Here is a 49,993-nt window from a genome sequence, read left to right on the forward strand (position 1 = left end):
CTTCCTCGACATCCGCGCGCCGGAGCCAGCCCTGCAGCGTCATCGGGTGGATCCCGAAGCCCTTCGCGACCTGCTCGATCGTGACACCGGACTCACGATTACGGGCGACGCGCACGACGTCATCACGGAACTCGGACGGGTAAGGCTTGGGCACGGAAACATCCTTCCAGGCTCACCCTGAAGGCAAGCCAACTCAGATGTCACCTACCCGTGCAGCAGACCCCGGCGCTCCACATCGTCGGCCCGACGGCCGTTCGCGAGGCGATGTCCGAGGCGCTCGAGAACAGGGGCGACATGGAGTTGTTCGAGGAGGCCAGGCGCCGTGTGGTCGTCGCCATGAAGAAGGCCCTCGATATTCCGCGGAGCTGAGGCTCAGCTACGCGTGTGTGAACCTCTATCGAGGTCAGCCGGTCGTCGACCGCCTTGTCGCTTCCGCAAATAGCCTCTACGAGCTCCGTCGGTTTCGCCTCGATGCGGTCGACAGCGTCGCGAAAGGTCGCGCCCGAGTTGCTCTGGAACTGGTGCTCAACGGCCTCTGGCGGCGCTTGATCGCGCCCTTCTGGATGATGCCGACGACCGAAAGGGCCAGGTGAGCACAGTGAGTACGATCACGCAGCCGACGAGGACCTGCGGCCAAGTCAGACGCCGGCCTCGATCCCGAGGCGCTGCCCGTCGAGTTCGACTGCAACGGCGACTGCCGGGCCTCCGGCACGCGCGTCCGCGTCAGCGTCGAGACGGTGGTGCCGCTCGCCGGCGTGCCCGCGGTGCTCGGCCTCGATCAGGCGCTCGCGGTGCCGGTACGGGGCACGGCGACGCAGACGATGTCGCGGTTCGGAGCCGGCCGATGAGCCCACGGATGCTCCGCGCCGCGGCTGCCCTCCGCCGCGGTCGTGACGAGGAGACGGGCTCGACACTGCCGCTGATGCTCGGCTACGGGGTGCTCGCCCTCGTGCTGGTGCTCATCGTCGTCGCGGTGACGTCGCTGCAGCTCGAGCGCAAGCGCCTGCTGACCCTCGCCGACGGCGCCGCGCTCGCCGCGGCCGAGTCGTTCGAGGCGTCCGACCTCGTCGTCGGCGTCGACGGTGCAGGCTCGCCCGCCCTCGACGACACCGCCGTGCGCGCGGCCGCGGCCGACTACCTCGCCGACGCCGACCACGGTCTCCACGCGGTGCGGATCGTGGTGGCGGACTCGCCCGACGGCGCGTCGGCGCGCATCCGCCTCTCGGCGGTCTGGCACGCGCCGTTCACGAACGGGTGGATCCCCGTGTCCGCGCACCTCGAGGTCGAGACGGAGGCGCGGAGCATCCTGCACTGACGCCGGCTCGGCGTCGCCGAGGCCGAGTCAGCCGAAGAGGATCGCGAGGGTCGTGCCGAGGGTTGCGACGCCGAGGGCGATGATCGCCACGATCGAGACGGCGCGGAGCATCTGGCTGCGGTACGGGTGCAGCGGGCCGTCGTCGTCCTCGTCGTCCTCCGGAGGCATCGCGTAGTCGCGCGGGCCGGAGCCGGTCGGCGCGGCCGGGCGGGTGCGGCGCTCGCTCTCGGCGAGCTGCGAGTTCAGCACGTCGAAGTCGCGGCCGCCGCCGTCGGCGGCTTCGAGCGCGCGGATGCGTTCGGCGATCTCGCGATCGCTGAGTTCGGGTTCGCTCACGGTCGGGGGCCTCCTGTCGCGGGGGAGTCGGGCGATGCGGTCGGGGGGACGGCCGGGATGGGCAGCGGAATGGCGCCGGTGAGGGCGTCGGCCGGGCCGGGCTCGGGTTCGATGCCGGAGAGGTCGCCGAGGAAGCGCGTCACGACGTCGCGCTCGGCGGAGGTGAGGCGGGCGGCCGCGGCGAAGCGTCGGGCGTGCGTGCGGCCGACGGTGTCGCGCACCTGCTCGTGGGTCGACTGCGTGATCGTGATGGCGAGCGCGCGGCGGTCGCTCGGGTGCGGCGCGCGCGCGATGTGGCCGGCGTACTCGAGCCGGTCGAGCAGCTTCGTGGTGGCCGCCGACGAGATGCCGAGGTGCTCGGTGATCATGCCGGGGGTCACGAGGCGGCCCTGCCCCTTCGCGGCGACGAGGAAGCGCAGCGCCTTCATGTCGGACTCGTTGAGCTGCATGTGGTCGCGGGACTCGAGCATGAGCCGCTGCTCGTGCTCGCGCCAGGTCCGGATGGCCGTCAGGAGCAGCACGATCTCCGCGATCTCGTCGTCGGACAGCGCCGCGTAGTCGACGACCTCCTGGCCCGGATCGATCACTCTCGGGTCGAGCATGGCGTCGCCGACGCGGCGCGATTGAGTGCGCTCGTCCACCATGTCCGACAGTGTAGTCGCGTCGAAAAATGCATGCTAACTTGCTATCTCACTCAGTTAGTGAATGTCCACGATCCCGTCCGAACGAGGGACGGGCGACGACGAAGCGAGGAGTCCGCGATGCACGAACTTCACGATGACGGAGCCGACCAGGTCGTGCTGCTCGACGCCGACGGCGAGCCGATCGGGGTGGCCCGCAAGTCCGAGATCCACGGTGCCGAGACGCCGCTGCACCTGGCCTTCTCGTGCCACGTGCTCGACGACGAGGGGCGCGTGCTCGTCACGCGGCGCTCGCTCGAGAAGCAGGCCTGGCCCGGCGTCTGGACGAACTCCTTCTGCGGGCATCCGCGCCCCGCCGAGCCGATCCCCGCGGCCGTGCGCCGTCACGCCGATCACGAACTCGGGCTCGTGCTCACCGGCCTCGAGCTCGCCGTGCCGCTCTTCCGCTACCGCGCCGTCGACGCCGCGGGCATCGTCGAGCACGAGGTCTGCCCCGTCTACCTCGCCCGCGCAGCCGGCCCCGTCGTGCCGAACCCGGCCGAGGTCGTCGAGCACGTCTGGGCCGACCCGGTGCAGCTCGGCGAGGCGATCCGCCGCACGCCGTGGGCGTTCAGCCCGTGGCTCGTGCTCCAGGCTGAGCTCCTCCCGTTCCTCGGCGGCACCGGGCGCCGCGTGGACCCGACCGCAGCGCGGCTCGAGGCGGTGAGCGCGTGACCCTGCTCGCACCCGCGCCCCGCACGCTGACAGGTGCGGCCGAAACGATCGAGGTCGACCTCGTCGCCGTGCTCGACCGGCTCGAGCGCTGGTTCGACGAGCGAACGCCGCATGCCGGCGCGGCCGGTCCCGCCGTCACCTCCCTCTGGGCGGCCGCCCGCCTCGAGACCCGCGGCGGCAAGAAGCTGCGGCCCCGGCTCGTGCTCGCCGCCTTCCACGGACTCGGCGGCGGCGCGTCGCACCGGGCGGCCGCGATCGAGACCGCCGCCGCCTACGAACTGCTGCACACCGCCTTCCTCCTGCACGACGACGTCATCGACGGCGACACCGTGCGGCGCGGGCGGCCGAACCTCGTCGGGCGGCTCGCCGAGGAGGCATCCGAGGGCACCGACGCGGCGGGCGCCGAGCGCTGGGGCCGTGCCGCCGCGATCCTCGCCGGCGACCTCCTGCTGCACGGGGCGCAGCATCTCATCGCCCGACTCGATCTCGATGCGGCCCGACGCATCCGCCTGCTGGACGCGCTCGACGAGTGCGTCCGCACGACGGCTGCGGGGGAGGCGAGCGACGTCGCCTTCGAAACGGGCGCGGAAATGCCCTCCCTCGCAGCCTCCCTCCGGATGGCCGAGCAGAAGACGGCCGTCTACACGTTCGAGGCGCCGCTGGTCGCCGGGGCCGTGCTCGCCGGGGCCGGCCACGACGCCGTCGCGGCGCTCGCCGACTACGGCCGCGACGTCGGCACGGCGTTCCAGCTCCGCGACGACCTGCTCGGCGTCTTCGGCGACGAGCGGGCCACGGGCAAGAGCACGCTCGCCGACCTCGCGAGCGGCAAGTCGACGCCGCTCGTCGCGTGGGCGCGCGAGCACGCCGGCGACGAACTGGATGCCGTGCTCGCGACGCCCGGCTTCGGCCCGGTCGAGGCGGCCCGCGCCCGGAGCATCCTCGAAGGTTCGGGCGCCCGCACGCACGTCGAGGAGCGGATCGACCGCCTCATCGCCGGTGCGCGAGAGCGACTCCGCGACGGCGAGCTGCCGGGCGAGCTCGTCGCCTCCCTCGGGCGCATCGCCCGCGAAGCGGGGGAGCGCGCGGCATGAGCGTCATCCAGTTGCACGAGACGCCCGCCACGACGGGCCTCGACCTCTACACGCGCACCGCCGAGCAGAGCGCGGCCGCCGTCATCGCCGGCTACTCGACGTCGTTCGGGCTCGCGACGAAACTGCTCGCGCCGCCGCTGCGGCCCCACATCCGCAACGTCTACGGACTGGTCCGCGTCGCCGACGAGATCGTCGACGGGGCGGCCGCGGCGGCCGGACTCGAGCCCTGGGAGATCCGGGGCCGGCTCGACGAGTTCGAGGCGGAGACGAACCGAGCCGTCGCGACGGGCTTCAGCACGAACCCGATCGTGCACGCGTTCGCCGTCACCGCCCGCGCCCACGGCATCGACCGACGGCTCACCGCGCCGTTCTTCGCCTCCATGCGCGCCGACCTCGAACTCGAGGCGCCGACCGACGCCGAGTACCGCGAGTACATCCACGGCTCCGCCGAGGTCGTCGGGCTCATGTGCCTCGCCGTCTTCCTCGGCGAGCGCGACGCGGACGGGCGCAAGCCCGCCGCTCCGGATGCCGCGACGCGGGAGATCCTCGAATCCGGGGCGATCCGCCTCGGGGCGGCGTTCCAGAAGGTCAACTTCCTCCGCGACCTCGCCGCCGACCGCGAACTGCTCGGCCGCCGCTACCTGCCGAGCGCCGACGAGTCCTGCCCGGCCGCCGAGGCATCCTTCGGCGAAGCCGACAAGGCCGCGTGCCTCGCCGAGATCGACGCCGACCTCGCCGCGGCCGCCGCGGCGATCCCGTTGCTGCCCAAGGGGAGCCGCACGGCCGTCGCGACGGCGCACGGGCTCTTCGCCGCGCTGGCCGACCGGCTGCGCGGAACGAGCGCCGACGAACTGCTCCAGCGCCGCGTCCGCGTCGGCGCGGCCGGCAAGGTCGCGGTGCTCGCCAAGGCCCGACTCGCACCGGGAGGCTCGCGATGATCGAACCCGCCACCCAGCGCGCCGTCGTCATCGGCGGCGGCATCTCGGGCCTCGCGTCGGCGGCGCTGCTCGCGCGCGAGGGCTACGAGGTCACGGTGCTCGAGCAGAACGACACGGTCGGCGGCCGCGCGGGCAGCTGGGCGGCCGACGGCTTCCGCTTCGACACCGGGCCGTCGTGGTACCTCATGCCCGAGGTGTTCGACCACTTCTTCCGCCTGCTCGGTTCGTCCGCCGACGAGGAGCTCGACCTCCGCACGCTCGAACCCGGCTACCGCGTGTACTCCGAGGGGCAGGCGCCGGTCGACCTGCACGCCGAGCGCGAGCGCAACGAGGCCGTGTTCGAGGAGATCGAGCCGGGGGCGGGCGCCGCGCTGTCGGACTACCTCGATTCCGCCGCCGAGACCGAACGGCTCGCGCGCGCCCACTTCCTCTCGTCGACGCACGAGTCGCTGCGCCCGCTCGTCGACCCCGCGGTGCTGCGCCGCCTCCCGCGGCTGCTGCGCCTCCTCTTCCAGCCGCTCGACTCGTTCATCGGCTCGCGCTTCCGCGACCTGCGCCTGCGCCAGATCCTCGGCTACCCGGCGGTGTTCCTCGGCACCTCGCCGTACCGCGCCCCGTCGATGTACCACCTCATGAGCGCGCTCGACCTCGACCAGGGCGTGCGCTACCCCATGGGCGGCTTCGCCGAGGTCATCGCGGCCGTCGAACGGCACGCGACGCGCGAGGGCGCGAAGATCCGCACCGGCGCGCGCGCCGTCGCGATCGAGATGGCGGATGCCCGGGCGGATGCCCGCCGCGGGGTGCGCGCCCGAGTGAGCGGCGTGCGCTGGGCCGACGTGTTCGGCGTCGAGCACGTCGAACCGGCCGACGTCGTCGTCGCCGCCTGCGACCTCAACCTGGTCGCCGAACGACTGCTGCCGCCGGAGCTGGCCGAGCGCCGCCCGGCGGCCCGAGCGCGCCGGGTTTCGGGCCCCGGTGCCGTCCTGGTGCTCCTCGGCGTGAAGGGGGGTGCGCCCGAGCTGGCGCACCACACGCTGCTGTTCGCACGGGACTGGGAGGCCGGGTTCCGGCGGATCTTCGACGCCCCCACGGCGGTTCCGGATCCGGCCTCCCTCTACATCTGCAAGCCGAGCGCGACCGACCCGTCCGTCGCGCCGGAGGGGCACGAGAACCTGTTCGTGCTCGTCCCCGTGCCGGCCGACCCGTCGATCGGGGCGGGCGGTCGCGACGGCGACGGCGACCCCGCCGTCGAGGCGGTCGCCGACCGGGCGATCGCCCAGATCGCGGAGTGGGCCGGCATCCCGGACCTCGCCGAACGGGTGGTGCTGCGCCGCACGATCGGACCGGCCGACTTCGAGCGCGACTTCGGCTCGACCGACGGCAGCGCCCTCGGCCCCGCGCACACGCTCGCGCAGAGTGCGTTCTTCCGCGGCCGCACCGCCTCCCGGCGCGTCGACGGCCTGCTGTTCGCGGGCGGCGACGCCGTGCCGGGCATCGGGCTGCCGATGTGCCTCATCAGCGCCGAGCTCGTCGTGAAATCGCTGCGCGGCGACACCTCGGCCGAACCCCTGACCGCGCCGCTGCCGGTGCCGGCGTTCTCGCCCGAGGCCGCGGCGGTGCGGGAGCAGGAACCGGCCGGCGTCCGAGGCGATGGGGTGGCGCGGTGAGCTTCCTCTACCTCGCGTGCCTGCTCGTCGTCATCGCGTGCTTCGCCCTCATCGACGTGCGGTTCCGGCTCGTCGTGCCGCCGCATCCGGTCGCGGCCATCGCGACGATCGCGATCGGCACCGTGTTCTTCGTGCTCTGGGACGTCGCGGGCATCCTCGCCGGCGTCTTCGGCATCGGCGACAGCGCGTACCTCTCGGGCATCCGGCTCGCACCCGAGTTCCCCCTCGAGGAGATCGGGTTCCTCGTCGGGCTCTGCTACCTCTGCCTCCTCGCCGTCGCGGGCGCCGAACGTCTGCTCGCCCTCGGCGGGCGGACCCCCCGGCACCGCGCCGCGACCGAGCCCGTCGCGCAGGAGGCCCGACGATGACGGGCATCCTCATCTCGCTGCCGTTCCTCGCGATCGCCGCGATCGTCTTCGCGCTCGAGCGGTGGCGCGACCGGCGCCTGCGACCCGAGGATGCCGCGCGCCGCCGCCGTCGCGCGACCGCGATCCTCCTCGCCGCGCTCGCGCTCGTCGTGCTCACGACCGTCTTCGACTCCCTCATGGTCGCCGCGGCGCTCACCGACTACCGGCCCGAGGCCGTCACCGGGCTGCGCCTCTGGCTCGCGCCGATCGAGGACTTCCTCTACCCGATCGCCGGGGTGCTGCTGCTGCCGGCCGTGTTCGACCTGCTGCGGCGCCGCGCCCCCGCCGTCGCCGTCGACGTCGCCGAGAGCGCATCGGGGGAGCGAGGATGACCGCGCTCGCCGCCCACCGGCCCTCGCTCGCGGCCGCCCTGCTCATCAGCAGCCGGCCGATCAGCTGGATCAACACGGCCTTCCCGTTCGCGGCCGCCTACCTGCTGACGACCGGACGCATCGACGCCGTGCTCGTCGTCGGCACCGTGTTCTTCCTCGTGCCCTACAACCTTGCGATGTACGGCATCAACGACGTCTTCGACTACGCCTCCGACCTCGCCAACCCGCGCAAGGGCGGCGTCGAGGGCGCACTGCTCGACCCGAGCCGGCACCGCGCGGTGCTCTGGATCTCGGCGCTCGTCTGCCTGCCGTTCCTCGTGTTCCTGGTCGCGGTGGGCGGCCCGGCCGCCTGGATCGCGCTCGCCGTCGTGTGCTTCGACGTCGTCGCCTACTCGGCGCCCGGCCTCCGCTTCAAGGAGCGCCCGTTCCTCGACTCCGTCTCCTCGAGCATCCACTTCGTCGGCCCCGCCGTCGTGGGCCTCGCGCTCGCCGGGGCGAGCCCGACGTGGCCGCTCGTCGCCCTGTTGTCGGCCTTCTTCCTCTGGGGCGTCGCCGCCCACGCGTTCGGCGCCGTGCAGGACGTCGAACCCGACCGCGGGGCGGGCATCGGCTCCATCGCGACGGTGCTCGGGGCGCGCGCCACGGTGCGCTTCGCGATCGGATGCTGGATCGCGGCGGGCATCCTCATGCTCGCCACCGAGTGGCCCGGGCCGCTCGCCGCGCTCCTCGTGCTGCCCTACCTCGTCGCGGTCTGGCCGTACCGGAGCGTGAGCGACGCCGACTCCGGCCGCGCGAACCGCGGCTGGCGGGCGTTCATCGCCATCAACTACGCCGTCGGCTTCCTCGTCACGATGCTGCTGATCTGGTGGGCGCTCGTGCGCTGAGGCGCCGGACGCCGCGCACAGCGCGGTCACGGCCCGCCCCGGTAGGCTGGAGGACGCCATGATCAATCTGGACATCTCCGGCGAACTCGCCGAACTGCGATCCACTTTCAACGACATCCGCGCCGTCGTCGACGTCGACAAGCTCGAGCGCGAGATCGCGGAGCTCAGCGAGCAGGCCGGTGCGCCAGACCTGTGGGACGACCCCGCGGCCGCCCAGAAGGTCACGAGCGCCCTCAGCCACCACCAGGCCGACCTCAAGCGCGTCCTGGACGTGGAGTCCCGTCTCGACGACCTCGACGTGCTCGTCGAGCTCGCGCTCGAGATGGACGACGAGGACTCCGCGGAGGAGGCGCGCACCGAGCTCGCCGCCCTCACCGAGACCATCGGCCAGCTCGAGGTGCAGACGCTCCTCGACGGCGAGTACGACCCGCGGGGCGCGGTCGTCACCATCCGCTCCGGCGCCGGCGGCGACGACGCCACCGACTTCGCCGAGATGCTCATGCGCATGTACCTGCGCTGGGCCGAGCGCCACAAGTACCCCGTCAAGGTCATGGACACCTCCTACGCGGAGGGCGCCGGCATCAAGTCGGCCACGTTCGAGGTCGACGTGCCCTACGCCTACGGCACGCTCTCGGTCGAGGCCGGCACGCACCGCCTCGCGCGCATCAGCCCCTTCGGCTCCGCCGACAAGCGCCAGACCTCGTTCGCCGCGGTCGAGGTCATCCCGGTGATGGAGGAGGCCGTCGAGGTCGACATCCCCGAGAACGACATCCGCGTCGACGTGTTCCGCTCCTCCGGCCCCGGCGGCCAGTCGGTCAACACGACCGACTCCGCCGTGCGCCTCACGCACATCCCGTCGGGCATCGTCGTCTCGATGCAGAACGAGAAGTCGCAGATCCAGAACCGCGCGGCCGCCATGCGCGTCCTCCAGACGCGACTCCTGCTCCTGAAGAAGGAAGAGGAAGCGGCGAAGAAGAAGGAGCTCGCCGGCACCATCACCGCGAGCTGGGGCGACCAGATGCGCTCCTACTTCCTCTACGGACAGCAGCTCGTCAAGGACCTGCGCACCGGTTACGAGGTCGGCAACCCGGCCGTCGTCTTCGACGGCGACCTCGACGGCCTCATCGCCGCGGGCATCCGCTGGCGCAAGCAGCAGCAGGCCGAAGCGAGCTAAGCGCCGGTCGGCACTTCCTCGCGGGCCGGTGCGACGTTTCGTGCGGCGTCGGACCCGCGGCCCGCGGCTACCGTGCGGGTGCGGCATCCGGCGGATTCATGGCCGGAACATAGCAGCGCCCGGCGAATCGCCGATGAACTCTCGGGGCTTCCGGCACCGTCGCGCGTCGGTCGTGACGAATGCGCGACACCTGCATATCCTCGAACGCGATGATCCGCTTCGAGTCCGTCTCCAAGTCCTACCCCGGCCAGAAACTTCCGGCCCTCGACGGGGTGGACGTCGAGATCCGCCGCGGAGAGTTCGTCTTCCTCGTCGGCGCCTCGGGCTCGGGCAAGTCCAGCTTCCTCCGGCTCATCCTCAAGGAGGAGCGGCCCACGACGGGCGAGGTCTTCGTGCTGGGCCAGGAGCTCGCGAAGGTGTCGAGCCGCAAGGTGCCGTACTTCCGGCGCGCGATCGGCGTGGTCTTCCAGGACTTCCGGCTGCTGCAGGGCAAGACGGTCTACGACAACGTCGCGTTCTCGCTGCGCGTCATCGGCAAGTCGCGGGGGTTCATCCGGTCCGCGGTACCCGAGACGCTGAAGCTCGTCGGGCTCGAAGGCAAGGAGAAGCGGATGCCGGGCGAGCTCTCCGGCGGCGAGCAGCAGCGCGTGGCCATCGCGCGCGCGATCGTCAACAAGCCCGCGATCCTGCTCGCCGACGAGCCCACGGGCAACCTCGACCCCGTCACGAGCGCGGGCATCATGGCCCTGCTCGCCCGCATCAACGAGGGCGGCACGACGATCGTCATGGCCACCCACGAGGCCGGCATCGTCAACGAGATGCGCCGCCGCGTCATCGAGCTCTCCGCGGGCGAGGTCGTGCGCGACGAGGCGCACGCCGGGTACCACCCGGACGCCGTCGACGCGCTCTCCGCCGCCGCGATCGCGGGCGACGAGTCGGCCGAGGCCGCCGTGCCGGACCCCGACGAGGAGGCCGAGGTCGACGAGGAGTCGACGGCCGCGGTCGAGTCGGTCGCGACCGGCGAGATCCCCGTCGCCGCGATCCCCGTCCCCGTTCCCGCCGCGGCCGCACCGAAGGTCGAGGCGATCGACCTCCGTGAAGCGCCGCCGCTCTACGTCGAGCCGGAGGCCACCGACGACGTCACCGAGGAGGCCGCCCGCATCACGCAGGCGGCGACCGCGGCCGTGCCGATCCAGCATCCGTCGACGGGCGCCACGCCCGCCATCCCCGCAGCCGCCGAGGCCGTGCCCGAACTGCCCGAGCACCTGACGCTCGCCGAACGGCTCGGCCTGCGCGCGCCGGGCGGCTCGAAACCCGGCGACGACGAGCAGGAAGTCGGTCCCACCCGATGAGATTCGCCCTGGTCCTCCAGGAGGCCGCCGGAGGCCTCCGCCGCAACGTCTCGATGGTCGTCGCCGTCGTGCTCGTCACGTTCGTCTCGCTGACCTTCGTCGGCACCGCCGCGCTGCTGCAGCTGCAGATCGACGCCATGAAGACGTACTGGTACGACCGCGCGCAGGTCGCCGTCTACCTCTGTACCGACTACTCGCAGGTCGTCGGCTGCGAGGCCGGCGAGGTGACGGAGGAGCAGCGCGCCGCCGTCGAGGGCATCCTCGAGTCGGACACGCTCGCCCCGTACGTCGACGAGTACTACTTCGAGGACCACGACGCGGCCTACGAGAAGTTCCAGGACCAGTTCGCCGGCACGCCCGCCGCCGAGTACGTCACGCCGGACGTGCTCAACGAGACGTTCTGGGTGCGCCTGACCGACCCGTCGGAGTCCGACGTGCTCGTCGAGGCGTTCGCCGGGCAGGCGGGCGTCGAGTCCGTCGTCGACCAGCAGCGCTACCTCGACCAGATCTTCTCGGTGCTCAACGCCTCGAGCTACACGGCCGTCGCCATCGCGGCCGTCATGCTCGTCGCCGCCGTGCTGCTCATCGCGACGACCATCCGGCTCTCGGCGTACTCGCGGCGCAAGGAGCTCGCGATCATGCGGCTCGTCGGCGCCTCGAACCGGTTCATCCAGACGCCGTTCATCCTCGAGGGCGTGTTCGCGGCGCTGCTCGGCTCGCTGCTCGCGGGAGCCGCGGTCGTCGGCGTCGTGCAGTTCTTCGTGCAGGGCTACCTCGCCGAACGCCTGGCGCTCACGAGCTTCGTCGATCTCTCGGATGCGCTGCTCGTCGTGCCGCTCCTCGTCGCCGTCGGCATCGTGCTCGCCGGCATCTCGGCCGCGATCGCGATCGCCCGCTACCTGCGCGTCTGAGCCGCCCGGACGCCTTCGGGCCGCGGGGCGAGGTGCCCGCGCGCGTCGGGTAGACTGAACGGCTCGCCCGGCCTGGCCGGGCGATCGCCATGATCATCGGATGCAGAAGGAGCGCGCCGTGCCGAAGGAACGCGGATCGAAGGTCGTCGCGACCAACCGCAAGGCGCGTCACGACTACCTCATCGAGGACACCTACGAGGCGGGCATGGTGCTCACCGGCACCGAGGTGAAGTCGCTGCGCGAGGGGCGCGCGTCGCTCGTCGACGGCTACGCCTTCATCGACGAGCGCGGCGAGATGTGGCTCGACGCGGTGCACATCCCCGAGTACACCGAGGGCACGTGGAACAACCACGCGCCGCGCCGCAAGCGCAAGCTGCTCCTGCACCGCCAGGAGATCGTGAAGATCAGCCACCGCACCAAGGACGGCGGCTACACCCTCATCCCGCTGCAGATCTACTTCAGCGAGGGCCGCGCCAAGGTCGAGCTCGCCGTCGCCAAGGGCAAGCGCGAGTACGACAAGCGCCAGGCGCTCCGCGAGAAGCAGGACAAGCGCGAGGCCGACCGCGCGATCTCGAGCCGCCGCCACCTCGGGGAGTGAGCCGGTGAGCCGCGCGCGTCGCATCCCCGTGCCCGGCACGGTGAACTTCCGCGACCCGGGCGGCTACGACGCCGAGGGCGGCCGCATCCGCGCGGGCGTGCTCTTCCGCTCCGACGGGCTGCACTCGCTCGGCGAGGACGGCCGCGCCGAGCTCGCCGGACTCGGCGTCGGTACCGTCGTCGACCTCCGCGACGGCTACGAGGTCGACCTCATGCCCGACGACGTCGCCGGCCTCGGCCTCGACGAGGTGAAGCTGCCGATCTTCGAGGGCTCCGGCGCTTCGCAGCAGGGCGCCGGCATCATCACGCTCGAGGCGCTCTACGCCCGCATGGTCACGAAGCACGCCGGTCTCGTCGTCGAGGGCGTGCGCCGAGTCGCGGACGGCGGCGGGCGGGCGACGCTCGTGCACTGCACCGCCGGCAAGGACCGCACGGGCGTCGTCGTCGCGATGTCGCTGCTCGCGGTCGGCGTGCCGCACACGCTGGTCGTCGAGGACTACGCGATCTCCGAGGAGAACCTCGCGGGCACCTGGCTCGACACCATGGTCGCCCGCATCGGCGAGCGCGGCGTGCCCGACAGCCCCGCGCTGCGCACCCTCATGGGCGGCAGCCCGCCCGAGGCGATCGAGTCCGCGATCGCGCTGGTCGAGGCCGAGCACGGCTCGGTGCGCGACTGGCTGCTCGCGCACGGCCTCGCCGAGGCGGAGTTCGCCCGGCTGCGCGACGTGCTCGTCGAATAGGGGGCAGCGCGGGCGGAATCGGCGGCGCGGGCGGATCGGCCGAACCGGAACGCTCAGCGGGCGCGGAAGCGCAGTTCGACGCGGGCCTCCACGTCGACGTCGGCCGGTTCGAGGGTCGGCACGGTTCCGCCGTCGCCGGAACCGACGGCCATCGCGGACGCCAGCCGCATCGGCACGGCTCCCGCGTGCGGGTCCTCCGAGAGCTCCACCGGCATGACCGAGTCGAGCTCCAGCGCGTCGGCGTAGACCCGCGCCTTCGCGACCGCGTCGGCGACCGCGCCCCGGCGCACCTCCTCGACGAGCTCGGCGTACGCGCGCTCGTCCAGCGCCCAGTCCACGCCGCCGACGTTCACGCCGTCGAGGACGACGGCCCGTGCGAGCCACTCGCCGAGCGCGCCGAAGTCGGAGAACGTCGCCGACAGCGAGGCCGAAGCCCGATACACGAGCGCGAGCCGCTCGCCGTCGCGGTTCCAGGGGCGGTCGGCCGTCACCACGACGTTCTCGGCCGACCAGCGGATGAGCGGCGAGTCGGCGACGACCGCCAGTGACCGGAGTTCCGCCGCGAGCGCGCCGTGGGTGCGCAGCGCCGCCTCGACGGCCGGTTCGCGGTCCGGTCCATCGACCGACACGATCACCGACACCGTGCCCTGCGTCGGCGGCCGACGCCCGTGCGCGCGACCGTCGACGCTGATCAGGACCTCGCGGGGATCTGGCATGCGTGCACCCTACCCCCGGGCGGTGCTCGTCAGCCGCTCGTCACCGCCCGCTCGGGCAGCACCCCGTCGAAGAGCCGGTCGAAGACGTTGAGCCGATCGAACTGGAGCGCCCACTCGCGGGCCGCCACCGCCCGCCGCTCGCGCTCCGCGCGGGGCATCCCGAGCACGGCCTCGTCGATCGCCGCGGCGATCGCGTCGGGGTCGCCGACGGGCACGATCATCGCGTGGTCGCCGACGGCCTCGCCGACGCCGCCGGCGAGGGTCGTGATGACCGGGCCGCCGCCCGCGAGCATCTTCTCAGCGAGGGCGATGCCGAAGGTCTCGACGAACTCGGGCTTCGGCTTCGTCGGGAGTGCGTAGACGGCGCATCCGGCCATGAGCTTCGGCTTCTCGGCGTCGTCGACGTCGTCGAGGAAGCGGATGCGGTCGGCGACGGGGGAGGCGGCCGCCTGCGCCCGGAGGTTGTCGGCCTCGGGGCCGCGACCGGCGATGACCAGCTGGAGTCCCTCGTGGGCCTTCGAGCGCTCGAACCCGACGATGAGGTCGTCGACGCCCTTCGCGTTCTGGAGGCGCGAGAGGAAGAGCACGTAGCCGTCGCGCACGAGCCCGCGGGCGGCGAGCGTCTCCTCGATGTCCTCGTCCGCGAGACCGAGGTACTGGGAGGTGTCGATCGCGGGGTAGGAGACGCGGATGCGCCGCTCCGCCTGCTCCGCGAACGCCGTGCCGTGCCGCACGTCGATCTCGGCCGCGGCCTCGACGATGAGCTGCCGCGTGTACTCGCTCACGGCGACGCAGTGGTCCTGCGAGAGGTAGCTCGAGAGCACGTGGGCGGCGGCGCCGAACCGATCGGCGTCGAGACAGGACTTCACGACGTTCGTGACGTCGGATCCGACGGCCTCGGCGATCGTCGTGACGTTGACCGGCAGGCCCGTGGCCCACGCCGTGCGCACGGCCTCGGCGACTGCCGTCGTGTGGGGGCTGAGGTAGAGCGAGAGGCACACCGTCGGCACGCCGTCGGTGAAGAGCTCGACGAGCCGTCCGACGATGCCCGCGGTGTAGCGGCCGTCCGGCACCTTGTAATCGCCGACCGGTTCCGGCCGCTCGACGAAGATGCCCTCGCTGTAGGGCAGGAGGTGGTCGAGGGGCTTCAACGGCAGGCCGCTGGTCTCGAGGCGTTCGATGGGCCAGGTCACGATGCGCACCTCGTCGAAGCCGCGCTGCAGCGCGGCCTCCGCGAGGTTGCGGCCTTCGACCGAGTGCCCGCAGATGACGGGGTCGGCTCGGTTGACGATGACGAGTCGGTTGCGTGGTGCGCTCATGGCGGTCTCCTTCGCGTGGTGGTTCAGCTCCGCGGGGGAGGCGGGGTGGAATCGGCGGACGTGGAGGCCGACGGCGGTCGACCCTCCCGTCCCCAGTCGCTCGGCTCGGGGCCGAGCTCGACGAGGAGGCGGCCGCCGCGGCGGAGCTCCTCCCCGGGCAACCAGGAACGGTCGATGCGCTCGCCGTTCAGGAAGACGGACTGAATGTACTGCACTCCGCCGCCCGGGACCGGCTCCTCGAAGCCGGTGGTATCGATGCGCAGGGTCGCGCCGCCGAAGCGGAGTTCGGACGTGGCGAACGCCGGCGGGCTGAGCAGGAAGAGCTGCTGCCCGGCCACGGGGAACAGCCCGAGGCAGGCCCAGACGTACCACGACGACAGGCCGCCGGAGTCGTCGTTGCCGGGCAGGCCGCCCGGCCCGAGGCCGAACTGCTGGTGGACGGCGGCGTGCACGACCTCGGCGGTGCGGTCCGGCCGGCCGGCGAAGTGGTACGCCCAGGGCGCCTCCATGTCGGGCTCGTTGTTGAGCCCCTCGAAGCGCCCCAGCGCGTAGCCCTCGGCGAGCTCCGCAGCCGACGGCGCGACGCCGGGCTGGCGGACGGGCTCCGCGCCGTACCCGAAGAAGCGGTCGAGCATCCCGACGAAGGCGTCGTCGCCGCCCGCGAGCTCGATGCGGCCCGCCATGTCGTGCAGCAGCCGGAAGCTGTAGTTGTGCTTCGTGCCCTCGTAGAAGGTCGAGTCGCGCAGCAGCCCGGTCGCCGGGTCGAACGCGTGCACCCAGTTGCCGGCGAGCGCCTCGAACTCGCGCGCGAGGGCGAGGTCGCCGACGTGCCGGGCCACCTTCGCCGTGCACCAGTAGCCGAACGCGAGGTCGAGGGTGTGGCTGATCGGCTCGGCGAAGCCGTGCAGCAGGAAGTCCTCGCCGTACGTGCGGCGGAGGTCGTTGTGCATGTGCACGAGCGCGCCCTCCCAGTCGATGCCCGTCACGCCCGCCTGGCAGAGGTCGGCGAGGAACGTGTGCGCGAGCGCCGAACCCTGCCGCGAGAAGCGGTCGGAGCCCCGCGCCATGCGATAGCCGATCGGGAAGTTGCCCTCCTCCTCGCAGATCGTGAGGAGCGCATTGGCGAGCTCGACGGCCTGCTCCGGCGCGATCGCCGCGAGGAGCGGCAGCTGGGTCTTGTAGATGTCCCACATCGTCGAGAGGTCGAAGACGAAGGGGCCGCGGGTCGGCCAGAACGGGCTCTCGTCGTTGGCGAGGCACGGCTTGATGAGCGAGTGGTACAGAGCCGTCTGGAAGACCGTGCGCCGGTCTTCGTCGTCGGTCTCGACGCGCACGGCCTTCAGCTGCTTCTTCCAGACCTTGGCGGTCGCGGCGGCCCGATCGTCGAAGGCGCCGCCCGCGAGGTCGCGGAGGAGGTTCGCGCGGGCCTGCTCGACACCGCGCAGCGAGAAGCCCATGCGGAGCTCGACCTGCTTGCCCGCGGGGGAGGAGCCCGCCCACATGAGGCCGAAGGGCCGCAGGGTCGTCGGCCGGATGTGGTCGAAGTCGAGCCGCGTGCCGCCCGGCATGAGCCGCCGGTCGTACCAGAGCATCTGGCGCCAGTCATCCGCCCCCGCGCACTCGATGTAGACCGCGAGCGAGGCCCCCTCGACGGTGATCTCGCCCTGCGCGACGCCGGGGCCGACCGACTCGAGGTGGGCGCGCAGCGGGATCGTCGAGCCGAAGGGGATGGAGAGCCCGCCGAGGGAGAAGTCGATGACGATGCGGGCGTTCTTGTGCTCGGGGAAGGTGTAGCGGTGCACGGCCGACTTCGGGCCGACGGTGAGCTCGGCGCGCACGCCCGAATCGAGGGATGCCGCGTAGTAGCCGGGCTCGGCGACCTCGTCGTCGAGCTCCCACGAGCGACCGAGCACGTCGAGGGGTTCGAGCATCGGCGTGACGCGGAAGTAGTTGTAGTACTTGCGGATCGCGCCCGTGCCGGACTGCTGGAAGTGGGTGAAGCCGCTCGCGACGTTCTCGTCGTGGATCGTCGGGGGCACGCCCTCGGTGGAGAGATCGAATCGGCCGTAGCCGGTGGGGTAGGCGCCCGAGTACGCGCAGGCCGAGACCATGCCGAGCGGATAGGTCGCACCGGGGTGGGTGTTGCCGACCTGGGGCTTCGGCCACCACCACGTCGCGGCGAGCCCGGTCTGCGGCGGCAGCGCCGTGACGCCCGTGCCGATGAACGGGTCGACCCGCACCGATCCCGATCCGATTCCCATGTCCTGACGGTACGTACGGCGATCGGCGGTTTGGTTTCCGATGTGTGAACAACGCTCGCACCGGCAGCCGTCGCGCAGGGCTGCCGAAACTGGTCGGGAATGGCGATCGAGCGCGTTCCGTTGTAGTCTGAAAGGCCGCGTCCGAGAGGGTGCGGGTTGGCAACTCAACAGTGTGCGATGACGGCTCGCCGGCAGGCGACGCATGGGGATGATCGGTTTCGACATCGTCTGCGCGACTGCGGGAAGCGGGCCGAGGATCCGGGGTTATCTCGTGAACGCTCCCCGGGAACAAATAACTGCCAATAAGAAGCAGTCCGACTTCGCCCTCGCTGCCTAAGCGAGTCCGATAGTCCGTCGGCCCGAGCGCGATCCCGTCTCGGTTCCCGGCGTCATTTAGGGATCTTGCTTCGTACCGTCGTCTGAGCGGTGCGAGGGACTTTTTCAGACTGGGCCTGTCGACTTAGGTGCCTGTGGCAAAGGTCGGGGCCGAGCAGAACGCTTGCACAGGATGCGCCCGGAGAAGACGCATGACCACAGCGATGGACGGGGGTTCAATTCCCCCCATCTCCACCACTCAGCCGGCATCGCACGCGAGTCGCCCGTCGGGCCGCTCCGCCCACGCGGAGCGGCCCGACGTCGTCCGACCGCCGGGAGCGCAGTCGAACACGGCCGCGACACGCCCGGAATTCCGGGGCTTCGGCCCTCGATTGGTCAAACGGCAGCGCGGCTGCTAATGTTGTCTCTCGGTTCGGAACGGCTGCAAAGCCGAGAAGAAACCATGCACCTCTAGCTCAATCGGCAGAGCAACTGACTCTTAATCAGTGGGTTCAGGGTTCAAGTCCCTGGGGGTGCACCACGGAAGGCCCCGCAGCGGAAGCTGCGGGGCCTTCGTCGTTCCCCGGTCGGCATTCGGCGGCCGCCTCGCCGCGCCCGGCGATCGTCGCCCGGTCTGCTGTCGGCGGAACCGGCAGCGCGCGGCGGTGACGCCTGGCACGGTGAGTGCATGAGGATCCTGGTGCTCGGTGGAACGGCGTGGCTCGGCGGACTGATCGCGGCAGGCGCGCTGGAACGCGGGCACGAGGTGACGTGCGTCGCTCGCGGCGAGGCGGGCGAGGTCCCCGCTGGCACCCGTTTCGTGGGTGCCGATCGCGAGCAGGACGACGCTCTGGCCGCCGTCTCCCGCGAGCGATGGGATGCCGTAGTCGACGTCGCCCGCCAGCCCGGACAGGTGCGCCGCGCGGTGCGCGACCTCGAACCCGTCGCCGGGCGCTTCGTGTTCGTCTCCTCGTGCAGCGCGTACGCCTCGCAGGCCGAACTCGGCGCCGACGAGGACGCGGCGCTGCTGCCGGCGCTCGTCGCCGACCGGATGGCGTCGCCGGAGGACTACGGCAGCGCCAAGGCGGCCTGCGAGGCCGCGGTGCTCGGCGCGTTCGGGCGCGAGCGCTCGTTCATCGTGCGGCCGGGGCTCCTCGGCGGGCCCGGCGATCCGAGCGGGCGCACCGACTACTGGCCCTGGCGATTCGCCCACCCGGCGGAGCAGGGCCGCATCCTCGTGCCCGACGCCCCCGACCTGCCAACGGCGGTGCTCGACGTGCGCGACCTCGTCGCCTGGATGCTGCGGGCGATCGAGGACGGCCTGAGCGGCGTCTGCAACGCGCAGGGACGTCCCGAGGCGTTCCCCGCGCACCTCGCCGCGGCACGGGTCGCCGCGGGCTCCGACGCGCTGCCGATCCCGGCGCCGGAGGCCTGGTTGCAGGAGCACGGCGTCGCGGAATGGGCCGGACCGCGCTCGCTGCCGCTCTGGCTGGTCGACCGGGACTGGTACGGGATGAACGCCCGGTCGATCGACCGGGCGCTCGCCGGAGGACTGGAACTGCGTCCGCTCGTGGACACGCTGCGCGACGCGCTCGCGCACCGGGAGTCCCTCGAACCCTCCGCGCTGCGGGATCGCGCCGGTCTCGCCGACGCCGACGAGTCGGGGCTCCTCGCCGCGCTCGAGGAGCGCGCTCGCGACTGACGGCCGGCGCCGACTGCGGCATGCGTCGCGTCGGCGGACGGCGACCGATCAGGAGACGGCGCGCTTGACGAGTTCGCGGAGCCGCGACTCGACGCCGTCGGTCACCGCGAGGACGGCGAAGGACACGGCCCACATGTCGCCGTCGTCCAGGGCGGCGGGCTCGTCGAAGGTGAACGTGCCGTAGCGCGTCTTGAACTTCGAGGCCGGCTGGTAGAAGACGACGACCTTGCCGTCGCTCGCGTACGCCGGGAAGCCGTAGAACGTCTTCGGTGCGAGGTCGGGGGCTTCCTCGGCGACGATGCGATTGAGCAGCACCGCAGCCTCCTTGTCGACGCCGTCCAGCGAGTCGATCGCCTCGACGCAGGCCTCGAGCTCCTTCGCGAGCTTCGCGGCGCCCTTCAGTCCCTTCGTCGTGCGCAGCTCGTCGGCGCGCTGCTGCATCGCCGCGCGCTCCTCGTCGCTGAATCCGGTCTTGGTGTCGCGGGTGTCGGTCATGGTCCTGCTCCTTCCGGTTCCGGGCGGTCTCCCGGGCTACGTTCGTCAGGCTACGACGGGGCGTCGCCGCGCCGCTTCTCGATTCCTGATCGATGCCGCAGGGGGGGCGTCATCGGTCGATCGGGTGCCGTCCTCGACTCAGCCGCCGACGGGGTCGACGCCGGGCACGGGAATGCCGAGGAGCTGCGCGAGCGCGACGAGGAGCACGACGACCGTGTAGGCCGCGAGTGCGGTCGTCAGGAGCTTCTCGCGGAAGGATCCGGTGTCGCCGAGCACCGGCAGCGCGAGGTAGCCGCTCGGCAGCCACAGGTCGTTCAGGACGGGGGTGTCCTTCCAACGCTCCGGCGGCTTCGGCAGCCAGGGCCAGAGGGCGCCGGGCAGGCCGCCGGTCGTCAGGAAGTCGCCCGCGAGATGCACGCCGTAGCCGATGCCCACGGCGAGGGGGAACCAGCCGAACTGCTCGGGCGCGGCGAACATGACCGCCGCGCCCGCGGCGCCGCCGACGAACCACGCCGCCGGCCAGTTGCGCACGAAATCGCGCGCCTTCAGGCCGAACGCGATGAGGGCGGCGGCGCCCATCGCGGCGCCGACGGCGAGGTCGCCGTAGTCCTCGGTCGGCAGGACGATGAGTCCGAGGAGCAGGGCGAGCAGCACGGCGACGAGCACCGCGGTCGGCGTGTGCGCTCCCTTCCGGTGGCCGCCCGTGAGCGCGCCGATCGTGCGGGTGGCGAGCTTGCCGAGCACCGGCACCGAGTAGGCGATCGTGCCGGAATGATGGTCGGCGTCGGGCAGCAGGGCGGCGCCCGCGCAGACGAACGACCCGATCACGACGGCGAGCGGGTCGAGCGGGTACCAGCCGGTCGCGATCGGCACGGCGGCGGTGACGGCGACCCAGGCGGCGGCGCCGCTCGTCGCGTGGCTGATCCCCATCATCGGGCGGGTCCTCCAGGGGTGTTGCGGGCGGTACGGGCGGTTCAGGCTGTTCGGGGCAGTGCGGGGGCTTCGGACGGTGCAGCCGGGCGGAGCAGCCGGGAGGCGCGGGCGGGTACGAGGCTCACCGCGCGCACACCGAGACACTGCGCGACGCAGGGCAGCGCGTACCGCGCAGCGCGCGGCCGAGGGCCGACGCGGTGCGGCCGCGCGGCCCTGTCAGTCGGCGAGCAGGTCGAGCACCTCGTCGTGCAGGTGGCCGTTGGTGGCGAGCGAGTTGCCCGACCACGGGCCGGGCTCGCCGGTGACGGAGGTGAAGCGGCCGCCGGCCTCCTCGACGATCGGGATGACCGCGGCGAGGTCGTAGGGCTTGACGTCGAACTCGCCCGTGACGTCGATGAGCCCCTCGGCGACGAGCATGTACGACCACATGTCGCCGAAGGCGCGGTCGCGCCAGACCCGCTCGCCGAGGCGCAGCAGCCGGTCGAGGTAGCCGGCATCGCGCCACTGGCCGAGGGACTGGAAGCTCAGCCAGGCATCCTCGAGCGCGGCGACCTTCGAGACGGCGATGCGGCGCGGGAGCGAGGCATCCTCGCCCGCGGCGGCGCCCGATTCGGCGGCGGAGGCGAGCGTCCACGCCCCCGAGCCCGCGGCGGCCCACCAGCGCCGGCCCATCGCGGGTGCCGTGACGACGCCGACGACGGGCACGCCGTCGACGGCGAGGGCGATGAGGGTCGACCAGACGGGGATGCCGCGCAGGAAGTTCGCGGTGCCGTCGATGGGGTCGATGATCCACTGCCGGGTGGCCGAGCCGGCGATGCCGAACTCCTCGCCGAGCACGCCGTCGGCGGGACGCTCGTTCGCGAGCCGTTCGCGAATCGCCCGCTCGACCGCGAGGTCGGCCTCCGTGACGGGGGTGCGGTCGGGCTTCGTCTCGATCGCGAGGTCGACCGCCCGGAAGCGTCCGAGGGAGACGGCGTCGGCGAGACCGGCGAGTTCGAGGGCGAGTGCGAGGTCGTCGGCGTGGACGGAGTCCAGCCAGGGGGAGTCGGTCACCGGCCCAGGCTAACGCGCTCCTCGGACGGTCCGTCGTCGGCACCGCGGGCGATGAGCGCCTCGCCGAGCTCCTCCGCCGTCTGGATCGTGCGGAGCACGACGGGCACTGCGAGCGCCCGCAGCGATCGTTCGACGCCGCGGGCCTTCCGGGCCTCACGGACGGCCCCGACGAGGCCCGCGACGAGCGGCACGGAGCGGATGGTGAGGGCGAGGACGAGTCCCACACGGTCGGCGTCGACCCAGCGCCGGAACGGCCGCAGGAGGCTGCCGATGGCGTCCAGCAGCTCGGGCACGGGCGTCGAGAGGGTGAAGATGCCGGCTGCACCGACCGCGGCCAGCACGCGCAGCGCGAGCACGGCCGCCGCCTCGGGGCCGGCGAGCCACGCGTTGAGCGCCGCGGCCGGCACGACGAGCCAGAGCACGGGGCCGAGCTGGGCGGCGAAGGCGCGCCACCCGAACCGGCGCAGGGCGATGAGGATGCCCGCGAGCGCGAGCACCCCGGCGAGGGCGATCGCGAGGGCGACGGGGGAGTGCAGCGCGACGAGCGAGGAGACGAACACCGCGAGCACGCCGAGCTTGACGAGGGCCGGGATGCGGCCGGGGCCGGCCGCGACGCCGCCGATCACGGCCGGCCGCCCGATGCGGCATCCTCGGCGTCGAGCAGCCGCTCGTAGAACGCGAGCGCCGGGCCGGGCTCGTCGTCGGCGACGATGCGGCCGGCGTCGACGACGAGCACTCGGTCGAAGTCGGCGACGAGGCCGAGCTGGTGCGTGACGAGCAGCACCTGCTGCGGGAGTTCGGCGAAGCGGGCCGCGATCTCGCGGGCGTTGCGGGCGTCGAGGAGGGTCGTCGGCTCGTCGGCGACGAGCACGTCGGGCTCGCCGACGAGCACCGCCGCGAGGGCGAGCAGCTGCTTCTGGCCGCCGGAGAGGTGGTGGGCGGGCCGGTCGGCGAGGTGCGCGATGCCGAGGCGGTCCAGCACCGCGTCGACGCGCGCCGAGGTCTCGGCCTTCGGCAGCTTCCGCGGGCGCAGGGTGAACGCGACGTCCTCCCGCACGGTCGGCATGACGATCTGGCTGTCGGGGTTCGTGAAGACGAAGCCGACCCGACGCCGCACCGCACGGCCCTCGCGGGCGACGTCGAGGTCGTCGACGAGCAGGCGGCCGCTCGTCGGGGAGACGAGCCCGTTGATCAGGCGCGCGAGCGTGGACTTGCCCGAGCCGTTCGCACCGACGACGCCGATGCGCCGTTCGGTCAGGTCGAGGTCGATCCCGTCGAGGACGCGGGCGTCGCCGAAGCGCACGCCGACGCCCTCGAAACGGAGTCGTGCCATCAGTGCGAGCCGGCCTCGTCCGCCGCCGCGGGGGCGGCATCCAGGGTCGCGGCGGCGACGGGCACCGCGGCGACGGCAGCGGCACGGCGGGCCGCCCACGGCCACGGCTTCGCGGCGAGGAAGCCGGGGCGGGCGCGGTGCACCGCTGCGGCGACGAGCACCGTCACGACGACCTTGATGACGTCGCCCGGGAGGAACGGCAGCACCGCGAGGCCGAGCGCGCCCCCGAGCGGCATGCCCGTCACGGCGAGGAACCACGGCACGCCGACGAGGTAGACGACGAGGATGCCGCCCGCGGCGGTCGCGGCGAGGGCCGGCAGCAGCCGGTACTTCGGCAGGAGGCGCTGGGTCAGCCAGCCGATGACGAGGGCGCCGGGGATGAACCCGACGAGGAAGCCGCCCGTCGGGCCGACGAGCACCCCGAGGCCGCCGGTCGCCCCGGCGAGGATCGGCAGGCCGATGAGGCCGAGGACGACGTAGACCGTGACGGCGAGCGCGCCGTTGCGGGCGCCGAGGATCGCCCCGGCGAGCATGACGCCGAGGGTCTGGAGGGTGATGGGCACGCCGCCCGGCAGTTCGAGGGCACCGGGCATCGTGAGCGCGGCGATGAGCGCCGCGAAGGCGGCGATGAGGGCGAGGTCGCGGGCGGTGATCCGAGGCATGGAGGCAACGCTAGGAAACCGCGGGGGTGCCGCGCGGCCGTCGCGCTCCAAAATCGGGGGTCCGATTTTGGACCGGGTCCGTTCGGTCGAGTAGCGACGCGCATGGGGGCCCGGTGAGTCGGCTTGCGAGGTCTCGATACGGCGCTGGAGCGCCTACTCGACCAGCGAGGCCTCGACCAGCGAGGTCTCGACCAGCGAGGCCTCGAGCAGCGAGGTTTCGATCGTCGACTCGGCGGCCGGCTCGGCCCACAGCATGAGCGGCGCGGGGATCCAGCTCATGGCGATGGGCTCGACGCCGACGGGCTCGGCGGCGAGGTCGCGCTCGACGAGGACCCCGCGGGTGAGCTCGGCGGCGATCTGGTGCGTCACCATCGTCTGGAAGATCGAGTCGGTGTCGCCCTCGCCGCGGCGCACGAGCGTCCACTCGCCGCCGACGCCGACGAAGCGCTGGAGGCGCGCATAGAGCTGATCGAAGATCTGCTCCCCGGTCAGGTCGGCGATCGGGGCCGGTGCGGGTTCGACCGGCGGGGCGACGGGGGCGAGGGCGACGGGCTTCCTGCGGCGGAATCGGCGGAACATGGTGGGGCTTTCGTGCTGGGGGAGCGTTCGGGAGGGCGGTGCTGGGGTTCGGGCGGTGCAGGCCGGTCAGGGCGGCGGTGCGGGCATCCGGGTCGGGCTCCGGATGCCGGTTCTGCGACGTCGGGCGACGTCGTCGGGCGGCGGGACTCGGGTCAGTCGTCGTCGCCGGCGGGCAACTGCGCTCGGCTGTCTTCCGCGACGGTGCCGATCGCGACGGCGAGGCTCGCGGCCCACGCGACCCAGGTCAGCAGGAGCCGCCAGTCTCGCGGTCCGGAGACCGTCGATCGCACGATGCCGATGCCGCTGAAGATCGCGCTGAGCACGGCTCCGGAGAACAGGTACTTGCGCATACCAGTAACGCTACCGCCCGGTGACACGTGCCTGGGAGCATCCCGGGAATCTGACCGATCGGACAGGGGCTGACCGATCGGTCAACTAGCGTCCGAGCATGCCCTCCGACACGGATGCCGCCCCGCGCGCCCAAGCCCGCGCCGAACTGCTCGTCGTCGCGCTCGAGCAGTTCGCCGTCGACGGCTACCACGCGACGAGCCTGCAGCAGATCGCCGATCGCGCCGGCTACGCGAAATCCAACGTGCTCTACCACTTCGGCTCGAAGGAGGGGCTCCTGAACGCGGCCCTCTCCGCCGCGGTCGACGACCTGGCCGCTCTGGTCGACACCTTCCCGCGGCGCGGCGCCGGCGTCGACCCGCGCGAGTTCGTCGAGCGCTTCGTCGACTACCTCTTCGCCCACCGGCTCGAGGTCGTCCTCATCGTCAACCAGGGCCAGTCGCTCGCGGACGTCCCCGTGGTCGACCGGGCGATGGCCGTCATCGCGCGGCTCGCGCTCGAGATCTGCTCCGAGGACGCGTCGATCGCCGAGCAGCTGCGCTTCGGCGTCGCGCTCGCCGGGGCCGCGTACACCCTCGTCGCCGGCCGCACGATCCTCGGCGGCACCCTCGAGCCCGAGGACGGCGACGCCGAGGCGCGGACCGCCCTCGTCGACATCCTCGCCGAACTGCTCGCCCCGGCCGCGCGCCCGCTCGGCTGACGCGCGGACACCCCCGACTCCCGGCCCTCGCCGCGAACTCCGCCTCGAACCGAAAGCTCCCCATGGCTCAGCTCCTCCACCGCCTCGGCCGCTTCGCCTACCGCCGTGCGCGGCTCGTCATCGTCGCGTGGGTCGTGATCCTCGCGGGCCTGCTCGGGGGCGGCATCGCGCTCGGCGGCCAGCTCCAGGAGTCGTTCACGATCCCCGGCACCGAGTCGCAGGAGGCGATCGACCAGCTCGCCGCCGTCTTCCCCGAGACCGCGGGCGCGTCGGCCAAAGCCGTCGTGCAGGCGCCCGAGGGCGCCGACGTCGAGGACGAGCCGTACGCGGGCGCCATCGAGGAGCTCGCCGACGAGCTGCGCGACGTCGACGGGGTCGCGAACGTGCTGAGCCCCTTCGACGAGTACGCGGGCGACCAGATCTCGGCCGACGGACGCACCGCCTACGTGCAGGTGCAGTTCGACGGCAAGGGCACCGACGTCACCCCGGAGGTCATCGCGGCCGTCCAGGCCACCGCGCCGGTCGCCGAGGACGCCGGTCTCGTGGTCGCCTACGGCGGCGACGTCTTCCAGGAGACGACCTTCGGCCTCACCGTCACCGAGGTCTTCGGCGTCGTGTTCGCCGCCGTCGTGCTCATCGTCACGTTCGGCTCGCTGCTGGCCGCCGGGATGCCGCTCCTGACGGCCATCGTCGGCGTCGGCGCGAGCTTCGGCGTGCTCTCGATCGCCGCGGCCTTCACCACGGTCTCCTCGACGGCGCCGATGCTCGCCGTCATGATCGGCCTCGCGGTCGGCATCGACTACGCCCTGTTCATCGTGTCGCGCCACCGCAACCAGCTCGCGCGCGGCGCCGACCCCGAGGAATCGGCGGCCGAGGCTGTCGCCACCTCGGGCGGCGCGGTCGTCTTCGCCGGCCTCACCGTCGTCATCGCACTGCTCGGACTGCTCGTCGTGGGCATCCCGTTCCTCTCGGTCATGGGCGTGGGCGCCGCGTTCGCCGTCGCGATCGCCGTGCTCGGCGCCGTGACCCTGCTCCCGGCGATCCTCGGCCTCGCGAAGGGACGCCTCACCCCGAAGCCCGGCAGCCGCGCCGCCAGGCGCGCGCTCGCGGACGACGACGCCCCGAAGAAGACCATGGGACGCCGCTGGGTCGACCTCGTGCTCAAGGCCCCCGTCGTGCCGCTCGTGCTCGTCGTCGGCGTGCTCGGCACCGCCGCGCTGCCCGCGCTCGACCTCGACCTGAACCTCCCGCTCTCCAACGGCGAGGCCGGCTCGAGCCCCCGCGAGGCGTACGACCTCATCGACGAGGGCTTCGGCCCCGGCTACAACGGGCCGCTCATCATCACCGCCGACATCACGCAGTCGACCGATCCGATCGGCGACCTCGCGTCGATCCGCAGCGACCTCGAGCAGGTCGACGGCCTCGTGTACGTGGGCCAGGGACTGCCGAACCCGGCCGTCGACACCGCGGTCTTCCAGGTCATCCCGGAGTCGGCGCCGAACTCGACCGAGACGAAGGCGATCGTCGAGGACCTGCGCGAACTCGCCCCGTCGCTCGAGGACGAGTACGGCATCCCGCTCGCCGTGACCGGCTACACCGCCGTCGCGATCGACATCTCCAACCGGCTCGACGAGGCGATCGTGCCCTTCGCCCTCATCGTCGTCGGGCTCTCGGTCATCCTGCTCATGATGGTGTTCCGGTCGGTGTTCGTGCCGATCAAGGCCGCCGTCGGCTTCCTGCTCTCCGCGTTCGGCGCGATCGGCGCGACCGTCGCCGCCTTCCAGTGGGGCTGGTTCGCCGACGTGCTGCATCTGGAGCCCGGGCCGATCCTCTCGTTCCTGCCGATCCTGCTCATGGCCGTGCTGTTCGGCCTCGCGATGGACTACGAAGTGTTCCTCGTCTCCGGCATGCGCGAGGAGTTCGTGCACTCGCGCGATCCCGACCGCGCGGTGCGCCACGGCTTCCAGCACTCCGCCCGCGTCGTCACCGCCGCCGCGCTCATCATGTTCTTCGTCTTCGCCGCATTCGTGCCGGAGGGCGCGGGCCCGATCAAGGGCATCGCCTTCGCGCTCGCAGTCGGCGTCGCCTTCGACGCCTTCCTCGTGCGCATGACGCTCGTGCCGGCCGCGATGGCGCTCGCCGGCCGCGGCGCCTGGTGGCTGCCGAGGTGGCTCGGCCGCATCCTGCCCGATGTCGACATCGAGGGCGCGGGCCTGCGCCGTCATCTCGAGGATGCCCGTTGGGCGCATTCCCGCGATGCGGCCCTCACGCTCGAGGGCGCGGAGTTCGGCCGCGAGGACGCCCGCTTCGGGCCCGTCGACCTCGAACTGCCCGGCGGCACGCTCGTGCTCGGCGCGGATGCCGCCGAACGGCGTATCCTCGCCGCGACCCTCGCCGGTCGACTGCCCCTCGTCGCCGGTCGCGCCCAGGTGCTCGGCCGCCCGCTCCCGAGCGACGCGCGCGCCGTGCTGCGCCGTGTCGCCGTCGCCGAGCTCAGCGGCTCGGCCGGGGCCGGGGTCACCGCCGGGGAGGTCGTCGCAGCCCGCCTCGACGCCGCCGCGCCGGTCTGGCGGCTCGCCCCGGCGCCCGCGGCCATCGAACGGATGCTGGGTCGCGCCCGGCTCGCCGCCGACGATCGCGCCATCCTCCCGGATGCGCCGCTCGCCGCGCTCGACCCCCTCTCGCGCGCCGCCGTGATCGCGGCCGCCGCGCTCGCCGAGGAGCCCGGGATGCTCGTCGTCGACGCCGGCGACGCAGCGGCCCCCGGCATCGACCGTCTCGCGTCGATGCTCGGCATTATCGCCGAGGACGTGCCCGTCGTGCTGCTCGTGCCCGCGGGCGCCGCCGCCGCGGACGTCGTCGTCCCCGCGCCCGCCGAGGCGCACGATGCGCCCCTCGTGCTCACCGGGGCGGCGAGCCCCGCACCCGCCGTCGCCCCCGTCGCCCCGGCCGAACCCGCCGCGGCGAACACCGGAGAGGAAGCCCGATGAACCCCCGCTTCGAACGCCTGCTCGGCCGCACCCCCGGCGGCCGTCGCGGTCGCCTCATCGCCCTGCTCGCGCTCGTGCTCCTCGTGCCGCTCGCGGTCGCCGGGTTCGTCTCGGGCGCGCTCGGCGGCGCCGGGACGACGCAGCGCATCCCCGCGATCGTCGTCAACAACGACGTCATGCAGACCACGACCGACGCCGACGGCAACGAGACCCCGGTGCTCGCCGGACGTCTCCTCGTGACCGAGCTCACCGGCGCGTCGGACGACGAGGCCGCGGGCTTCGACTGGACGATCTCGAACGACGCGGGCGCAGCCGAGGCGCTCGAGGACGGCACGGCGTACGCGGTGCTGACGATCCCCGCCGACTTCTCGGAGTCGGTGCTCTCGATGTCGGGGGCGGAGCCGCAGCGCGCCGACCTCTCGATCCGCACCGACGACGCGCACGGCTACCTCGCCGGGTCGGTCGTGCAGTCGATCGGCACGTCGATGACGGCGGCCTTCGGCCAGCAGCTCACCGAGACCTACCTGCAGGGCTTCTACGGCAACCTCGCCGCGCTCGGCGGGCAGCTCGGCGACGCGGCCGACGGCGCCGCGCAACTCTCGAGCGGCGTCACGCAGGTCGCCGACGGGCTGGGGCAGCTCGCCGACGGCGCCGTGCAGTCCGCCGACGGCGCCGACGCCCTCTCATCGGGCGCGACGCAGCTCTCGGGCGGCATCTCGCAGTACACCGACGGCGTCGACCGGCTCTCGGCCGGACTGTCGGCCTACGCGCCGGGCGTCGCCGAGTACACGGGCGGCGTCGACGGCATCGCCGCGGGGCTCGCGCAGCTGGATGCCGGCGTCAACGATCCGGCGACCGGCGGGCTCGACGCGCTCTCGAGCGGCGTCGAGCAGTACACCGGCACGATCAACGGCGGGCTCGCCCAGGTCGAGACGTACGTCGGCCCCGCCGCCGACGAGTTCGACGCCTGGATCGCGGCCAACCGCGATCTCGTCGCCGAGTACCCCGAGTTGCAGGAGATCGCCGACCAGGTCGCCGCCGCGCGCACCGGCGTCGACCAGCTGCAGGCGGCCGGCACGACGCTGGCGACGCAGACCCGTTCCACGCTCGGCGGCGTGAAGGGCGCGGTCTCCCAGCTGAGCGGGGGCCTCGCCGAGGTGTCCGCGGGCTCGCCCGGCATCCGCGACGGCGTTGCCGCGTTCGCTGCCGGTGCCGGGCAGCTCGCCTCCGGTTCCGTCGCGCTCGAGTCGGGCGCCTCCGGCCTCGCGGGCGGCACGGCCGAGCTCGCGGGCGGACTCGACACCCTCGCGACGGGCGCGCAGGACGCCGCCGACGGCGCGGGCGAGCTCGAGGGCGGGGCGACGCAGCTCGCCGACGGCCTCGCCGACGGCGCGGAGAGTGCGAAGGCACTCGACTCCTTGAACGACGAGACGGCCGCCGTCCTCGCCGACCCGGTGGGCGCGACGACCGAGCGCGACAATGAGATCGGCTCGCTCGGCGAGGTCATCGGGATGCTCTTCGTGCCCGTCGGCCTCTGGCTCGGCGCACTCGCCCTCGTGCTCGCGTACCGTCCGGTGACCGCCGCCGCCCTCGCGTCGACGGCGTCGACCGGCCGCATCGCGGGCCGCGCGCTGCTGCGCGCCGGGCTCGTCGGCCTCGGACAGGCCGTCGTCGTCACCGCGCTGCTGCACCTCGCGATGGGCGTGCCGTGGTCGGCCGTCGGCGCGACGCTGCCGTTCGCGATGCTCACAGCCCTCTCGTTCACGGCGCTGCACGTGCTCCTCCGCACGGCGCTCGGCAAGTTCGGCCTCATCGCCTCGCTGCTGCTCGTCACCGTGCAGCTCACGAGCGCGGGCGGGCTCTACCCGATCGAGATCGTGTCGGGCCCGTTCCAGGCGATCAGCCCGTTGCTGCCGCTCACGTGGGGCGTCGCGGGGATGCAGGCGATCATCGCCGGCACGGGCGGCGCCGCGGTCGCGGGCCCGGCGCTCGTGCTCGTGCTCTTCGGGGCGATCGGCGCGGTCGGCACGCTGCTCGCGGTCTCCCGGCAGCGCGGCATCCGCTCGCTCGCATTCGCGCCCCTGGCCGAATAGGCCGGCGACGGCGGGGCGCGGCCGGCCGAGGAGTTCCGCGTTCTCGCGCTGTCGCGTTCTGCGATCACGCGGGTCGGCGATACGCGACACGAATGCAAGCGATCCGCGACACCTCGCGACGGCGAGGAAGTCTCCCGACCGCACACGAGCCGGGGACAAATCCTCCGGGCAGTCGACTTGCGGCGCTGCGGGCGACTTCCGTCGGTCGAGGAGCGACGCAGTCGCGTCTCGAGACCCCGCAAGCCGACTGTCTCGTCGGTCGAGGAGCGACGTAGGAGCGTCTCGAGACCCCGCAAGCCGGCCGTCTCGTCGGTCGAGGAGCGACGCAGGAGCGTCTCGAGACCCCGCAAGCCGACCTCCCGGACCGGGCGCCGCATACTGCGGGGTCTCGATACGGCGCTGGCGCGCCTACTCGACCAGCGGAGCGGCAGCTACTCCGCGGCGCTGCGCGCCGTCTCGTCGGTCGAGGAGCGACGCAGGAGCGTCTCGAGACCCCGCAAGCCGACCTCCTGGGCCGGGAGCCGCATCCTGCGGGGGCTCGATACGGCGCTGGCGCGCCGACTCGACCAGCGGAGCGGCAGCTACTCCGCGGCGCCGGGGCGCAGCGAGTCGGTCGCGTAGGCCGACGGACGCTGCGGCGCCCGCGCGGCCGCGGTGTGGCGGCGGGCGAACTCGACGGTCTCGCGCAGCAGGTCGAGGCGCTCGGCCTCGCTCTTGGCCTTGCGGGTGTTGATCTCGGCGACGATCTGGCCGTCCCAGCCGCGGGCGGCGAGCGTCTCGAGCACTTCGGCGACGGGTTCGTTGCCGTGGCCGGGCAGCAGGTGCTCGTCGAAGATCTGCCCCTCGCCGATCGGCCCGGAGCCGTCGCAGAGGTGGATGTGGCGCAGCCTCGACCCGAGGTCGCGCACGAAGTCCATGCTGTTCACGCCCGAGAGGGCGGCGTGCGAGCAGTCGAGGGTGACGGCGTCGCAGTCCATGACCCGGGGGTCCCAACCGGGGGAGTAGGCCTTGAGGTTCTTGCCCGCCGCACGCCACGGGAACATGTTCTCGACGGCGATCTCGACGCCGGAGTCGGTCGAGATGCGCCGCACGATGTCGAGGAACTGCGTGGCGTAGCCCGCCTGCCAGCGGAACGGCGGGTGCACCACGACGGTGCTGGCGCCCGTGTCGCGCGCGAGCTCGGCCGTGCGCTGGAGCTTGATCTCGGGATCCCGGCCCCAGACGAAGTGCGTCAGGAGCAGGACGGGGGCGTGGATCGAGAGGACCGGGAGGTCGTAGGCCTCGCTGAGCTCGCGCAGGATGCGGGCATCCTGGGTCGTCGGCTCGTTCGTGACCATGATCTCGAGGCCGTCGAATCCGGCCAGCTTCGCGAGCCGGAACGCGGGTTCCGGCTCGAGCGGATAGACGCACGTGGTGCTCATGCCGACGGGAATCATCAGATCACCGAGCCTACCCGTGCCGCACCGCTCCGAGTCGAGATCCACGGCGAACGCATGGCGAACGGATGCGGCGACCGGGGCGACGAGCGCGCGATAGCGCGTCGGCGCCCGCGGGGCAAGGGTCGGCGGCACGACGGGCCGGGGCGATAGCCTGGACCGACGCAGAGCAAGGCCAGGGACTCTGAGATCCTGCGCCGGAGGGGACTCGGCCGACGATGCCGAACGAGCATGAAGACCTCTATCTCGACGCCGCCTACGACTTCATCGTGGTGTCGAACCGACTGCCCGTGGACCATGTGGTCGACGAGCACGGCGCAGACGGCTGGAAGGTCTCGCCCGGCGGGCTCGTGACCGCCCTCGAACCCGTCATGCGCGAAGCGGGCGGCGCCTGGATCGGCTGGGCCGGGGTCGCCGACCAGGAGTTCGACCCCTTCGAGCACGACGGCATCACGCTCGTGCCCGTCCCGCTGTCCGAGGACGAGGTGCAGGACTACTACGAGGGCTTCTCCAACGACACCCTCTGGCCGCTCTACCACGACGTCATCGCGCCGCCGAGCTTCCACCGCGAATGGTGGGACGCGTACGTCCGTGTGAACCGGCGCTTCGCCGAGGCCGCGGCCCGCGTCGCCTCGCGCGGCGCCGTCGTGTGGGTGCAGGACTACCAGCTGCAGCTCGTGCCGAAGATGCTGCGCGAGGCGCGCCCTGACCTCGTGATCGGCTTCTTCGACCACATCCCGTTCCCCGCCTACGGCATCTACTCGCAGCTGCCGTGGCGGCGCCAGGTCATCGACGGGCTGCTCGGCGCCGACGTCATCGGGTTCCAGCGCACGGCCGACGCCGGCAACTTCGGCCGCGCGGTGCGCCGCCTGTTCGGCTACACGACCCGCGGCAACGTCATCGAGGTGCCCGACGGTGCGGGCGGCGTGCGCCGCGTCATCCATCGCGCCTTCCCGATCTCGATCGACGCGAACGCGTTCGAGTCGCTCGCCCGCCGACCCGACGTGCAGGAGCGCGCGCGGCAGATCCGCGAGAGCCTCGGCAACCCCGAGACGATCCTCCTCGGCGTCGACCGGCTCGACTACACGAAGGGCATCCGGCACCGCCTGAAGGCGTTCGGCGAGCTGCTCAACGAGGGGCGGCTCGAAGTCGAGCACGCGACGCTCATCCAGGTCGCGAGCCCGTCGCGCGAGCGGGTCGAGACCTACATGCAGCTCCGCGACGAGATCGAACTGACGGTGGGCCGCCTGAACGGCGACCAGTCGACCATCGGTCACCAGGCCGTCGCCTACCTCCACCACGGGTACCCCCGCGAGGAGATGGCGGCCCTCTACCTGGCCGCCGACGTCATGCTCGTCACCGCGCTCCGCGACGGCATGAACCTCGTCGCCAAGGAGTACGTCGCCTGCCGCTTCGACAACGACGGCGCGCTCGTGCTCTCCGAGTTCGCCGGCGCGAGCGACGAGCTCAAGCAGGCCGTGCTCGTGAACCCGCACGACATCGAGGGCCTCAAGGACGCCATCATCGAGGCCGTCGAGATGCCGAAGAAGGAGCGGGCGCGGCGGATGCGGGCGCTGCGGCGCCGCGTGACGGAGCACGATGTCGCGCGCTGGTCGGCGTCGTTCCTCGAGGCGCTCACCGGCGCGGGCGTCATCCCCGCCGGCGTCAGCGAACCGCTGCAGGAGGCCGCGCAGCGCCTCGCGGGCGCGGAACGCCTCCTCGTCGCGCTCGACTTCGACGGCACGCTCTCGCCGCACGTCGACGACCCCGAGGACGCGCGGCCCACCCCGGCCGCCGTCGCCGCGATCGAGCGCCTCGCCGAGCTGCCCGACACCCGGGTCGCGCTCGTGTCCGGGCGCGCGCTCGAGAGCCTGCGCCGCGTCGCCGACCCCGCGCCCGGCGTGCTGCTCTCCGGCTCGCACGGCGTCGAGCTGCAGCTCGACGACCAGGGCCCGACGCTCGACCTGCTCGACGCCGAGCTGGCCGACCTCGCCGAGCTCCAGCGCATCGTCGACGAGCTCGCGGACGGCGTCGAGGGGGCGCGGGCCGAGCGCAAGCCCGCGGGCGTCGCACTGCACACGCGGCAGATGCCGCCCGCCGAGGGCGCCGCCCTCCAGCGGGAGGCGCGCAACCGGCTGCACGAGGCACTGCCGCACTTGACGGTCCGCGACGGCAAGAACGTGCTCGAGTTCGCCGTGCGCCCGGCCGACAAGGGCGACGCGGTGCGCCGGCTCCGCCAGCACATCGGCGCCGACGCGGTGCTCTACGTGGGCGACGACGTCACCGACGAGGATGCCTTCGCGGCACTGGAGTCCGACGACGTCGGTGTCAAGGTCGGCGTCGGCAAGTCGCTCGCCTGGCACCGGCTGAAGTCGGTCGACGACGTCGCGACGCTGCTCGATCTCCTCGCCGACCTGCGTGCCGAGCAGGGCTGAGTCCGGCCGCGGCGCGACGTCGCCGCGCGCCGGGCGTCCCTCGGGCGTCACCATGGGAAAGGCGGCATCCCAGCGGTCGTAGACTCGCTGCATGTCCACCGCGTACGACCCGAAGCCGCGCTCGCGCACTGTGACCGACGGCATCGAAGCCATGACCAGCCGCGGGATGCTCCGCGCCGTCGGCATGGGCGATGCCGACTGGGAGAAGCCGCAGATCGGCATCGCGAGCTCCTGGAACGAGATCACCCCCTGCAACCTCTCGCTCGCGCGTCTCGCGCAGGCGGCGAAGGAGGGCGTGCACTCCGGCGGCGGCTACCCGCTGCAGTTCGGCACCGTCTCCGTCTCCGACGGCATCTCCATGGGCCACGAGGGCATGCACTTCTCGCTCGTGTCCCGCGAGGTCATCGCCGACTCCGTCGAGACGGTCATGCAGGCCGAGCGCCTCGACGGCTCCGTGCTGCTCGCCGGCTGCGACAAGTCGATCCCCGGCATGCTCATGGCCGCGGCCCGCCTCGACCTCGCCTCGGTCTTCGTCTACGCGGGCTCGATCGCCCCCGGCTGGGTGCGCCTGTCCGACGGCACCGAGAAGGACATCACGATCATCGACTCGTTCGAGGCGGTCGGCGCGGTCAAGGCCGGCACCATGAGCGAGGCCGACGCCAAGCGCATCGAGTGCGCCTTCGCGCCCGGCGAGGGCGCGTGCGGCGGCATGTACACCGCCAACACGATGGCCTCCGTCGCCGAGGCCCTCGGCCTCTCGCTGCCGGGCTCGGCGTCGCCGCCCTCCGCCGACCGCCGCCGCGACTACTACTCGCACCGCGCGGGCGAGGCCGTCGTGAACCTGCTCAAGCACGGCATCACGGCGCGGCAGATCCTCACCAAGCAGGCGTTCGAGAACGCCATCGCGGTCGGCATGGCGCTCGGCGGCTCGACGAACATCGTGCTGCACCTGCTCGCGATCGCGCACGAGGCCGAGGTCGAGCTCACGCTCGACGACTTCAACCGCATCGGCTCGAAGGTGCCGCACATCGGCGACCTCAAGCCCTTCGGCAAGTACGTCATGAACGACGTCGACCGCCGCGGCGGCCTGCCCGTGCTCATGAAGGCGCTGCTCGACGCGGGCCTCATCCACGGCGACGCCCTCACGGTCACCGGCAAGACCCTCGCCGAGAACCTCGCCGAGATGGAGATCGAGCCGCTCGACGGCGAGGTGCTGCGCACGCTCGACAATCCGATCCACGAGACCGGCGGCCTCACGATCCTCAAGGGCACGCTCGCCCCCGAGGGCGCGGTCGTGAAGACGGCCGGCTTCGACGCCGAGGTGTTCGAGGGGCCGGCCCGCGTCTTCGAGCGCGAGCGCGCCGCGATGGACGCCCTGACCGCCGGCGAGATCAAGCACGGCGACGTCGTCGTCATCCGCTACGAAGGCCCCAAGGGCGGCCCCGGCATGCGCGAGATGCTCGCCATCACGGCCGCCATCAAGGGCGCTGGGCTCGGAAAAGATGTACTACTCTTGACGGACGGTCGATTCTCAGGCGGCACAACCGGACTGTGCATCGGCCACATAGCACCCGAGGCGGTGGACGCAGGTCCCGTCGCTCTCGTGCGCGATGGTGATCTGATTCGGGTCGATATCGCGGCTCGGTCGCTCGACCTACTGGTCGACGAGGCCGAGCTGGCAGCCCGCCGCGACGGCTGGGCGCCGCTTCCTCCGCGCTATACCCGTGGCGTCCTCGCGAAGTACTCCAAGCTCGTTCGTTCCGCCGCCCAGGGCGCGGTCACGGGCTGAGGCTTTCCGCGCCCTCTCACGATCACTCATCGCATCGTTAGGAACCGAATGTCGACGGATCCCAGACCCGTGCCCCATCCGCCCGCCAACAAGCCGGCCGCCGCCCGTATGACCGGCGCCGAAGCCGTCGTCCGCTCGCTCGAGGCGCTCGGCGTGACCGACGTCTTCGGCCTGCCCGGCGGCGCCATCCTCCCCGTCTACGACCCGCTGCTCTCCGCCCGGAGCGTGCGCCACATCCTCGTGCGCCACGAGCAGGGCGCCGGCCACGCGGCCGAGGGCTACGCGGAGTCGACCGGCAAGGTCGGCGTCGCGATCGCGACGAGCGGCCCCGGCGCGACGAACCTCGTCACCGCCATCGCCGATGCTCACATGGACTCGGTGCCGCTGCTCGCGATCACCGGCCAGGTGTTCTCGACGCTCATGGGCACCGACGCGTTCCAGGAAGCCGACATCGTCGGCATCACGATGCCGATCACGAAGCACTCCTTCCTCGTGAAGGACGCCTCGGAGATCCCGGGGACGATCGCGGCGGCGTACCACATCGCCTCCACGGGCCGCCCCGGCCCGGTGCTCGTCGACATCACCAAGGACGCCCAGCAGGCCGAGCTCGACTTCTCCTGGCCGCCGAAGGTCGACCTGCCGGGCTACCGGCCGATCACGAAGGCCCACGGCAAGCAGGTGCAGGCCGCGGCGCAGCTCATCGCGCAGGCCGAGCGCCCCGTGCTCTACGTCGGCGGCGGCGTCATCCGCGCCGGCGCGGCGGCCGAGCTGCTCGAGCTCGCCGAGACGACCGGCGCACCCGTCGTCACGACGCTCATGGCGCGCGGCGCGTTCCCCGACTCGCACCCGCAGCACGTCGGCATGCCCGGCATGCACGGCACGGTGCCGGCGGTGCTCGCCCTGCAGGAGGCCGACCTCCTCATCGCCCTCGGCGCCCGCTTCGACGACCGGGTCACCGGCAAGTCCGAGCTCTTCGCGCCCGACGCGAAGGTCGTGCACGTCGACATCGACCCGGCGGAGATCTCGAAGATCCGCGTCGCCGACGTGCCGATCGTGGGCGACCTCAAGGACGTGCTCGTCGACCTGCACGCCGCGTTCACCGGCATCGTCGGCGACGCCGACCGCCGCGCGGCCCTCGCGACCTGGTGGGACCGGCTCGACCTGCTGCGCGCCGAGTACCCGCTCGGCTTCGCGCCGACGACCGACGGCCTGCTCGCGCCGCAGTACGTGATCCAGCGCATCGGCGAGCTCACCGGCCCCGAGGCGGTCTACGCCGCGGGCGTCGGCCAGCACCAGATGTGGGCGGCGCAGTTCATCAAGTACGAGCGCCCCAACTCCTGGATCAACTCCGGCGGCGCCGGCACCATGGGCTACGCGGTCCCGGCCGCGATGGGCGCCAAGGTCGCCGAGCCCGACCGCGTCGTGTGGGCGATCGACGGCGACGGCTGCTTCCAGATGACGAACCAGGAGCTCGCCACGGCGAAGCTCAACGACATCCCGATCAAGGTCGCGATCATCAACAACTCGTCGCTCGGCATGGTGCGGCAGTGGCAGACACTCTTCTACGACGGCCGCTACTCCAACACCGACCTGCAGACGGGGCACGACACCGTGCGCATCCCCGACTTCGTGACGCTCGCCGAGGCGTACGGCGCGCTCGGCATCCGCGTGACGCGCGAAGACGAGGTGGATGCCGCGATCAAGCTCGCGCTCGAGACCAACGACCGCCCGGTCGTCATCGACTTCGTCGTCTCGGCGGACGCGATGGTGTGGCCGATGGTGCCGCAGGGCGTCTCGAACAGCGAGATCAAGTACGCGCGCGAACACGCGCCGGCGTTCAGCGAGGAGGACTGACCGATGTCGACCCACGTGCTCTCCCTCCTCGTCGAGGACAAGCCCGGCCTCCTCACGCGCGTCGCGGGCCTCTTCGCCCGCCGCGGCTTCAACATCGAGTCCCTCGCCGTCGGCCACACCGAGATCGACGGCCTCAGCCGCATCACGGTCGCGGTCGACGTCGACGAACTGCCGCTCGAGCAGGTCACGAAGCAGCTCAACAAGCTCGTCAACGTCATCAAGATCGTCGAGCTCGATCCCGACCAGTCGGTCCAGCGCGAGCACCTGCTCGTGAAGGTCCGCGTCGACAACACCACCCGCTCGCAGGTGCTGGAGGCGGTCAACCTCTTCCGCGCCCGCGTCGTGGACGTCGCCACCGACGCCCTCGTCATCGAGGTCACCGGCGACTCCGGCAAGACCAACGCGTTCCTGAAGGTCATCGAGCCCTACGGCATCCGCGAGATCGCCCAGTCGGGCCTGCTCGCGATCGGCCGCGGACCGAAGTCCATCACCGAGCGCGTCTTCAAGAACTGACCATTCCGCCGGTCGAGTCGGCGTGCAGCGCCGCATCGAGACCCCAGGACACCAGACACACACCGATAGGAACAGGAACACCACTCATGGCTGAGATGTACTACGACCAGGACGCCGACCTCTCGATCATCCAGAGCAAGAAGGTCGCCGTCGTCGGCTACGGCTCGCAGGGCCACGCCCACGCACAGAACCTCCGCGACTCCGGCGTCGAGGTCGTCATCGGCCTCAAGGAGGGCTCGAAGTCGGCGCCGAAGGCCGCCGAGGCGGGCTTCGAGGTCCTCTCCGTCGCCGACGCCGCCGCGTGGGCCGACGTCGTCGTCATCCTCGCGCCGGACCAGTTCCAGCGCCACATCTACGCGGAGTCCGTCAAGGACAACCTGAAGGAAGGCGACACCCTCGTCTTCGGCCACGGCTTCAACATCCGCTTCGGCTACATCGAGGCCCCCGCGGGCGTCGACGTCGTGCTCGTCGCCCCGAAGGCCCCGGGCCACACCGTGCGCCGCGAGTTCGTCGCCGGCCGCGGCATCCCCGACATCATCGCCGTCGAGCAGGATGCCTCGGGCACCGCCTGGGACCTCGCGAAGTCCTACGCGAAGGCCATCGGCGGCACCCGCGCCGGCGTCATCAAGACGACCTTCACCGAGGAGACCGAGACCGACCTCTTCGGCGAGCAGGCCGTGCTCTGCGGCGGCGTCTCGCAGCTCGTCCAGTACGGCTTCGAGACCCTCACCGAAGCCGGCTACCAGCCCGAGATCGCCTACTTCGAGGTGCTCCACGAGCTCAAGCTCATCGTCGACCTCATGTGGGAGGGCGGCATCGCCAAGCAGCGCTGGTCGGTCTCCGACACGGCCGAGTACGGCGACTACGTGTCGGGCCCGCGCGTCATCGACCCGTCCGTCAAGGAGCACATGCAGGAGGTCCTCGGCGACATCCAGTCGGGCGCCTTCGCGACCCGCTTCATCGCCGACCAGGATGCCGGAGCCCCCGAGTTCCTCGCGCTGCGCGCCAAGGGCGAGCAGCACCCCATCGAGGTCACCGGCCGCGAACTGCGCAAGCTCTTCGCCTGGGCTCAGACGAACGACGACGACTACGTCGACGGCGAGGTCGCTCGCTGACGCGAGCGCCATCGCGCGTCGTCGTAGCCGGCGACACTGCGTCTTCGGTGCGCCGCCTTCGGGCGGCGCACGCCGACGGCGAGGTCGCTCGCTGACGCGAGCGCCCGCTCGCCGACGCGAGCGCCGCCTGCCCGAACGGCCCGTCCCGGATCTTTCCGGGGCGGGCCGTTCCGCATCTGCGGACGGCGGTCGGCGCGGACATCCGGCGCGCTTCGCTGCGCGGACGAGCGGATCCGGGTGCGCGGATGAGCATCCTGCTCGCTTGCGCGAAATGGCCCGGACGATCGGCGGAATGTTCATGGAATCGTCACGCCGCCCCCTTGTCTGAGAATCGGCTGAGCCGACAGGATGGCCGAAGCTGTGCAAAGCCCGGCAGTCGTCCCAGACGAAGGAGTGTGCCCTGTGCGCCCAACTGGAAGATCACTGATCGGCGGCGTCGCCGCCGTCTCACTGGCGCTGGGAGGTGTCGCCGCCTCGGGCATCCCGGCCTTCGCGGCGGTCTCCGCCTCCGCGCCCGTCATCATCAACGAGGTCTACGGCGGAGGCGGCAACAGCGGCGCCACGTACAAGCAGGACTTCGTCGAGCTCTACAACCCGGGCAGCGCCCCCGTCTCGCTCGCCGGCTGGTCCGTGCAGTACGCCTCGGCGTCCGGGGCGTTCAGCGCGAGCCTCACGACCCCGCTCGCCGGCAGCATCCCCGCCGGCGGCCACTTCCTCGTCGGCCAGGGCTTCGGCACCGGCGGCACGCTCGACCTCCCGACCGTCGACGTCCTCGGCACGACCGCGATGAGCGGCACCGCCGGCAAGGTCGCCCTCGTCAACACGACGACGCCCCTCAGCTGCGGCCAAACGGCGGGCGCCTCGTGCGCCGCCTCGGCGAGCGTCGTCGACTTCGTCGGCTTCGGCACGACGGCGAACGCGTTCGCGGGCACCGGCCCCACCGTCGCCCCGTCGAACGCCAACTCCGTCTCGCGCAACGCCGCGCACGCCAACACCGCGAACAACGCGGCCGACTTCACGGCCGGCGCTCCGTCGCCGACCAACGCCGGCTCGGGCGGCACCGACCCCGAGCCCGGCGGCGACGTCACCATCGCCGAGATCCAGGGCACTGGTGCGGCCTCGCCGCTCGCCGGCCAGACCGTCACCACGACGGGCGTCGTGACGGCGGCCTACCCGACCGGCGGATTCAACGGCTTCGTCATCCAGACCGCCGGCACCGGCGGCGCGCTCGACCTCGCGACCCACACCGCCTCCGACGCGGTCTTCGTCTTCGGATCGGCCGCCACGGCGCTCGTCGAGGTCGGCGACCACGTCGAGGTCACCGGCGCCGTCAGCGAATGGAACGGACTGACCGAGATCACCGCGGCGGCCGCCGACGTGAGCGTGCTCGCCGAGCCCGCGACCGTGACGCCGGCATCCGTGGCCTGGCCTGCGACCGACGCCCAGCGCGAGTCGCTCGAGTCGATGCTCGTGGCACCGACCGGCGACTACACCGTCTCGAACACGTACTCGACCAACCAGTACGGCGAGGTCGGCCTCGCGTTCGGCACCGCGCCGCTCCTGCAGCCGACCGAGGTCGCCGACGCCGGCTCCGCCGAGTACACGGCGGTCGTCGCCGACAACGCCGCCAAGGCGGTCGTGCTCGACGACGGCGCCACGACGAACTTCCTCTCGGCGGCGAACAGCGGGCTGACCCCGCCGTACGTCTCGACGACGGCGCCCGTGCGCGTCGGCGCGGCCGTGACGTTCGACGAGCCGGTCATCGTGGACTTCCGCAACAACGTCTGGAAGCTCAACCCGACCTCGGCCTACGTCGCCGGCGGCGAGGCATCCGTGACCTTCGAGAACGACCGCACCGAGGCCCCGGCCGAGGTCGGCGGCGACGTCACCGTCGCCTCGTTCAACGTGCTCAACTACTTCACGACGCTCGGCTCCGAGACCGCCGGCTGCACCTCCTACAACGACCGCGCCGGCAACGGCGTCACGGTCAACAGCTGCCCGGGCACCGGCCCGCGCGGCGCGTGGGACGCGGGCGACCTCGCTCAGCAGCAGCAGAAGATCGTCGCGGCGATCAACGCGCTCGACGCCGACGTGGTGGGCCTGCTCGAGATCGAGAACTCGGCCGCCGTCGACGGCGTCGCCGATGAGGCGCTCGACACCCTCGTCGACGCGCTCAACGCGGCTGCCGGGTCCGAGAAGTGGGCGTACGTGCCCTCCTCCTCGGAGCTGCCCGCCGTCTCGCTGCAGGACGCCATCACGAACGCCCTGATCTACCAGCCCGCGGCCGTGGAGACCGTCGGCGCCTCGCGCGCCCTCGGCACGGAGAGCGACGGCGACGAGGCGTTCTCGAACGCCCGCGAGCCGATCGGCCAGGAGTTCGCTCCCGTCGAGGGCGGCGAGTCCGTCTTCGTGAGCGTCAACCACTTCAAGTCCAAGGGCTCGGCCGGTCCGCTGCCCGGCGACGCCGACTCGGGCGACGGCCAGGGCGCATCCAACGCCTCGCGCGTCGCGCAGGCCGAGGCGCTCTCCGCGTGGATCGACGGGATCACCGACGAGGGCGACGCCGTCGCGCTCGTGGGCGACTTCAACTCGTACACGCAGGAGGACCCGCTCCAGGAGCTCTACGCGGACGGCTACGTCGACGCCGCGGCCGAGCTCGCCGAGGGGCAGTACTCGTACTCCTTCTCGGGCCTGTCGGGCTCGCTCGACCACGTGCTGCTCAACGAGGCCGCGTTCGCGCGGGCGACTGGCGCCGACGTGTGGGAGATCAACGCCGAGGAGTCGATCGCGCTGGAGTACAGCCGTGAGAACTACCACGGCACGAACTTCTACGCGCCCGGTCCCTTCCGCTCGAGCGACCACGACCCGGTGATCGTCGGCCTCGGCGCCGGCGACGTGCCCGCCGAGCCGGTCGACCTCACGTTCCTCAACATCAACGACTTCCACGGCCGCATCGAGTCCACGACGACGAACGGCGTCGTGGCGTCGAACACCGTGAAGTTCGCGGGAACCGTCGAGGCGCAGCGCGCCGCGGCGACCGGTCCCGTCGCCCTCCTCTCGGCGGGCGACAACATCGGCGCGTCGCTCTTCGCCTCCGCCGTCGCCGACGATCAGCCCACGATCGACGTGCTCAACGCGCTCGAGCTCGAGACGTCGGCCGTCGGCAACCACGAGTTCGACCGCGGGTTCGCCGACCTCACCGACCGGGTCATCCCGGCGGCGGAGTTCTCCTACCTCGGCGCCAACGTCTACCTCGACGGCACGACCACTCCCGCCCTGCAGGAGTACGAGCTGCTCGAGATGGGCGGCGTCACCGTCGGCGTCATCGGCGTCGTCACCGAGGAGACCCCCTCGCTGGTGACCCCGGGCGGCATCGCGACCATCGACTTCGGCGACCCCGTCGAGGCCGTCAACCGCGTCGCGGCGCAGCTCTCGGACGGCGACGAGTCGAACGGCGAGGCCGACGTCATCATCGCCGAGTACCACGACGGCGCGAGCGCGGGCACGCCCGACGGCGCGACGCTCGAAGAGGAACTCGCCGCGGGCGGTCCGTTCGCGGCGCTCGTCGAGGACACCTCGGCCGAGGTCGACGCGATCTTCACCGGACACACCCACAAGCAGTACGCGTGGGAGGGCCCCGTGCCCGGCGAGCCCGGTGAGACCCGTCCGATCGTGCAGACCGGCTCGTACGGCGAGTTCATCGGCAAGGTCGTGCTGACGTACGACCCCGAGACCGACGAGGTCACGGCGCACTCGCAGTCGAACGTCGCACGCACGACGACCGCGGACGCGACGCTCATCGCGACGTACCCGCGGGTCGCCGCGGTCAACTCGATCGTCACCGCGGCCATCGCGGCGGCGGACGTGGTCGGCCGGCAGCCGGTCGGTTCGGTGACCGCGGACATCACGACCGCGTTCGCGGGCGGTTCCTACGTCAACGGCAAGTACACGGGCTCCGGCCCGACGCCCACGACGGGACGCGACGACCGCGCGAAGGAGTCGGCACTCGGCGACCTCGTCGCCGACGCGCTGCTCGACACGCTCGACACCGAGCAGTACGGCAGCGCCGAGATCGGCGTGGTCAACCCCGGCGGACTGCGGAGCGAACTGCTCTACTCGCCCGACGGCGTGATCACGTACGCCGAGGCGAACGCGGTCCTGCCCTTCGTCAACAACCTCTGGACGACCACCCTCACGGGCGCGCAGTTCACGACGATGCTCGAGCAGCAGTGGCAGACCAACGCCGACGGCACCATCCCGAGCCGGCCGTACCTGCAGCTCGGCCTCTCCGACAACGTGACGTACACGTTCGACCCGGCCGCACCGCTCGGTTCGCACATCACGTCGGTGACGGTGAACGGCGAGCCGCTCGACCCGTCGGCCGAGTACCGCGTCGGCACGTTCTCGTTCCTGGTGACGGGCGGCGACAACTTCCGCGTCTTCACCCAGGGCACGAACGCGACCGACACCGGTCTCGTCGACCGCGACGCGTGGATCGCCTACCTGCAGGCGAACCCGGGCCTCGAGCCCGACTTCGCCCGTCAGGCCGTGCAGGTGCCGACCGTGCCGACGAGCGTCCTCGCGGGCGAGTCGGTCACCGTGCCGGTGGCCGGTCTCGACCTGACGAGCATCGGTTCGCCGCAGAACGCCTCGATCGAGACGTTCCTCGACGGCGTGTCGCTCGGCACGACCACGGTCGCGGGCGGTGCGGCGAACGTCTCCGCACTCGTCCCCGCGGGCACGTCGGCCGGTGCGCACGAGCTCACGCTCGTCGCCGCCCCGTCCGGCACCACGGTGACCCTCCCGCTGACCGTCGAGGCCCCCGTCCCGACCGAGCCGGCCTGGGACCGCTGGAAGGTCTACACGGCGGGCGATCGGGTGCTCTACCAGGGCGCCGTCTACGTGGCGCAGTGGTGGACGCTGGCCGTCTCGCCGGACGCGACCCCGTGGGGCGCCTGGGCCGAGGTCGGTGCGCCGGTCGTGACCGGCCAGGGCACGTACGGCGCGTGGACCGACTCGTGGATCTACACGGGCGGCGAGGTCGTCGCGCACGACGGACACCTGTGGAAGGCGCAGTGGTGGACCCGCAACCAGGAGCCCGGCGCGAGCCAGTGGGGTCCGTGGAAGGATCTCGGCGCCTACTGAGCCGAGGAGCATCCTGAGCCGGACGCGAGTCCGGTGAACCGATGAGGCGGCGGGCCGTCCCGGGAGACCGGGGCGGGCCGCCGTCGTGTCACCCGTCGAAGCCGCAGGCGCTCGATACGGCGTCGCCGTCGGCGTTGTAGGTGCGCTGCTCGGTCGCCGTGAAGCCGCGTCCGGCCAGCCGGCAGACGGCCTCGAGCTGCCGCTCGGGGTCGAGATCCCAGACCACGACGCCGTCGGCGGTCGACACGGCGAGTTCGAGGCCGTCCGATCGGAGGACTGCGGGGGCGAACACGCCGAGGTCCGAACGGAACGGGTCGCCGATGCGGATGCCCGTCGCGGTGTCGAACATGAGCACCGTGCCGTCGAGGGCCGTCACGGCCATGGTGTCGGCGTCCCGGGTGACGGACGGGGCGGCGAGGGCGCTCGCGGACCCGGGGATCGAGCCGGTCCGTTCGAACGGGTCGAGGGCATAGCGGATCATCTGGTCGCCCTCGAGCGCGATCACCTCGCCGTCCGCGGCCATCGCGTGCTCGCGGAAGTCGACGAAACGCAGGTCCACGAGCGAGTGGTCGTCGCGGCGCACCGTGGCGAACCGCTCCAGTAGGTCGCCGTCCTGGCCGTCGCCGAGGACGGTCACGGCGATGAGGTCGCTGCCGCGCGCCGCCGCCAGCGAGAGCGGCATCCCCGTGCCGCCCTGCGGTCCTTCGCCGCCACGCACTGCCCACGGCTCGCCGACCTTCGAGCCGTCGACGGGGTCGAGGTCCTGGATCCGGCCGTCGAAGCGGACCGCGTGGATCAGCTCGTCCTCGGCCGAGGTGAAGGCGCCGACGAGGCCCCAGTGCGGCTCGGCGACGTCCTCGCCGGTCTCGGCCGAGACGATGCGGACGACTCCCGCGGCGGGGTCGCGGAACAGCACCCGCCGGCCGTGCGCCCAGACGGCGTTGGCGAGGGGGACGTCGAAGGGGGCGCCCGTGCCGCCGGTGGCGGTGTCGGTCACGGCGACGCCCGCCCACGGCGCATCCGCCCAGGGGTTGTTCCGGTCTTCGGGCGCCCGGGTCGCGATCGGCGCGGTGAGCACCCCGGAGCCTTCGAAGGAGTAGCCGCCGACGAGCATCCGCCCGGCCGCCACGAGCCGGCGGCCGGGCCCGTCGCCGTCGAGCCGCCAGCGGGAGAGCACCGGGTCGTCGGTGCTGATCGCGGTGACCACGAGGCCGTCGGCGCTCGTGCTGAGCACGCCCACCTCGCCGTTCACCGGGCCGAGACCGGCGTCCGCGAGAGGCGCTCCGTCCGCGAGGTCGAGCGCGGTGATGCGGCCGAACCGCGTGCCGCAGAGGGCCCGGCCCCACGGTTCCGCGATCGCGACGGAGGTGCACGGCGGCGCCGTCACGGCGTCGTCGCCGTTCGTCCAGCGCACCGACGCGGCCGCGGGATCGACGGCGACCACGCCGGCGTCGCCCGAGGCCACGACGACGCCCGACGGGCCGAGCGCCATCGCGAGGTTGGCGGTCGACTCCGGTACGCGGATGACGTCCGCGACGCGGGCCGCGACGGGGTCGATGACGTCGATGCGGTCGTCGAGCCGTCCGACGAGCAGATCGCCGTCCGCGTCGAACACGGCGGATGCGACCGAGGAGTCGTGATCGAGGTCGACCGGGTGCTCACCGGCGACCCGGCGCGGGGCGCCGCCCGCGGTGGAGACGAGCCAGGTGCTGCCGTCGCGGGCGTCGGCCACGGCGATCGTCGCGCCATCCTGGGAGAGGGCGAGGGCGCCCGTACCGGCCTGCAGCCGCAGGGGCTCGAGCACCCGCTCGCCCGTGCCGAGGTCGAAGGCCACGAGGTCGGACTGCGGCGACGTGCCGTAGCGGGTGACGCCGCGGTCCTGGGTCTTCGCCGGCCAGAGGACCGCGCCGATCCGGCCGTCTCCGCTCACGGCGACGAGGGGGTACGGCCCGAGATCGACCGGTCCCGGCTCGAAGCCGAGGTCCACCTCGTCGAGCAGTTCGCCGGTGACGGTGTCCCGGAGGCCGTCGGGGCCGTCCTCGTCGACGACGAGCGCCGTCCCGTCGCGGCCGGGGATCGTGCTGCCGAAGATGCGCCCCTCCGTGGGGACGGTCGCGTTGCCGAGCAGGCCGCCCGCCGCCTGCAGCACCGCGGTCAGTCCCGAGCGGGTGCGCGGGTCGTCGGGTTCGCGGCGGTACGCCTCCGCGGCGAGGAGGGCGGCGACCTCCAACTCGGTGGAACGCAGCGCGAGCGCCGTCGCGACGAGGGCCTCGATGCTCGCCCGGTCGCGCTGCGTGCGGGCATCCTGGGAGGTCTGCACGACGGCCGTGCCCGCCGTGACGAGCAGCACGATGAGCACGCCGGCGGCCGCGAGCAATGCCGTCAGCCGCCGGTTCTGCCGGCGGTCGCGGCGCGCCCGTTCGGCCAGCCGCAGCGACTCCTCGGTCGACTCCCGCACCGAGGCGTCGAGGAACTCCTGCTCGAGCCGGATGAGGTCGCGCGGCGCGTTCGCCCGCCATTCCTCGGCCGCCTCGAGGCGGGCGCCCCGGTAGAGGTCGTCGGGGGAGCGGCCCGCGGCATCCCAGTCGGTGGCCGCCGCGGCGATCGCGGCGATCGTCCGCGCGCCCTCGGCATCCTCGGCGAGCCAGGTGCGCAGGCGCGGCCAGGCGGTCGCGACGGCCTCGTGCGCCACGTCGACGACGTCCTCGCCGGTGCTGACGAGGCGGTGCGCGGTGAGCAGTGCGAGCACGCGGGCATGGGCGTCGTCGGTCTGCAGGGTCGTGAGCGGCACCCGTCGGCGCACGGGCGCACCGTCCTCCGAGGGAGCGATGAGGCGCAGGAACATCGCCCGGCAGACGTGCCGGTCCTCGGGGGCGAGTTCGGCGTACGCCTGCTCGGCCGACTGGGCGATCGCCCCCGAGATGCCGCCGGATGCCTCGTAGCCGGCGACCGTCAAGGTGGCGCCCTCGCGTCGCAGCCAGGTCTCGGCCAGCGCGTGGGAGAGGTGGGGGAGGGCGCCGGCCTCGCCGACCGCATCGCGCAGCATCAGTTCGACGAGTCCGGGTTCGAGGCGCAGACCCGCGCGGCGGGCGGGCTCCTCGATCGCCGCGCGCTCGGCGGCGGGGCTCATCGGCCCGACGAGGTGCACGCCCTCCGCCACGAGCGGTGCGAGCTCGGGCAGGGCCGCGCAGTCGTCGAGGAAGTCGGAGCGCACGACGAGCACGACGGTGGCGCCTGCGGCGGCCGTGCGGGCGATCGCGGCGGCTGCGGCGCCGGCATCGACGTCGGCGGAGTGGAAGACCTCCTCGAACTGGTCGACGACGACGACGTCGGCCCGTCGGGCGCCCTCGGTGGCGACCCGGAGCCGGAGGTCGAGGTCGCGACCCGGTGCGAGCACGAGCACCCGGTCGCCGCGTCGGCGGAGCGCCGGCACCATCCCGGCGCGGACGAGCGAGGACTTGCCGCTGCCGGAGGCACCCGAGACCGCGAGGAAGTCGGCGTTCGCCAGGCGGGAGAGTGCTACCGCCACGTCGGCGTCGCGGCCGAAGAAGTCCGCCTCGTCCGCCTCGCCGAACGGCGCCAGGCCGCGGTACGGGCAGCTCTCCGCCGGGGCCGGCGGCAGCGCGGTGTGCTCGAGGGAGGCGTCGTGCCGGAGGACCGCGACCTCGAGCGCCGTGAGCTCCTCGCCGGGCTCGACGCCGAGCTCGTCGGCGAGACGCGTGCGCGCCGCCCGGATCGCGGCGAGCGCGTCGGACTGCCGACCGCTGCGGTACAGGGCGGTCGCGAGCAGCGCCCACCGCGCCTCCCGCAGCGGCGCTTCGCGGACGAGCCGTTCGGCGTCGGCGACGGCGGAGGAGTGCTCGCCCTGCCGCAGCGCGGCCCGGAGGCGGACCTCCTCGAGGTCCATCCGCACCTCGGTCAGCCGCTCCGCCTCGACGGCGGCCGCCGGCCAGCTCGCGAGATCCGCGTAGGGGATGCCGCGCCAGAGCGCGAGGGCGCGATCGGCCGCATCGAGGCTGCGGGCGGGGTCGTCCGCCAGATGCTCGCGGGCGGCACGCGCGTACCGCTCGAAGCGCCGGGCGTCGATCGAGTCGGGGTCGATCCGGAGCGCATAGCCCTCGGGAGTCGTCTCGACGCTCTCGCGCCCGATCGCGGCGCGCACGCGGGCGATCGACGCCTGGAGCTGCTTCGGCCAGGTGCCCGGCGGGCGTTCGCCCCAGAGCGCATCGGCGAGTTCGTCGGTGGAGACCGGGCGGTCCGGCACGAGCGCGAGCACGGCGAGCACGGTCCGCTCCCGCGGACTGAGTTTCGCCCCCTCGACGGCGAGCGGACCGAAGACCCGCATGACCATGCCCGCATCGTCCAACGCCCGATCCGGGGCGTCAACGCCGGGGTGCCAGGACGCATACCGACCGCATACCGCTGCGTCGACGGATGCATACCGGCGCGTCCGAACCTCGGGGCATGAACACGACACGCACCACCCAGAAACTGATCGCCCTCACCTCCGCGACCGGGCTCGTCCTGGTCCTCTCCGCCTGCGGCGCGCAGACCGAGGATGCCCAGACCGCCGTCTCCGTCGAAGACCACAACGTCCAGGTCCTGGGCGGCGCCGATCGCTACGTGCACAGCCTGGAGACGCAGGCCCGGATGAACCGCGGGAACGGACTCGTCTCGACCGCGGACCACCTGGAGATCGTCGAGGACACCGCCGAGCGCTACGTCCAGAGCCTCCTGACGCTCCACGAGATGGCCGTCGACGAGGCCGAGGACTGACGCACTCGGCCGCGACCTCGCCCTCGCCCGGCTTGAGGCGCACGCCGGGCGCGGTGCCGGCACGGACGCCGCGCCTCCGGCGACGGACACGCGACGTTCCCCCGACACGGACCCGGGCGACGCCGTCCGTTCACCGGGGGCGCCGAGCCTGCAAGGGTGATCTCGTCACGGCGCCCTCGCGGCGCATCCGACCTCACCGTCCTGCTCATCGCGCTCGCCGCGGCCGCCGTGCTCCTCGGGACCGCGCCGCCCGTCGCGGCGCAGCCGTCGGCCGTCGGGGCATCCTCGTCGGCGCCCGCGCCCGCATCGGCGCCCGCAGCAGCGTCGCCCGC

Annotated in this window: 40 protein-coding genes, 1 tRNA gene and 1 other RNA gene; 27 read left to right on the forward strand and 15 right to left on the reverse strand. The window is 72.6% G+C overall.

Annotated elements, in window-relative coordinates; genetic code table 11:
• Positions 1 to 210: 210 nt before the first annotated feature.
• Together GB864_RS06680 and GB864_RS06685 are read left to right on the forward strand one after the other, a co-directional pair.
• Positions 211 to 369 carry a hypothetical protein gene (locus GB864_RS06680; RefSeq protein WP_160423572.1) on the forward strand — a complete coding sequence of 53 codons (159 nt, stop codon included), beginning with the start codon at positions 211 to 213 and terminating at the stop codon, positions 367 to 369.
• A 487-nt stretch (positions 370 to 856) separates the two neighbouring features.
• Positions 857 to 1,315: a pilus assembly protein TadG-related protein gene (locus tag GB864_RS06685; RefSeq protein ID WP_160423573.1), complete on the forward strand. Its 459-nt coding sequence runs from the start codon at positions 857 to 859 to the stop codon at positions 1,313 to 1,315.
• A gap of 27 nt (positions 1,316 to 1,342) precedes the next feature.
• On the opposite strand, the gene GB864_RS06690 is transcribed toward GB864_RS06685, so the two are convergent.
• Positions 1,343 to 1,651, reverse strand: a complete 309-nt coding sequence (locus GB864_RS06690; protein ID WP_160423574.1) for a hypothetical protein — start codon at positions 1,649 to 1,651, stop codon at positions 1,343 to 1,345.
• Positions 1,648 to 2,295, reverse strand: a complete 648-nt coding sequence (locus GB864_RS06695; RefSeq protein WP_236778941.1) for a MarR family winged helix-turn-helix transcriptional regulator — start codon at positions 2,293 to 2,295, stop codon at positions 1,648 to 1,650. Before GB864_RS06695 ends, GB864_RS06690 begins: the two co-directional genes overlap by 4 nt.
• 117 nt (positions 2,296 to 2,412) lie before the next feature.
• Between GB864_RS06695 and idi the strand changes: the two genes are divergently transcribed.
• The 12 genes from idi (at position 2,413) to GB864_RS06755 (ending at position 13,099) form a co-directional block, all read left to right on the forward strand.
• Positions 2,413 to 3,006 (forward strand): isopentenyl-diphosphate Delta-isomerase, encoded by a 594-nt coding sequence (idi, locus tag GB864_RS06700; protein ID WP_160423575.1) that lies wholly within the window; start codon positions 2,413 to 2,415, stop codon positions 3,004 to 3,006.
• Entirely contained in the window at positions 3,003 to 4,097 is a 1,095-nt protein-coding gene (locus GB864_RS06705; protein WP_160423576.1) for a polyprenyl synthetase family protein, read from the forward strand. Before idi ends, GB864_RS06705 begins: the two co-directional genes overlap by 4 nt.
• Positions 4,094 to 5,035, forward strand: coding sequence for a phytoene/squalene synthase family protein (locus tag GB864_RS06710; protein WP_160423577.1), 942 nt, complete (start codon positions 4,094 to 4,096; stop codon positions 5,033 to 5,035). Before GB864_RS06705 ends, GB864_RS06710 begins: the two co-directional genes overlap by 4 nt.
• A complete protein-coding gene (crtI, locus tag GB864_RS06715) occupies positions 5,032 to 6,702 on the forward strand; it encodes a phytoene desaturase family protein (protein ID WP_160423578.1) in 1,671 nt (556 codons plus the stop codon). Before GB864_RS06710 ends, crtI begins: the two co-directional genes overlap by 4 nt.
• A complete protein-coding gene (locus GB864_RS06720; RefSeq protein ID WP_160423579.1) occupies positions 6,699 to 7,070 on the forward strand; it encodes a lycopene cyclase domain-containing protein in 372 nt (123 codons plus the stop codon). Before crtI ends, GB864_RS06720 begins: the two co-directional genes overlap by 4 nt.
• Complete coding sequence (locus tag GB864_RS06725; protein ID WP_160423580.1) at positions 7,067 to 7,441, forward strand: lycopene cyclase domain-containing protein; 375 nt, start codon at positions 7,067 to 7,069, stop codon at positions 7,439 to 7,441. The genes GB864_RS06720 and GB864_RS06725 overlap by 4 nt, the downstream gene beginning before the upstream one ends.
• Positions 7,438 to 8,325, forward strand: coding sequence for a prenyltransferase (locus GB864_RS06730; RefSeq protein WP_160423581.1), 888 nt, complete (start codon positions 7,438 to 7,440; stop codon positions 8,323 to 8,325). The genes GB864_RS06725 and GB864_RS06730 overlap by 4 nt, the downstream gene beginning before the upstream one ends.
• Positions 8,326 to 8,383: 58 nt before the next feature.
• Complete coding sequence (gene prfB, locus GB864_RS06735) at positions 8,384 to 9,499, forward strand: peptide chain release factor 2 (protein ID WP_160423582.1); 1,116 nt, start codon at positions 8,384 to 8,386, stop codon at positions 9,497 to 9,499.
• A gap of 209 nt (positions 9,500 to 9,708) precedes the next feature.
• Positions 9,709 to 10,851, forward strand: a complete 1,143-nt coding sequence (gene ftsE / locus GB864_RS06740) for a cell division ATP-binding protein FtsE (protein ID WP_160423583.1) — start codon at positions 9,709 to 9,711, stop codon at positions 10,849 to 10,851.
• A complete protein-coding gene (ftsX, locus tag GB864_RS06745) occupies positions 10,848 to 11,762 on the forward strand; it encodes a permease-like cell division protein FtsX (protein WP_160423584.1) in 915 nt (304 codons plus the stop codon). The genes ftsE and ftsX overlap by 4 nt, the downstream gene beginning before the upstream one ends.
• Before the next feature lie 118 nt (positions 11,763 to 11,880).
• On the forward strand, positions 11,881 to 12,360 hold the full coding sequence (gene smpB / locus GB864_RS06750) for an SsrA-binding protein SmpB (protein WP_160423609.1): 480 nt from the start codon (positions 11,881 to 11,883) through the stop codon (positions 12,358 to 12,360).
• A 4-nt stretch (positions 12,361 to 12,364) separates the two neighbouring features.
• Positions 12,365 to 13,099, forward strand: coding sequence for a tyrosine-protein phosphatase (locus GB864_RS06755; RefSeq protein ID WP_202107029.1), 735 nt, complete (start codon positions 12,365 to 12,367; stop codon positions 13,097 to 13,099).
• Positions 13,100 to 13,152: 53 nt separating this feature from the next.
• On the opposite strand, the gene GB864_RS06760 is transcribed toward GB864_RS06755, so the two are convergent.
• From GB864_RS06760 to GB864_RS06770, 3 genes are read right to left on the reverse strand one after another with little or no spacing between them, the layout of a single operon-like run.
• Complete coding sequence (locus tag GB864_RS06760) at positions 13,153 to 13,815, reverse strand: SIMPL domain-containing protein (RefSeq protein ID WP_160423585.1); 663 nt, start codon at positions 13,813 to 13,815, stop codon at positions 13,153 to 13,155.
• 29 nt (positions 13,816 to 13,844) lie between these two features.
• Positions 13,845 to 15,134 (reverse strand): glycosyltransferase family 4 protein, encoded by a 1,290-nt coding sequence (locus tag GB864_RS06765; protein ID WP_160423586.1) that lies wholly within the window; start codon positions 15,132 to 15,134, stop codon positions 13,845 to 13,847.
• Between the two features lie 23 nt (positions 15,135 to 15,157).
• Complete coding sequence (locus GB864_RS06770) at positions 15,158 to 17,395, reverse strand: glycoside hydrolase domain-containing protein (protein ID WP_160423587.1); 2,238 nt, start codon at positions 17,393 to 17,395, stop codon at positions 15,158 to 15,160.
• Positions 17,396 to 17,599: 204 nt separating this feature from the next.
• On the opposite strand from GB864_RS06770, the gene ssrA reads away from it, so the two are divergent.
• From ssrA to GB864_RS06785, 3 genes are all read left to right on the forward strand, one after another.
• Positions 17,600 to 17,968: a transfer-messenger RNA gene (ssrA, locus tag GB864_RS06775) on the forward strand.
• 207 nt (positions 17,969 to 18,175) lie between these two features.
• Positions 18,176 to 18,251 (forward strand) — tRNA-Lys (locus GB864_RS06780).
• A 159-nt stretch (positions 18,252 to 18,410) separates the two neighbouring features.
• A complete protein-coding gene (locus tag GB864_RS06785) occupies positions 18,411 to 19,412 on the forward strand; it encodes an NAD-dependent epimerase/dehydratase family protein (protein ID WP_336603901.1) in 1,002 nt (333 codons plus the stop codon).
• 48 nt (positions 19,413 to 19,460) lie between these two features.
• Here the strand turns inward: GB864_RS06785 and GB864_RS06790 are convergent, their stop codons facing one another.
• The 8 genes from GB864_RS06790 to GB864_RS06825 form a co-directional block, all read right to left on the reverse strand.
• Positions 19,461 to 19,907: a hypothetical protein gene (locus GB864_RS06790; RefSeq protein WP_160423589.1), complete on the reverse strand. Its 447-nt coding sequence runs from the start codon at positions 19,905 to 19,907 to the stop codon at positions 19,461 to 19,463.
• Between the two features lie 138 nt (positions 19,908 to 20,045).
• Positions 20,046 to 20,840, reverse strand: coding sequence for a metal-dependent hydrolase (locus GB864_RS06795; protein WP_160423590.1), 795 nt, complete (start codon positions 20,838 to 20,840; stop codon positions 20,046 to 20,048).
• Between the two features lie 216 nt (positions 20,841 to 21,056).
• Positions 21,057 to 21,893, reverse strand: a complete 837-nt coding sequence (locus tag GB864_RS06800) for an inositol monophosphatase family protein (RefSeq protein ID WP_160423591.1) — start codon at positions 21,891 to 21,893, stop codon at positions 21,057 to 21,059.
• Positions 21,890 to 22,519: a CbiQ family ECF transporter T component gene (locus GB864_RS06805; RefSeq protein WP_160423592.1), complete on the reverse strand. Its 630-nt coding sequence runs from the start codon at positions 22,517 to 22,519 to the stop codon at positions 21,890 to 21,892. Before GB864_RS06805 ends, GB864_RS06800 begins: the two co-directional genes overlap by 4 nt.
• Positions 22,516 to 23,226, reverse strand: a complete 711-nt coding sequence (locus tag GB864_RS06810) for an energy-coupling factor ABC transporter ATP-binding protein (RefSeq protein WP_160423593.1) — start codon at positions 23,224 to 23,226, stop codon at positions 22,516 to 22,518. Before GB864_RS06810 ends, GB864_RS06805 begins: the two co-directional genes overlap by 4 nt.
• Positions 23,226 to 23,888, reverse strand: a complete 663-nt coding sequence (locus GB864_RS06815; protein WP_160423594.1) for a biotin transporter BioY — start codon at positions 23,886 to 23,888, stop codon at positions 23,226 to 23,228. The genes GB864_RS06810 and GB864_RS06815 overlap by 1 nt, the downstream gene beginning before the upstream one ends.
• 153 nt (positions 23,889 to 24,041) lie before the next feature.
• On the reverse strand, positions 24,042 to 24,467 hold the full coding sequence (locus GB864_RS06820) for a hypothetical protein (RefSeq protein WP_160423595.1): 426 nt from the start codon (positions 24,465 to 24,467) through the stop codon (positions 24,042 to 24,044).
• A gap of 152 nt (positions 24,468 to 24,619) precedes the next feature.
• Positions 24,620 to 24,817 (reverse strand): hypothetical protein, encoded by a 198-nt coding sequence (locus tag GB864_RS06825; RefSeq protein WP_160423596.1) that lies wholly within the window; start codon positions 24,815 to 24,817, stop codon positions 24,620 to 24,622.
• 98 nt (positions 24,818 to 24,915) lie between these two features.
• On the opposite strand from GB864_RS06825, the gene GB864_RS06830 reads away from it, so the two are divergent.
• From GB864_RS06830 to GB864_RS06840, 3 genes are all read left to right on the forward strand, one after another.
• Positions 24,916 to 25,515 carry a TetR/AcrR family transcriptional regulator gene (locus tag GB864_RS06830; protein WP_160423597.1) on the forward strand — a complete coding sequence of 200 codons (600 nt, stop codon included), beginning with the start codon at positions 24,916 to 24,918 and terminating at the stop codon, positions 25,513 to 25,515.
• A gap of 62 nt (positions 25,516 to 25,577) precedes the next feature.
• Positions 25,578 to 28,505, forward strand: coding sequence for an MMPL family transporter (locus GB864_RS06835; RefSeq protein WP_160423598.1), 2,928 nt, complete (start codon positions 25,578 to 25,580; stop codon positions 28,503 to 28,505).
• Positions 28,502 to 30,598, forward strand: a complete 2,097-nt coding sequence (locus GB864_RS06840; RefSeq protein ID WP_160423599.1) for a YhgE/Pip family protein — start codon at positions 28,502 to 28,504, stop codon at positions 30,596 to 30,598. The genes GB864_RS06835 and GB864_RS06840 overlap by 4 nt, the downstream gene beginning before the upstream one ends.
• 581 nt (positions 30,599 to 31,179) lie before the next feature.
• On the opposite strand, the gene GB864_RS06845 is transcribed toward GB864_RS06840, so the two are convergent.
• The gene (locus GB864_RS06845; protein WP_419672774.1) at positions 31,180 to 32,019 is read right to left on the reverse strand and encodes a sugar phosphate isomerase/epimerase family protein; all 840 of its coding nucleotides are present in this window, start codon (positions 32,017 to 32,019) and stop codon (positions 31,180 to 31,182) included.
• 233 nt (positions 32,020 to 32,252) lie between these two features.
• Here GB864_RS06845 and GB864_RS06850 point away from each other — a divergent pair, with 233 nt between their 5' ends.
• The 6 genes from GB864_RS06850 (at position 32,253) to GB864_RS06875 (ending at position 44,885) form a co-directional block, all read left to right on the forward strand.
• Positions 32,253 to 34,469, forward strand: a complete 2,217-nt coding sequence (locus GB864_RS06850) for a bifunctional alpha,alpha-trehalose-phosphate synthase (UDP-forming)/trehalose-phosphatase (protein WP_202107030.1) — start codon at positions 32,253 to 32,255, stop codon at positions 34,467 to 34,469.
• A gap of 91 nt (positions 34,470 to 34,560) precedes the next feature.
• Positions 34,561 to 36,258, forward strand: a complete 1,698-nt coding sequence (gene ilvD, locus GB864_RS06855) for a dihydroxy-acid dehydratase (RefSeq protein ID WP_160423601.1) — start codon at positions 34,561 to 34,563, stop codon at positions 36,256 to 36,258.
• A 48-nt stretch (positions 36,259 to 36,306) separates the two neighbouring features.
• Entirely contained in the window at positions 36,307 to 38,112 is a 1,806-nt protein-coding gene (locus tag GB864_RS06860) for an acetolactate synthase large subunit (protein ID WP_160423602.1), read from the forward strand.
• A 3-nt stretch (positions 38,113 to 38,115) separates the two neighbouring features.
• A complete protein-coding gene (ilvN, locus tag GB864_RS06865) occupies positions 38,116 to 38,625 on the forward strand; it encodes an acetolactate synthase small subunit (protein WP_160423603.1) in 510 nt (169 codons plus the stop codon).
• Positions 38,626 to 38,711: 86 nt separating this feature from the next.
• The gene (ilvC, locus tag GB864_RS06870) at positions 38,712 to 39,740 is read left to right on the forward strand and encodes a ketol-acid reductoisomerase (protein WP_160423604.1); all 1,029 of its coding nucleotides are present in this window, start codon (positions 38,712 to 38,714) and stop codon (positions 39,738 to 39,740) included.
• A 393-nt stretch (positions 39,741 to 40,133) separates the two neighbouring features.
• The gene (locus GB864_RS06875) at positions 40,134 to 44,885 is read left to right on the forward strand and encodes an ExeM/NucH family extracellular endonuclease (protein ID WP_419672775.1); all 4,752 of its coding nucleotides are present in this window, start codon (positions 40,134 to 40,136) and stop codon (positions 44,883 to 44,885) included.
• Positions 44,886 to 44,973: 88 nt separating this feature from the next.
• Here the strand turns inward: GB864_RS06875 and GB864_RS06880 are convergent, their stop codons facing one another.
• A complete protein-coding gene (locus GB864_RS06880; protein ID WP_160423606.1) occupies positions 44,974 to 49,236 on the reverse strand; it encodes an nSTAND1 domain-containing NTPase in 4,263 nt (1,420 codons plus the stop codon).
• Positions 49,237 to 49,349: 113 nt separating this feature from the next.
• Here GB864_RS06880 and GB864_RS06885 point away from each other — a divergent pair, with 113 nt between their 5' ends.
• Positions 49,350 to 49,661, forward strand: coding sequence for a hypothetical protein (locus GB864_RS06885; protein WP_160423607.1), 312 nt, complete (start codon positions 49,350 to 49,352; stop codon positions 49,659 to 49,661).
• The last annotated feature ends 332 nt before the right edge of the window (positions 49,662 to 49,993 follow it).

This window comes from Agromyces seonyuensis (assembly GCF_009789225.1).
Taxonomy (GTDB): Bacteria; Actinomycetota; Actinomycetes; order Actinomycetales; family Microbacteriaceae; genus Agromyces; species Agromyces seonyuensis.

What these genes read in the sequence shown, in the direction of transcription:
- GB864_RS06685 (WP_160423573.1), top strand. Translation starts at nt 857, where the DNA reads ATGCTCCGCGCCGCGGCTGCCCTCCGCCGCGGTCGTGACGAGGAGACG.
- GB864_RS06695 (WP_236778941.1), bottom strand. Translation starts at nt 2,295, where the DNA reads ATGGTGGACGAGCGCACTCAATCGCGCCGCGTCGGCGACGCCATGCTC.
- idi (WP_160423575.1), top strand. Translation starts at nt 2,413, where the DNA reads ATGCACGAACTTCACGATGACGGAGCCGACCAGGTCGTGCTGCTCGAC.
- GB864_RS06710 (WP_160423577.1), top strand. Translation starts at nt 4,094, where the DNA reads ATGAGCGTCATCCAGTTGCACGAGACGCCCGCCACGACGGGCCTCGAC.
- crtI (WP_160423578.1), top strand. Translation starts at nt 5,032, where the DNA reads ATGATCGAACCCGCCACCCAGCGCGCCGTCGTCATCGGCGGCGGCATC.
- GB864_RS06725 (WP_160423580.1), top strand. Translation starts at nt 7,067, where the DNA reads ATGACGGGCATCCTCATCTCGCTGCCGTTCCTCGCGATCGCCGCGATC.
- GB864_RS06730 (WP_160423581.1), top strand. Translation starts at nt 7,438, where the DNA reads ATGACCGCGCTCGCCGCCCACCGGCCCTCGCTCGCGGCCGCCCTGCTC.
- prfB (WP_160423582.1), top strand. Translation starts at nt 8,384, where the DNA reads ATGATCAATCTGGACATCTCCGGCGAACTCGCCGAACTGCGATCCACT.
- ftsE (WP_160423583.1), top strand. Translation starts at nt 9,709, where the DNA reads ATGATCCGCTTCGAGTCCGTCTCCAAGTCCTACCCCGGCCAGAAACTT.
- ftsX (WP_160423584.1), top strand. Translation starts at nt 10,848, where the DNA reads ATGAGATTCGCCCTGGTCCTCCAGGAGGCCGCCGGAGGCCTCCGCCGC.
- GB864_RS06760 (WP_160423585.1), bottom strand. Translation starts at nt 13,815, where the DNA reads ATGCCAGATCCCCGCGAGGTCCTGATCAGCGTCGACGGTCGCGCGCAC.
- GB864_RS06765 (WP_160423586.1), bottom strand. Translation starts at nt 15,134, where the DNA reads ATGAGCGCACCACGCAACCGACTCGTCATCGTCAACCGAGCCGACCCC.
- GB864_RS06770 (WP_160423587.1), bottom strand. Translation starts at nt 17,395, where the DNA reads ATGGGAATCGGATCGGGATCGGTGCGGGTCGACCCGTTCATCGGCACG.
- GB864_RS06790 (WP_160423589.1), bottom strand. Translation starts at nt 19,907, where the DNA reads ATGACCGACACCCGCGACACCAAGACCGGATTCAGCGACGAGGAGCGC.
- GB864_RS06795 (WP_160423590.1), bottom strand. Translation starts at nt 20,840, where the DNA reads ATGATGGGGATCAGCCACGCGACGAGCGGCGCCGCCGCCTGGGTCGCC.
- GB864_RS06810 (WP_160423593.1), bottom strand. Translation starts at nt 23,226, where the DNA reads ATGGCACGACTCCGTTTCGAGGGCGTCGGCGTGCGCTTCGGCGACGCC.
- GB864_RS06815 (WP_160423594.1), bottom strand. Translation starts at nt 23,888, where the DNA reads ATGCCTCGGATCACCGCCCGCGACCTCGCCCTCATCGCCGCCTTCGCG.
- GB864_RS06820 (WP_160423595.1), bottom strand. Translation starts at nt 24,467, where the DNA reads ATGTTCCGCCGATTCCGCCGCAGGAAGCCCGTCGCCCTCGCCCCCGTC.
- GB864_RS06825 (WP_160423596.1), bottom strand. Translation starts at nt 24,817, where the DNA reads ATGCGCAAGTACCTGTTCTCCGGAGCCGTGCTCAGCGCGATCTTCAGC.
- GB864_RS06830 (WP_160423597.1), top strand. Translation starts at nt 24,916, where the DNA reads ATGCCCTCCGACACGGATGCCGCCCCGCGCGCCCAAGCCCGCGCCGAA.
- GB864_RS06835 (WP_160423598.1), top strand. Translation starts at nt 25,578, where the DNA reads ATGGCTCAGCTCCTCCACCGCCTCGGCCGCTTCGCCTACCGCCGTGCG.
- GB864_RS06840 (WP_160423599.1), top strand. Translation starts at nt 28,502, where the DNA reads ATGAACCCCCGCTTCGAACGCCTGCTCGGCCGCACCCCCGGCGGCCGT.
- GB864_RS06845 (WP_419672774.1), bottom strand. Translation starts at nt 32,019, where the DNA reads ATGAGCACCACGTGCGTCTATCCGCTCGAGCCGGAACCCGCGTTCCGG.
- GB864_RS06850 (WP_202107030.1), top strand. Translation starts at nt 32,253, where the DNA reads ATGCCGAACGAGCATGAAGACCTCTATCTCGACGCCGCCTACGACTTC.
- ilvD (WP_160423601.1), top strand. Translation starts at nt 34,561, where the DNA reads ATGTCCACCGCGTACGACCCGAAGCCGCGCTCGCGCACTGTGACCGAC.
- GB864_RS06860 (WP_160423602.1), top strand. Translation starts at nt 36,307, where the DNA reads ATGTCGACGGATCCCAGACCCGTGCCCCATCCGCCCGCCAACAAGCCG.
- ilvN (WP_160423603.1), top strand. Translation starts at nt 38,116, where the DNA reads ATGTCGACCCACGTGCTCTCCCTCCTCGTCGAGGACAAGCCCGGCCTC.
- ilvC (WP_160423604.1), top strand. Translation starts at nt 38,712, where the DNA reads ATGGCTGAGATGTACTACGACCAGGACGCCGACCTCTCGATCATCCAG.
- GB864_RS06880 (WP_160423606.1), bottom strand. Translation starts at nt 49,236, where the DNA reads ATGGTCATGCGGGTCTTCGGTCCGCTCGCCGTCGAGGGGGCGAAACTC.
- GB864_RS06885 (WP_160423607.1), top strand. Translation starts at nt 49,350, where the DNA reads ATGAACACGACACGCACCACCCAGAAACTGATCGCCCTCACCTCCGCG.